The sequence below is a fragment of the Pseudomonas izuensis genome (assembly GCF_009861505.1).
Classification (GTDB): Bacteria; Pseudomonadota; Gammaproteobacteria; order Pseudomonadales; family Pseudomonadaceae; genus Aquipseudomonas; species Aquipseudomonas izuensis.
The window spans coordinates 1-56,893 of the sequence record NZ_WTFT01000038.1 but is presented as its reverse complement, the minus strand read 5'-3'; the positions used below and the strand labels follow the sequence as shown (position 1 = coordinate 56,893).

General features: G+C 60.7%; 52 protein-coding genes (1 of these 52 cut by a window edge). 24 read left to right on the top strand and 28 right to left on the bottom strand.

What is annotated here, in order from left to right; genetic code table 11:
* The 3 genes from GPL81_RS25675 to GPL81_RS25665 form a co-directional block, all read left to right on the top strand.
* Positions 1–421: the 3' portion of a precorrin-2 C(20)-methyltransferase gene (locus tag GPL81_RS25675; protein WP_160109016.1), read on the top strand. The gene continues 311 nt to the left of window position 1, outside the view; 421 of the gene's 732 nt are visible here — the last part of the coding sequence; the start codon falls outside the window, past its left edge; the stop codon is at positions 419–421.
* Positions 421–2,127: a precorrin-3B C(17)-methyltransferase gene (cobJ, locus tag GPL81_RS25670; RefSeq protein ID WP_160108985.1), complete on the top strand. Its 1,707-nt coding sequence runs from the start codon at positions 421–423 to the stop codon at positions 2,125–2,127. The genes GPL81_RS25675 and cobJ overlap by 1 nt, the downstream gene beginning before the upstream one ends.
* Positions 2,128–2,316: 189 nt before the next feature.
* A complete protein-coding gene (locus GPL81_RS25665; RefSeq protein ID WP_246218985.1) occupies positions 2,317–3,132 on the top strand; it encodes a hypothetical protein in 816 nt (271 codons plus the stop codon).
* Between the two features lie 10 nt (positions 3,133–3,142).
* On the opposite strand, the gene GPL81_RS25660 is transcribed toward GPL81_RS25665, so the two are convergent.
* The 14 genes from GPL81_RS25660 to gcbA all read right to left on the bottom strand — a co-directional run bounded on the left by GPL81_RS25660 (position 3,143) and on the right by gcbA (position 21,849).
* Positions 3,143–3,739, bottom strand: a complete 597-nt coding sequence (locus GPL81_RS25660; RefSeq protein WP_096513619.1) for a MarC family protein — start codon at positions 3,737–3,739, stop codon at positions 3,143–3,145.
* Between the two features lie 64 nt (positions 3,740–3,803).
* A complete protein-coding gene (locus GPL81_RS25655) occupies positions 3,804–6,581 on the bottom strand; it encodes a hybrid sensor histidine kinase/response regulator (RefSeq protein ID WP_160108984.1) in 2,778 nt (925 codons plus the stop codon).
* A gap of 99 nt (positions 6,582–6,680) precedes the next feature.
* Positions 6,681–7,976 (bottom strand): phosphoribosylamine--glycine ligase, encoded by a 1,296-nt coding sequence (purD, locus tag GPL81_RS25650; RefSeq protein WP_160108983.1) that lies wholly within the window; start codon positions 7,974–7,976, stop codon positions 6,681–6,683.
* Between the two features lie 155 nt (positions 7,977–8,131).
* Positions 8,132–9,739, bottom strand: coding sequence for a bifunctional phosphoribosylaminoimidazolecarboxamide formyltransferase/IMP cyclohydrolase (purH, locus tag GPL81_RS25645; RefSeq protein ID WP_096513616.1), 1,608 nt, complete (start codon positions 9,737–9,739; stop codon positions 8,132–8,134).
* A gap of 81 nt (positions 9,740–9,820) precedes the next feature.
* Positions 9,821–10,141, bottom strand: a complete 321-nt coding sequence (gene fis, locus GPL81_RS25640; protein ID WP_015093301.1) for a DNA-binding transcriptional regulator Fis — start codon at positions 10,139–10,141, stop codon at positions 9,821–9,823.
* Positions 10,138–11,148 (bottom strand): tRNA dihydrouridine synthase DusB, encoded by a 1,011-nt coding sequence (gene dusB, locus GPL81_RS25635; RefSeq protein ID WP_096513615.1) that lies wholly within the window; start codon positions 11,146–11,148, stop codon positions 10,138–10,140. The genes fis and dusB overlap by 4 nt, the downstream gene beginning before the upstream one ends.
* A 185-nt stretch (positions 11,149–11,333) precedes the next feature.
* Positions 11,334–12,605, bottom strand: coding sequence for a DUF3426 domain-containing protein (locus GPL81_RS25630; protein WP_160108982.1), 1,272 nt, complete (start codon positions 12,603–12,605; stop codon positions 11,334–11,336).
* A gap of 30 nt (positions 12,606–12,635) precedes the next feature.
* Positions 12,636–13,514, bottom strand: a complete 879-nt coding sequence (prmA, locus tag GPL81_RS25625) for a 50S ribosomal protein L11 methyltransferase (RefSeq protein ID WP_160108981.1) — start codon at positions 13,512–13,514, stop codon at positions 12,636–12,638.
* A gap of 264 nt (positions 13,515–13,778) precedes the next feature.
* On the bottom strand, positions 13,779–15,137 hold the full coding sequence (gene accC, locus GPL81_RS25620; RefSeq protein ID WP_096513612.1) for an acetyl-CoA carboxylase biotin carboxylase subunit: 1,359 nt from the start codon (positions 15,135–15,137) through the stop codon (positions 13,779–13,781).
* A 17-nt stretch (positions 15,138–15,154) separates the two neighbouring features.
* Entirely contained in the window at positions 15,155–15,619 is a 465-nt protein-coding gene (gene accB / locus GPL81_RS25615; protein ID WP_096513611.1) for an acetyl-CoA carboxylase biotin carboxyl carrier protein, read from the bottom strand.
* A 47-nt stretch (positions 15,620–15,666) separates the two neighbouring features.
* Positions 15,667–16,119, bottom strand: a complete 453-nt coding sequence (gene aroQ / locus GPL81_RS25610) for a type II 3-dehydroquinate dehydratase (protein WP_096513610.1) — start codon at positions 16,117–16,119, stop codon at positions 15,667–15,669.
* A 132-nt stretch (positions 16,120–16,251) separates the two neighbouring features.
* Complete coding sequence (locus GPL81_RS25605) at positions 16,252–17,991, bottom strand: protein-disulfide reductase DsbD (RefSeq protein ID WP_160108980.1); 1,740 nt, start codon at positions 17,989–17,991, stop codon at positions 16,252–16,254.
* A 188-nt stretch (positions 17,992–18,179) separates the two neighbouring features.
* On the bottom strand, positions 18,180–19,223 hold the full coding sequence (locus GPL81_RS32055; protein ID WP_425502619.1) for a methyl-accepting chemotaxis protein: 1,044 nt from the start codon (positions 19,221–19,223) through the stop codon (positions 18,180–18,182).
* Positions 19,224–20,232: 1,009 nt separating this feature from the next.
* The gene (gcbA, locus tag GPL81_RS25595) at positions 20,233–21,849 is read right to left on the bottom strand and encodes a diguanylate cyclase GcbA (RefSeq protein WP_096513607.1); all 1,617 of its coding nucleotides are present in this window, start codon (positions 21,847–21,849) and stop codon (positions 20,233–20,235) included.
* A gap of 325 nt (positions 21,850–22,174) precedes the next feature.
* On the opposite strand from gcbA, the gene GPL81_RS25590 reads away from it, so the two are divergent.
* The 10 genes from GPL81_RS25590 to GPL81_RS25545 all read left to right on the top strand — a co-directional run bounded on the left by GPL81_RS25590 (position 22,175) and on the right by GPL81_RS25545 (position 31,965).
* Positions 22,175–23,326, top strand: coding sequence for a DUF2515 family protein (locus GPL81_RS25590; RefSeq protein ID WP_160108978.1), 1,152 nt, complete (start codon positions 22,175–22,177; stop codon positions 23,324–23,326).
* Complete coding sequence (locus GPL81_RS25585) at positions 23,323–24,057, top strand: hypothetical protein (protein WP_246218984.1); 735 nt, start codon at positions 23,323–23,325, stop codon at positions 24,055–24,057. Before GPL81_RS25590 ends, GPL81_RS25585 begins: the two co-directional genes overlap by 4 nt.
* A complete protein-coding gene (locus GPL81_RS25580) occupies positions 24,036–24,542 on the top strand; it encodes an Hcp family type VI secretion system effector (protein WP_160108977.1) in 507 nt (168 codons plus the stop codon). The genes GPL81_RS25585 and GPL81_RS25580 overlap by 22 nt, the downstream gene beginning before the upstream one ends.
* A complete protein-coding gene (locus GPL81_RS25575) occupies positions 24,539–25,015 on the top strand; it encodes a hypothetical protein (RefSeq protein ID WP_160108976.1) in 477 nt (158 codons plus the stop codon). The genes GPL81_RS25580 and GPL81_RS25575 overlap by 4 nt, the downstream gene beginning before the upstream one ends.
* A gap of 154 nt (positions 25,016–25,169) precedes the next feature.
* Positions 25,170–26,237 (top strand): DUF2333 family protein, encoded by a 1,068-nt coding sequence (locus GPL81_RS25570; protein WP_160108975.1) that lies wholly within the window; start codon positions 25,170–25,172, stop codon positions 26,235–26,237.
* A gap of 3 nt (positions 26,238–26,240) precedes the next feature.
* A complete protein-coding gene (locus GPL81_RS25565; protein WP_160108974.1) occupies positions 26,241–26,810 on the top strand; it encodes an NUDIX hydrolase in 570 nt (189 codons plus the stop codon).
* 302 nt (positions 26,811–27,112) lie between these two features.
* Positions 27,113–27,484, top strand: coding sequence for a translation initiation factor Sui1 (locus GPL81_RS25560; RefSeq protein ID WP_096513600.1), 372 nt, complete (start codon positions 27,113–27,115; stop codon positions 27,482–27,484).
* Between the two features lie 219 nt (positions 27,485–27,703).
* Complete coding sequence (gene speA, locus GPL81_RS25555; protein ID WP_160108973.1) at positions 27,704–29,617, top strand: arginine decarboxylase; 1,914 nt, start codon at positions 27,704–27,706, stop codon at positions 29,615–29,617.
* A gap of 231 nt (positions 29,618–29,848) precedes the next feature.
* Positions 29,849–31,171 (top strand): type VI secretion system Vgr family protein, encoded by a 1,323-nt coding sequence (locus GPL81_RS25550; RefSeq protein ID WP_160108972.1) that lies wholly within the window; start codon positions 29,849–29,851, stop codon positions 31,169–31,171.
* Positions 31,168–31,965 (top strand): DUF4123 domain-containing protein, encoded by a 798-nt coding sequence (locus tag GPL81_RS25545; RefSeq protein ID WP_160108971.1) that lies wholly within the window; start codon positions 31,168–31,170, stop codon positions 31,963–31,965. The genes GPL81_RS25550 and GPL81_RS25545 overlap by 4 nt, the downstream gene beginning before the upstream one ends.
* A gap of 11 nt (positions 31,966–31,976) precedes the next feature.
* Here the strand turns inward: GPL81_RS25545 and GPL81_RS25540 are convergent, their stop codons facing one another.
* Together GPL81_RS25540 and GPL81_RS25535 are read right to left on the bottom strand one after the other, a co-directional pair.
* Positions 31,977–33,323: an MATE family efflux transporter gene (locus tag GPL81_RS25540; protein ID WP_160108970.1), complete on the bottom strand. Its 1,347-nt coding sequence runs from the start codon at positions 33,321–33,323 to the stop codon at positions 31,977–31,979.
* A gap of 165 nt (positions 33,324–33,488) precedes the next feature.
* On the bottom strand, positions 33,489–33,782 hold the full coding sequence (locus GPL81_RS25535) for a hypothetical protein (protein WP_096513595.1): 294 nt from the start codon (positions 33,780–33,782) through the stop codon (positions 33,489–33,491).
* 271 nt (positions 33,783–34,053) lie between these two features.
* Between GPL81_RS25535 and GPL81_RS25530 the strand changes: the two genes are divergently transcribed.
* The 5 genes from GPL81_RS25530 (at position 34,054) to GPL81_RS25510 (ending at position 38,526) form a co-directional block, all read left to right on the top strand.
* Positions 34,054–34,356, top strand: a complete 303-nt coding sequence (locus GPL81_RS25530) for a MazG-like family protein (protein WP_160108969.1) — start codon at positions 34,054–34,056, stop codon at positions 34,354–34,356.
* Positions 34,356–35,105, top strand: a complete 750-nt coding sequence (locus tag GPL81_RS25525; protein ID WP_096513593.1) for a methyltransferase domain-containing protein — start codon at positions 34,356–34,358, stop codon at positions 35,103–35,105. The genes GPL81_RS25530 and GPL81_RS25525 overlap by 1 nt, the downstream gene beginning before the upstream one ends.
* Positions 35,106–35,117: 12 nt before the next feature.
* The gene (locus tag GPL81_RS25520) at positions 35,118–35,732 is read left to right on the top strand and encodes a DUF4136 domain-containing protein (RefSeq protein WP_160108968.1); all 615 of its coding nucleotides are present in this window, start codon (positions 35,118–35,120) and stop codon (positions 35,730–35,732) included.
* Positions 35,733–35,786: 54 nt separating this feature from the next.
* Positions 35,787–36,335 carry a DUF4136 domain-containing protein gene (locus GPL81_RS25515; RefSeq protein WP_160108967.1) on the top strand — a complete coding sequence of 183 codons (549 nt, stop codon included), beginning with the start codon at positions 35,787–35,789 and terminating at the stop codon, positions 36,333–36,335.
* A gap of 226 nt (positions 36,336–36,561) precedes the next feature.
* Complete coding sequence (locus tag GPL81_RS25510; protein ID WP_160108966.1) at positions 36,562–38,526, top strand: pilus assembly protein TadG-related protein; 1,965 nt, start codon at positions 36,562–36,564, stop codon at positions 38,524–38,526.
* On the opposite strand, the gene GPL81_RS25505 is transcribed toward GPL81_RS25510, so the two are convergent.
* Together GPL81_RS25505 and GPL81_RS25500 are read right to left on the bottom strand one after the other, a co-directional pair.
* Positions 38,523–41,264, bottom strand: coding sequence for an ATP-binding protein (locus GPL81_RS25505; RefSeq protein WP_160108965.1), 2,742 nt, complete (start codon positions 41,262–41,264; stop codon positions 38,523–38,525). The genes GPL81_RS25510 and GPL81_RS25505 overlap by 4 nt on opposite strands.
* Complete coding sequence (locus GPL81_RS25500) at positions 41,261–41,701, bottom strand: TadE/TadG family type IV pilus assembly protein (protein WP_160108964.1); 441 nt, start codon at positions 41,699–41,701, stop codon at positions 41,261–41,263. Before GPL81_RS25500 ends, GPL81_RS25505 begins: the two co-directional genes overlap by 4 nt.
* A 75-nt stretch (positions 41,702–41,776) precedes the next feature.
* Between GPL81_RS25500 and GPL81_RS25495 the strand changes: the two genes are divergently transcribed.
* The 3 genes from GPL81_RS25495 to GPL81_RS25485 all read left to right on the top strand — a co-directional run bounded on the left by GPL81_RS25495 (position 41,777) and on the right by GPL81_RS25485 (position 44,207).
* Entirely contained in the window at positions 41,777–42,247 is a 471-nt protein-coding gene (locus GPL81_RS25495; protein ID WP_160108963.1) for an A24 family peptidase, read from the top strand.
* A gap of 101 nt (positions 42,248–42,348) precedes the next feature.
* Positions 42,349–43,140 carry a response regulator transcription factor gene (locus tag GPL81_RS25490; protein ID WP_160108962.1) on the top strand — a complete coding sequence of 264 codons (792 nt, stop codon included), beginning with the start codon at positions 42,349–42,351 and terminating at the stop codon, positions 43,138–43,140.
* A 794-nt stretch (positions 43,141–43,934) separates the two neighbouring features.
* On the top strand, positions 43,935–44,207 hold the full coding sequence (locus GPL81_RS25485; RefSeq protein WP_160108961.1) for a DUF6124 family protein: 273 nt from the start codon (positions 43,935–43,937) through the stop codon (positions 44,205–44,207).
* Positions 44,208–44,378: 171 nt separating this feature from the next.
* Here GPL81_RS25485 and GPL81_RS25480 read toward each other — a convergent pair whose 3' ends face one another.
* The 8 genes from GPL81_RS25480 to cpaB are packed head-to-tail and all read right to left on the bottom strand — an operon-like array spanning position 44,379 to position 51,862.
* Positions 44,379–44,654 carry a DUF3613 domain-containing protein gene (locus GPL81_RS25480; RefSeq protein WP_160108960.1) on the bottom strand — a complete coding sequence of 92 codons (276 nt, stop codon included), beginning with the start codon at positions 44,652–44,654 and terminating at the stop codon, positions 44,379–44,381.
* 12 nt (positions 44,655–44,666) lie between these two features.
* Positions 44,667–45,380: a tetratricopeptide repeat protein gene (locus GPL81_RS25475; protein ID WP_160108959.1), complete on the bottom strand. Its 714-nt coding sequence runs from the start codon at positions 45,378–45,380 to the stop codon at positions 44,667–44,669.
* A gap of 10 nt (positions 45,381–45,390) precedes the next feature.
* Entirely contained in the window at positions 45,391–46,281 is an 891-nt protein-coding gene (locus GPL81_RS25470) for a type II secretion system F family protein (RefSeq protein WP_160108958.1), read from the bottom strand.
* A complete protein-coding gene (locus GPL81_RS25465) occupies positions 46,278–47,162 on the bottom strand; it encodes a type II secretion system F family protein (protein WP_160108957.1) in 885 nt (294 codons plus the stop codon). The genes GPL81_RS25470 and GPL81_RS25465 overlap by 4 nt, the downstream gene beginning before the upstream one ends.
* A 9-nt stretch (positions 47,163–47,171) precedes the next feature.
* Entirely contained in the window at positions 47,172–48,452 is a 1,281-nt protein-coding gene (locus GPL81_RS25460) for a TadA family conjugal transfer-associated ATPase (protein WP_160108956.1), read from the bottom strand.
* Positions 48,449–49,639, bottom strand: a complete 1,191-nt coding sequence (locus GPL81_RS25455) for a CpaE/TadZ family protein (protein WP_160108955.1) — start codon at positions 49,637–49,639, stop codon at positions 48,449–48,451. Before GPL81_RS25455 ends, GPL81_RS25460 begins: the two co-directional genes overlap by 4 nt.
* Positions 49,636–50,898, bottom strand: coding sequence for a type II and III secretion system protein family protein (locus tag GPL81_RS25450; protein ID WP_160108954.1), 1,263 nt, complete (start codon positions 50,896–50,898; stop codon positions 49,636–49,638). The genes GPL81_RS25455 and GPL81_RS25450 overlap by 4 nt, the downstream gene beginning before the upstream one ends.
* 22 nt (positions 50,899–50,920) lie before the next feature.
* Positions 50,921–51,862: a Flp pilus assembly protein CpaB gene (gene cpaB, locus GPL81_RS25445; protein ID WP_160108953.1), complete on the bottom strand. Its 942-nt coding sequence runs from the start codon at positions 51,860–51,862 to the stop codon at positions 50,921–50,923.
* Between the two features lie 323 nt (positions 51,863–52,185).
* Here cpaB and GPL81_RS25440 point away from each other — a divergent pair, with 323 nt between their 5' ends.
* Both GPL81_RS25440 and GPL81_RS25435 read left to right on the top strand, forming a co-directional pair.
* On the top strand, positions 52,186–52,395 hold the full coding sequence (locus tag GPL81_RS25440; protein ID WP_096513576.1) for a Flp family type IVb pilin: 210 nt from the start codon (positions 52,186–52,188) through the stop codon (positions 52,393–52,395).
* A gap of 68 nt (positions 52,396–52,463) precedes the next feature.
* Positions 52,464–52,877 carry a response regulator gene (locus GPL81_RS25435; protein WP_160108952.1) on the top strand — a complete coding sequence of 138 codons (414 nt, stop codon included), beginning with the start codon at positions 52,464–52,466 and terminating at the stop codon, positions 52,875–52,877.
* Between the two features lie 157 nt (positions 52,878–53,034).
* Here the strand turns inward: GPL81_RS25435 and GPL81_RS25430 are convergent, their stop codons facing one another.
* Positions 53,035–53,889: a MaoC family dehydratase gene (locus tag GPL81_RS25430; RefSeq protein WP_160108951.1), complete on the bottom strand. Its 855-nt coding sequence runs from the start codon at positions 53,887–53,889 to the stop codon at positions 53,035–53,037.
* 2 nt (positions 53,890–53,891) lie between these two features.
* Positions 53,892–55,244, bottom strand: a complete 1,353-nt coding sequence (locus GPL81_RS25425; protein ID WP_160108950.1) for a 3-oxoacyl-ACP reductase — start codon at positions 55,242–55,244, stop codon at positions 53,892–53,894.
* Positions 55,245–55,481: 237 nt separating this feature from the next.
* Here GPL81_RS25425 and GPL81_RS25420 point away from each other — a divergent pair, with 237 nt between their 5' ends.
* Entirely contained in the window at positions 55,482–56,759 is a 1,278-nt protein-coding gene (locus GPL81_RS25420; RefSeq protein WP_160108949.1) for an acetyl-CoA C-acetyltransferase, read from the top strand.
* Positions 56,760–56,893: the final 134 nt, after the last annotated feature.

Genomic DNA, 56,893 nt, shown 5'->3' with positions numbered 1-56,893 from the left:
AGTGATCTGCGAAGGTGATCCGTTCTTCTACGGTTCCTATATGTATCTGCACGACCGGCTCGCCGAGCGCTATCAGGCCGAAGTCGTGCCGGGCGTCTGCTCGATGCTCGGTGGCGCTTCGGTGCTCGGAGCGCCGCTGGTGTATCGCAATCAGAGCCTGTCGGTATTGTCCGGTGTGCTGCCACACGAGGAACTCAAGCGTCGCCTGGCGGATGCCGACGCCGCGGTGATCATGAAGTTGGGGCGCAACTTTCCCAAGGTTCGCCAGGTGCTGGAAGAACTCGGGCTGGCCGAACGGGCGCTTTACGTCGAGCGCGCGACCATGGCCAATCAGAAAATCGTGCCGCTGGATCAGGTCGAACCGATGTCCTCGCCGTACTTCTCGCTGATCATCGTTCCCGGCGAGAGGTGGCAAGGCTGATGACCCGTCCAGTTCCGGCGATTGTCATTCTCGGCAATGGCAGCCTCGCCACCGCACGCACCATTGCGCAGTTGTACCCCGGAGCCCTGATCCATGGCCTGGCCGGGCGGGTTGATGGCGTGGACCGTGTCTATCACGAGTTCGGCGCGACCCTGCGTGAGCTTTATCAGCAGGACACGCCGATTATTGCCCTGTGCGCGGCCGGGATCGTAATCCGTACGTTGGCGCCTCTGTTGCTGGAGAAAGGGGCCGAGCCACCGGTGTTGGCCGTGGCTGAAGACGGCAGTGCGGTGGTGCCGTTACTCGGTGGCCTGGGGGGTGTGAACGTGATGGCGCGAGAGATCGCCGCAGCGTTGAGCGTGGCGCCGGCCATTACCACCAGCGGTGAGCTGCGTTTTGGCACTTGCCTGCTCAATCCACCCAGCGGTTATACGCTGGGTGATCTGGAGCTGGGCAAGCGTTTTGTCTCCGACTTGCTGGCCGGTGAAACGGTACGAATCGAAGGATCGGCCCCCTGGCTGGCACAAGCGCAGTTGCCTGAGGATGCCCGTGCACGGCTGGCGGTGCATGTCAGTCCGGTCGAACGCACGCCGGCGGCCAACGAATTGCTGATCTATCCAACGTGTGTGCTGGTGGCGGTCAATGCCGGCATTGTGGATGTACCGAGTCGGGTCCGCGAGGCTTTGCAAAAGGCCGGGATCGCTGCGCAATCGGTGGCTTGCCTGTTGGCGGCCGATACCGAAATGGCCAGCCCGACGTTGCGTGAAGCAGCACTCGAGTTGGGTGTGCCATTGCGATTTGCCCCTGACGCAGGTGTTAGTGAGCTGGCCCGCAACGCTATCGAGCAGCCTGTAGCTATTCTGGGTGACAGCACCATTGCCATTGCGGTCGCCGAACAACCGCTGGACCCGTTGCAAATCGGCCGGCCTCGCGGACGTCTGGCGGTGGTGGGGCTGGGGCCGGGAGCCGCCGAGCTGATGGTGCCGGCGGTGAAAGCCGAACTGGCTCGCGCCAATGACGTGCTGGGTTACGAAACCTATGTGCGCATGGCCGGACCGTTCCGAGTCGATCAGGTGCTGCATTGCACCGACAACCGCGAGGAAATGCAGCGAGCACGCCACGCGTTTGAACTGGCGGCGCAAGGGCGCTCGGTGGTGGTGGTATCGTCTGGCGATCCCGGCGTTTTTGCCATGGCTGCCGCTGTGCTTGAAGCACTTCATGAGTCCTCCGATGCGGCGTGGCACAGCGTTGATCTGGAAATCCTCCCAGGAGTCTCCGCTTCACTGGCAACGGCTGCACAGGCCGGTGCGCCGTTGGGCCACGACTTCTGCGTACTGTCACTGTCGGACAACCTCAAGCCCTGGTCGATCATCGAAAAACGTCTGGACCTGGCGGCTCAAGCCGACCTGGCCCTGGCGTTCTACAACCCGATCTCCCGTTCCCGGCCATGGCAACTCGGGCAGGCGCTGGACATCGTGGCCCGACACCGCGAGCCTCAGACGCCGGTGGTGCTGGGGCGGGACATCGGTCGCCCGGGTCAGACCTTGCGAGTCACCACATTGGGTGAACTGAGTGTCGATCAGGTGGACATGCGGACCATGGTGCTTATTGGGTCTTCGACGACTCGGGTCATTCCTTGCCCGAATGGTCGTCCGTGGGTGTACACGCCGCGCAGCTATGGCGATAAACTCACTCCGATCCAGTAATAAATCCTGTATTAATCATCGTTATAACGAAACCAGATCACCCGACTTATCGGGCGATCTGGTTGGTGTTAATAAGTTTGGCGTTGTACATATGCTGTATTTTGTTGAAGTTGTTGGCCTGAATAAGTTGGGTTAGGTTGGTAGTGTTCCTGGAAGGAGCGTTTATTTGTTAATAAAGGGATTTTATATATGAAGGTTTTTGAAAGCTCGGTAAGTGTTTCGGAAAGTATAGAGTTTGTCAGAGAGTGCGTTGAAAAACGCAAGGGTGCATTGGCCGCAAGGCCACGTGCGAGGTCGCTGGTATCGACGGTGACATCGAGTCCGACAAAAGAGTTGGATGCGCTGGTTCTGGGCAACAGTCTGATTGGTTATGGCGACAAGATAAGTATCGAAAACATGGCGATCATTGAAAACCTGATCACCATGTCGAAGATGGAAGCGAACTATGAAGTGCCAGGCAATAGCGATCCAAAGGCCTGGTACCATGCATTTGCCAAGTGCATGGAAGATCTTGGATGTTTTGTCGCGGATAAAGGGTTCTCCAAATACAACGCTACTTCGCTGAAGATACAGATGGATAATGTCATGGTTGATATTATTCAGGCCGCCATCGAGGCAGCAAAAGCCGCGATTCCAGGCGCTACAGTACTCAGTGCGGTAACGAACTCAACATTGACGGCATTGAAGAAAGAACCTGAAGCCATCAACTTGTTGAATCTGGAATCGAAAAGTGCAGAAGGCGTGCGCTTATCCACCATACCCTGTGAGCAAATGCCGAATGGCATTATTCTGATTGCGATAGCGGCCATCGATCATCAGGGCGGGAGCAATGATGGTGGGCTGTTGTTCGTTGACTGGAAGACTTCTTCGCTCGATATCTTTCACGGAAAGTCGTTCATCACGTTCAACCCTGCCCGGTATGCGGAAATCAAGTCGGAGATCGAAGAGTATCTTGGTGTGCATCGCAAGGAAGTTTTGGTCAAGCGCTTCAGCCGGCGCAAGTGACCGCCCGCACCTACGGAACCAGGTAGCCCTTGACTCCGGTAAAGATAATCTGCGCCGCCAGCGCGCACACGAATAGCCCCATCAACCGGCTGACAATCTGCAAACCCTGATCGCCGAGAATACGTTCGATGCGGTTGGACAGGTACAGCACCACACCGACCGTGAAGCTAGCCAGGGCAATGCTGAGGATGGCCGTGAGCTTGTCGTCCCAATGCGGCTGGCTCACGCCCATCACCAGCAAGGCACCGATGGTGCCGGGGCCGACCGTCAGGGGGATGGTCAGCGGGACGATGGTCACATCCTGTTGCACGTTGTCGGTTTGCACCGCTGATTTACCCTGGGCCATGCCCAGCGCGGAGATGAACAGCACGCTGCCGGCACCAATGCGGAACGCGTCCACGGTGATACCGAAAACGCTGAAAATCACTCGGCCAAACAGGTACAGCAAGACACTCGAGACCAGGGTGGCGATCGCCACTTTCCAGGCCAGCCGACGTTGTTCCTTGCGCGAGTAGCCGCGGGTCAGACTGATGAAGCAGGACAACACGAAGAACGGGCTATAGAGCACCAGCATCTTCAGGTAAACGCTGAACAACACATGGAGCATGGTGCAGGCTCACTGGCGAGGGAAGTCGAGGGGGAGTCTATCAGGCGTTGCAGGGTCTGTCGGCTCAGGACGTAGGTGTCGCCGTGCGGTTCTGCAGATCGCGTTGGGCAACCCAGTGTTCGATCAATTCGCGCAATTGCGAAAGCTCGACCGGCTTGGCCATGTGTCCGTCCATGCCCGCCTGGCGCGCGCGCTCCTTATGCTCGGCAAGGATGTGTGCGGTCAACGCAACAACCGGGGTACGGATGCGCTGGTTGCCCACTTCCCAGGCGCGCAATTGCTGGGTAGCCGAGAAACCGTCGAGGATGGGCATCTCGCAGTCCATCAGCACCAGGTCGTAACGTTGCGCCTTCATGGCCTGCAAGGCTTCTTCACCATTGCTGGCCGTGTCAGGTTGCAGATTGAGCTTGCCCAGCATGCCGCGAATAACCTTGGTCGAGATGCTGTTGTCTTCGGCCACCAGAATGCGGAAATCGCTGGGCACCTTGACCGGCAGGGGAGCGCCGGACGGCGGTTGGTGCATGACTGCGAGGCCCTTGTTGCGTTGGGTCAGCTCGTCGGCCAGGGTCGTTTTGAGGGTGTAGCCGGCCACCGGTTTGGCAAGGATGCGTTTGATCCCCGAGTTGCGCGCGATGATTTTGCTCGGCGCATTGCTGATGCCGGTGAGCATGATCAGCAAGATATCGTGGTTCAGGCTCGGATCTTCCTTGATCTTGGCGGCCAGCTGCATGCCGGTCATGCCAGGCATGTTCTGGTCCAGCAGGACGACGTCGAAGTAGTCGCGCAAGTGCGCCTTGGTGCGCAGCAATGCCAGTGCTTCCTTGCCGGACGGAACGGCGCTGACGTTCAGGCCCCAGGCGCTGCACTGCTGCACCAGAACCTTGCGACAGGTGTCGTTGTCATCCACCACCAGAACCCGGGCGCCTTGCAGTGGTCCGTCAAGATCGGAGGTCGGGTGCTCGAGGCGATCAGGGTCCAGCGGCAAGGTCAGCCATAAGGTGCTGCCCTGATTGCTGCCGCTCTTGATGCCGAACTCGCCTTGCATCAGGCGGATCAGCTGTCGTGCGATCACCAGCCCAAGATTGCCGCCCAGACGGTTGGCCGAGAGGAAGTGCTTGCTGTGCAGTTCGGCATGCATCAGCGCATCGCGCTCTTCGGCGTCCATGGGTTCGCCACTGTCCTGCACGGCAATGCGCAGGCGCGGTTTGGCACTGCGTTCGTCGAGCGCGACGACGATCAGGATTTCGCCTTCGTCGGTTTTCTTCAGGGCATTTTCAAGCAGGCTCAACAAGGTCTGGCGCAGGCGTGTCGGGTCGCCACTGATGACCCGCGGAACTTGCGGCTGAATGAAGCTGATCAATTCGACGTTCTGCTGTTCGGCCTTGGCGCGGAAGATGCTCAGGCAGTCTTCGATCAGCGCGTTGAGATCGAACTGCACATCGTCGAGTTCGATTTGCCCGGATTCGAGTTTGGAGATGTCGAGGATTTCGTTGATCAGCGTGAGCAGTTCGTTGCCGGCGCTATGGATGGTCTGCACATAGTCGCGCTGCTTGACCGAGAGTGGCGTACCCAGCAACAGCTCGGTCATGCCCAGCACGCCATTCATCGGCGTGCGGATCTCATGGCTGATCTTCGCCAGGAATTCGGCCTTGGCGTTGATCTCGGCGTTGCTGGCCGCGAGGTCGCGGCTGATGCTGAAACGGTCTTCAGTGATACGGCGCTGGCGCTCGCTCAAGGCAATGCTCATCAACAGGCCGCTGATGCAGATGAATGCCAGCAGGGTGGTGATCAGGCCATGGGGCTCGATCAGGGTCAGGCCGAGCAGGGCGGGCAGAATGATCAGTGTGCCGAGGTTGAACACCACCATGGCCGCCACGAACAGCCGCGCCGGACGATAGCCTTTCTGCCAGTGATAGGCGCTGACAAACAGCATGCTCAAGCCCGCCAGGGCGACCAGGCCGTAGGTGATGATGTTCAGCGGCAGTGTATTGACGAACAGCAGCAGCAGGCCGCAGATCATGATGAACACAATGTCGCCCAGAATCAGCTTGTTCAGCGGATGCGGACCGAGGGGGGCGAAGAAGCGATAGGCGAACATCAGGCCGCAGGGGGCCGTCAATAACAGGGCAAGGTATGCCCCCGGCGTTTGCACGGCTTGCCAATTGGGTAGCCAGGGTCCAGCCAGGTTCAGCAACAGTACAAGGCTGAGCCCCAACAAGGCTTCACAAGCCGCCAGCCAGGCACTGCTGCGCGAGCGGGTGTAGGCGTAACGGATGAGGTTGTGCAGGATCAGCATGCCGATGCAGCCCAGCAACAGACCGTAAATCAGCGACTGGTTCTGGCTGGCCGCGGTCATGACCGCCGATTCCAGGGTGATATAGGGGCGCAGCTGATGTTCGGACACCAGTCGCAGGTAAACGTCGAGGGGCTTTTCGTTTTGCGGCAACGGCAGCATGAAGTCGCTGCTGGGCAGTGGCCGCTCAGCCAGGGGCTGTTTGTTACCGGTGGTCGACTGCTCTATCAGCTTGTCGCCGTCCAGCACATACATGTTGAGTTGCAGCAGGTCGGGCGCGAACACCCTCAGCACCTGTTCATGCTTGCCGGGTGCGAGGCGAAAGCGTAGCCAGAGTGCGCCATCGGGCTCGGCTGCCTTGACGCGCTCCAGATCGATGGGACTGAATTGATTGGTGTAGCGGGCGGAACGGATATCGCTCAGCTGCAGGTCGCCCTGTTCGTCGAGCAATACAGCCAAGCCACTGCCTTGCCCGGCCTGGGCCGGGAGCATGCAGAGCAGTGTCAGCAAGGTGACGGTGAAGCCTATGGCAATCCTGAGCCAGCGCACGGCGAAATCCCTTCGTAGGTTGATGCCAGAATATAACTATGCGCGGCGCCGGAATAGTCAGGCAAGGGCTCGAAGCCCTTGCCCGGCCGAATGGGTAGCTTATTCCTGATTTTCGCCACGCTCGCGGGCAATGGCGCGGTAGCCAATGTCCTTGCGATAGAAACAACCTTCCCAATCAATACTGGCCGCCAATTTGTAAGCCTGCTGTTGAGCAGCATCGACGCTGGTGCCCATGGCAGTGGCGCAGAGTACTCGACCGCCGGCCGTCACGACCTGGCCGTCCTTGAGTGCAGTGCCGGCGTGGAAGACTTTGCCTTCCAGTGCCGCCGCTGCATCCAGACCCTGGATGGCCACGCCTTTGGCATAGTCACCAGGATAGCCTCCCGCCGCCAACACGATGCCGACGCTCGGACGTGGATCCCATTGTGCCTCGACCTTGTCCAGTGCCTGTGCCAGGGCCGCTTCGACCAGCAGCACCAGGCTCGACTGCAAGCGCAGCATGACTGGTTGGGTCTCAGGGTCGCCGAAACGGCAGTTGAATTCGATAACTTTTGGGTTACCGGCCTTGTCAATCATCAGGCCGGCGTACAGGAAACCAGTGTAGACGTTACCTTCCTCGGCCATGCCGCGAACCGTCGGCCAGATCACCAGGTCCATGACACGCTTGTGCACTTCGCTGGTGACAACCGGAGCAGGGGAGTAGGCACCCATGCCGCCGGTGTTCGGGCCGGTGTCGCCGTCGCCGACGCGTTTGTGGTCCTGGCTGGTGGCCATTGGCAATACGTTCTTGCCATCGACCATGACGATGAAGCTGGCTTCTTCGCCGTCCAGGAACTCTTCGATCACGACGCGCGAACCGGCATCGCCGAAGGCATTGCCTGCCAGCATGTCGCGCACGGCATCTTCGGCTTCGGTCAGGGTCATGGCGACGATCACGCCTTTACCCGCTGCAAGGCCGTCGGCCTTGATCACGATTGGGGCGCCTTTCTCACGCAGGTAAGCCAGGGCCGGCTCGATCTCGGTGAAGTTCTGGTAGTCGGCGGTCGGGATCTTGTGGCGCGCCAGGAAATCCTTGGTGAACGCTTTCGAGCCTTCCAGCTGAGCAGCGCCAGCGGTCGGGCCGAAACAATCCAGGCCACGGGAGCGGAACAGGTCAACCACACCGGCGACCAGCGGCACTTCCGGGCCGACGATGGTCAGGGAAACGTTTTTCTCGGCGAAGTCTGCCAACTGCTCCAGGGCCAGCACGTCGATAGCGACGTTCTCGCACTTGGCTTCAATGGCAGTGCCGGCATTACCGGGCGCCACGAACACTTTCTGCACGCGCGGATCCTGAGCCACTTTCCAGGCCAGGGCGTGTTCACGGCCACCGCTGCCAATGATCAAAACATTCATTTCAAAAACCTCGGATGACGCTAATTCTTGATAGCACCGCGGGGATGCTTTTATGTGGGAGCGAGCCTGCTCGCGAAGGCGGTGTGTCAGTCACATCAAAGTTTAATGTGCCGCCGTCTTCGCGAGCAGGCTCGCTCCCACAGTTGATCTATGTGTCAGTGACGGAAGTGGCGCATGCCGGTGAATACCATGGCGATGCCGGCTTCGTCAGCCGCAGCAATTACTTCGGCATCACGCATCGAGCCGCCTGGCTGGATCACAGCAGTCACACCCGCCTTGGCCGCATTGTCCAGACCGTCGCGGAACGGGAAGAATGCGTCGGAAGCCATCACCGAACCGGCGACCTGCAGGCCAGCGTGTTCAGCCTTGATCGCAGCAATGCGCGCAGAGTTCACGCGGCTCATCTGGCCGGCGCCGACACCAATGGTCTGACGGTTCTTGGCGTAGACGATGGCGTTGGACTTGACGTACTTGGCGACTTTCCAGGCGAAGATCAGGTCGTTGATCTCTTGCTCGGTCGGTGCACGCTTGGTGACGACTTTCAGGTCTTCGCTACCGATCATGCCGATATCGCGGCTCTGTACCAGCAGGCCGCCATTGACGCGTTTGTAGTCCCAGGCAGCGGCGCGATCCGCCGACCACTCGCCGCAGGCCAGCAGGCGTACGTTGGCTTTGGCCGCCACGATGGCGCGGGCTTCTTCGCTGACGCTTGGGGCAATGATCACTTCGACGAACTGACGGTCGACGATGGCCTTGGCGGTTTCAGCGTCCAGTTCGCGGTTGAAGGCGATGATGCCGCCGAATGCGGATTCGGTATCGGTGGCGTAGGCCAGGTCGTAGGCCTTGCGGATACCGCCTTCGGCATCCGGGCTCACGGCCACGCCGCACGGGTTGGCGTGCTTGACAATCACGCAGGCCGGTTTGACGAAGCTCTTCACGCACTCCAGCGCGGCGTCGGTGTCGGCCACGTTGTTGTACGACAGTTCCTTGCCTTGCAGTTGGGTCGCGGTGGCGATGCCGACTTCGGCAGGCTTGGCTTCCACGTAGAACGCCGCGCTCTGGTGCGGGTTCTCGCCGTAGCGCATTTCCTGGGCCTTGATGAACTGGCTGTTGAAGGTGCGCGGGAATTCGCTGCGACCTTCAGTGCTGAGGGTGTCAGCGGCCTGGTTCACGGTGCCCATGTAGTTGGCGATCATGCCGTCGTAGGCAGCGGTGTGTTCGAATGCCTTGAGCATCAGGTCGAAACGCTGAGCGTAGGTCAGGCCGCCGGCCTTGAGATTTTCCAGGACGTTGGCGTAATCGCCGGCATTGACCACGATGGCCACGTCTTTGTGGTTCTTGGCAGCCGAGCGGACCATGGTCGGGCCACCGATGTCGATGTTCTCGATCGCAGTCGGCAGGTCGCAGCCTGGCTTGTTGATGGTGGCTTCGAACGGGTAGAGGTTGACCGCTACCAAGTCGATCGGCTTGATGCCGTGCTCGTTCATGATGGCGTCGTCGATACCGCGACGACCGAGGATCCCGCCGTGGATTTTCGGGTGCAGGGTTTTCACCCGACCGTCCATCATTTCCGCGAAGCCGGTGTAATCAGCGACTTCCACTGCGGCAACGCCGTTGTCCTGCAGCAGCTTGAATGTTCCGCCGGTGGAGAGGATCTCGACGCCCAGGGCTTCAAGCTCTTTGGCGAATTCGAGGATCCCGGTCTTGTCGGAAACACTGATCAAGGCGCGGCGGATCGGCAGGCGGGTAGTCTGGTCGGTCATCTCAATTTCCATCAAAAGCAAAGGAGTCAGCAAAAAAGGCGACCGGTTTTACGCGGGCGCCTTTCTGGTTTGATTGAATGCTTACAGCAAATCGTACTGTTTGAGTTTCTTGCGCAGCGTGCCCCGGTTCAGTCCGAGCATCTCGCTGGCCTTGGTCTGGTTGCCCTTGACGTAGTTCATCACGCACTCGAGCAGGGGGGCCTCGACTTCGGAGAGCACGAGGTTGTACACATCCGTGACGGCAGCGCCCTCAAGGTGGGCGAAATAATTGTGCAGCGCTTTCTCGACACTCCCGCGAAGGGTCTGGCCTTCTTCGCTTGGGGTATTGAGGTGCTGTTTCAAATTCACGTTGTCGCTCACGGGTGTCGTTCCACTCACTAAAGTCTCGGTCATCATCGTCATGCGGCCACCCCCTCTCCGTCCCCTGTCAGGCTCTTGTAACGTTCGGCGAAGAAGTCCTGAACGTTGGCGCATTGTGCTTCCGTATCTTCCAAACGATTGAAGTGGGCGCGAAACTCCCTGGCGCCCGGCAAGGTTGCGAGATACCAGCCCACATGCTTTCGAGCAATGCGTACGCCCATCACGTCGCCATAGAAGGCGTGCAGCGCAGCCAGATGCTCTAGCAGTATGCGTTCCACTTCGATCAGGTCCAGCGCCGGGAGCTTCTCGCCGGTCCGCAGGAAATGGTCGATCTCACGAAAAATCCATGGCCGCCCTTGGGCAGCCCGGCCAATCAACAGGCCGTCGGCACCGGTCGCGTCGAGCACGTACCGGGCCTTTTCCGGCGAATCGATATCGCCATTGGCGAAGACCGGCATCGACACCGCCTGCTTGATCGCGGCGATGGTGTCGTACTCGGCTTCACCGGTATACAGGTCGGCACGGGTGCGGCCATGGACCGCCAGCGCCGTGATCCCTGCCTGCTCGGCGATCTTCGCCACCGTCAGGCCATTCTTGTTGTCCCGGTCCCAGCCGGTACGGATCTTCAGGGTAACCGGCACATCGACCGCAGCCACGACGGCCTGCAGGATCTCGGTTACCAGCGCTTCATCCTTCAACAGTGCGGAACCGGCCGCCTTGTTACAGACCTTCTTCGCCGGACAGCCCATGTTGATATCGATAATCTGCGCGCCCGATTCGACGTTGGCCCGGGCCGCATCCGCCAGCATCTGCGCGTCACCACCGGCGATCTGTACCGAGCGTGGCTCGGGATCGCCTTCGTGGATCATGCGCATCCGCGATTTGCGGGTGTTCCACAGGCTCATGTCGCTGGTGACCATTTCTGAGACTACTAGCCCCGCGCCCAATCGCTTGCACAGCTGACGAAAGGGTTGGTCGGTGACACCCGCCATGGGGGCGAGAATCAAGCCGTTGTGTAATGTGTATGGACCGATGCGTACCGCCGACATAGGGCTTCCCTGTTGTGGGGCCGGATCATGAGAGTTCGAAAAAGGGTTGGCATGATACCCGCTCTCGATGACTGGATAAAGGCTGAATTGAACAAAATCTGAACAGTTATTCTGTTATTGCCAGCGGTTTGGTCCGGGTGGGCGAAGTCAGAATGCCGTCGTCAATTGGAGATCAGTGAATCGTTTCACTCTGGCGAGTGGAAGCTCAGGCTGTAGTTCACCGCTTTGGCGCCTGGATCGAGGATGTCCAGTGCGATGTGGATCGGCGTTTGCGGAGGCATTTCCACCATGCCCTCGAGGTCGCCGTTGAGGTATTCGCCAGGCTTGAAGCGACGGCTGGCGATCAGATGGCCGTTGAGGTCGGCAAAGCGGAGTTCCAGCAGCGGGAAAGGCTGGGAGAAGGGCGCGCGGTTGTAGATGATCGCATCGACCACCAGTGCACCGCTGAATTCAGGATGGCTGCGAACCACCAGGTTGCTGCTTTTGATTTTTGCGATATCGACCTTCGATGGCACGGTGCAGCCGATTTGCGGACACAGCTGCTGGAACCATGGTCGGTACTGGTCCTGGCGCGCCAATTCATCGAAGTGATAAGCGACATACTGGCCGACAAGTGCGCCAGCACCGAGCAGGATCAGCAGCAGCCAGAAGAACCGGCGACCCCATGGCGAACGGCGCTTTTGCCAGTCCAGTTGCAGTGGGTCATCGGTCAGGTCCTGCAGCACGTCGGCGCGAACCCCTGGCTCGTTGCGTTCGCGGCGTTTGCGAAGTGGCTCGGCAGATGGCAGGTCGCCATCGATTTCATCGGTTGCCGTTACCGACAGGTGTTCGTGATGAAGCGGAGCGTCCAGCGGATCGTGCAGGCGAAGTTGCGGCGGCTGTGATTCGTCGTCCAGGTCTACCGGTTCCAGCGAGAGCGACGGTTCGGTGCGCGCGAGTATGCCTGTCTCGTTTATCGGCTCCGGGGTGTCCGAAGCTTCGAGTGCGTCGAGCGTATCGAGGTCATCAAGGCCTGTGATCGCTTGCGCGCGGTCGGTTGCCGATTCGCTGAACAGGCTGTCGGACGTCCAGGGTTCTTCGTCGTTTTCGGGGCTATCACGACGCGCGCTAAGGGTGTCTTCCCGGTGCCGGCCGAATTCGGTGGTCGGCTGGATTTCCCGCTGTTCGAGCCGGGCGAGTTCCTCGTCGAGGTCGAGACTGTCCAGATCCAGCTCAGCGGCGGTCCATTGTTTTTGGCTGATGGCCCTGGGCTCGGCGGGTGCTGGTGTTCCGGCGACAGTTGGCGCGACCGGCGCGACCGGCTCCTTGCCGGCCTGCTCAAGCAATTGCTTGGCAGCGTTGAACACCTGCAGGCAAGAGCCACAGCGAACGACGCCACGCGCCACGCTCAACTGGGCGTGGCTGACGCGGAAGCTGGTGTGACAATGCGGGCACTGGGTGACGAAGCTGTCGGTCATGCGGCGATCCGGTTTATGCAGATGCTCATTCTAGCGCCGACGGCCGGTAATGCGCACCCAGCCATCGCGATTGGCGATCGGATCCAGATCGAAGTCTTTGGCATAGGCGGCGGCCACTTCTTCACCTTGCTCGGCGAGGATGCCCGACAGCGCCAGGCGACCGCCGGATTTGACCAGGCCTGATAGCTGCGGTGCCAGGGAAACCAGTGGGCCGGCGAGGATGTTGGCCACCAGTACGTCAGCCTGAACCTGCGGCAGATCTTCCGGCAGATAGAGCGGGAACAGCTCTTCGGCAATGTTGTTGCGCCCGGCGTTGTCACGGGAGGCTTCCAGCGCCTGAACGTCGATGTCGGTGCCTACGGCCTCCTTGGCACCCAGCAACAGGGCGGCAATTGCCAGGATCCCCGAGCCGCAGCCAAAGTCCAGCACGTTGCAGTCCTTCAGGTCCTGGCCGTCGAGCCATTCCAGGCACAGTGCGGTGGTCGGGTGGGTACCGGTGCCGAACGCCAGGCCCGGGTCGAGCAGCAGGTTCACGGCGTCAGGCTCGGGGGCGGCGTGCCAGCTCGGCACGATCCACAGGCGCTGACCGAAACGCATCGGCTGGAAGTTGTCCATCCAGCTGCGTTCCCAGTCCTGGTCTTCGATCACTTCGCTATGGTGCTCGGGCAGCGGGCTGCCGGTCAGCAATTCCAGGTGGGCCAGTACGCTGGCGGCTTCGGTGCCACCTTCGAACAGGGCCAGCAAGTGGGTATGCGACCACAGTGGCGTGGTATTGAGTTCCGGTTCGAAGATCGGCTGGTCTTCGGCGTCCATGAAGGTCACCGACACGGCGCCCACTTCAAGGAAAGCGTCTTCGTAGGTTTCGGCTTGTTCTGGGCTGATGGCGAGACGGACTTGCAGCCAAGGCATGGCGGGCACCTTTGAAAAATATTGATTGCAGCCTAGCGGGCTGCGAGAAGCGCGCAAGTTTACGCGAGCGCGGGGCAGAAGACGACAAGGGCGATACATGCGTGCCCATTGTAGGAGCAAAGCTTGCTCGCGATGGCGGAGGCATATTCAGCATGGATGTAACTGATAAACCGCTATCGCGAGCAAGCTTTGCTCCTACAAAGAGCGGAGGGGCAGAAACAACAAAGCCGCCCGAAGGCGGCTTTGTTGTGTGCCAGTCGAAGCTTAGTGCTTCTCGCCAGCCAGCTTGTGCTCGAGGTAGTGAATGTTCACGCCCCCTTTGCAGAAGCCTTCGTCGCGGGTCAGGTCGCGGTGCAGCGGGATGTTGGTCTTGATCCCGTCGACCACGATCTCGTCCAGCGCATTGCGCATGCGCGCCATGGCTTCGTCACGGGTTGCGCCGTAGGTGATCAGCTTGCCGATCAACGAATCGTAGTTCGGTGGAACGGCATAGCCGCTGTACAGGTGCGAGTCGACGCGAACGCCGTTGCCGCCTGGAGCGTGGAAATGCTTGACCGTGCCCGGGCTCGGCATGAAGGTTTTCGGGTCTTCGGCGTTGATCCGGCATTCCAGCGCGTGACCGCGGATGACCACGTCATCCTGGGTGAACGACAGCTTGTTGCCGGCGGCGATGCTGAGCATCTCCTTGACGATGTCGATGCCGGTGACCATTTCCGATACCGGGTGCTCTACCTGGACACGAGTGTTCATCTCGATGAAGTAGAAGCGACCGTTCTCGTACAGGAACTCGAAAGTGCCTGCGCCACGGTAACCGATGTCGATGCACGCCTTGACGCAGCGGGCGAGGACTTCCTCGCGCGCGTTCTCGTCGATGCCCGGTGCCGGCGCTTCTTCGAGAACCTTCTGGTGACGGCGTTGCAACGAGCAGTCTCGGTCGCCCAGATGGATGGCGTGGCCCTGGCCGTCGGAGAGTACCTGGACTTCCACGTGACGCGGGTTGGTCAGGAATTTTTCCAGATAGACCATCGGGTTGCCGAACGCTGCGCCCGCTTCGGAGCGGGTCAGTTTCGCCGAGGAAATCAGGTCTTCTTCCTTGTGCACGACACGCATGCCGCGACCACCGCCGCCGCCAGCGGCTTTGATGATCACCGGGTAACCGACTTCACGGCCGATGCGCAGAGCAGTTTCTTCGTCTTCCGGCAGCGGGCCGTCGGAACCTGGAACGGTGGGTACGCCAGCGGCGATCATCGCGTGCTTGGCCGAAACCTTGTCGCCCATCAGGCGGATGGTTTCAGCTTTCGGGCCGATGAAGGCGAAGCCGGAGTTCTCGACCTGTTCGGCGAAGTCGGCGTTTTCCGCGAGGAAACCGTAGCCTGGGTGAATGGCGGTGGCGCCGGTCACTTCGGCCGCGGCGATGATTGCCGGGATGTGCAGGTAGGAGTGGGCGGCCGATGCCGGACCGATGCAGACGGATTCGTCTGCCAGGCCCAGGTGCATCAGTTCCTTGTCAGCCTTGGAATAAACGGCGACGGTCTTGATGCCCATCTCTTTGCAGGCGCGCAGAATCCGCAGTGCGATCTCACCGCGGTTGGCGATCAGAACTTTTTCCAACTTCGCAGTCATCAAAGGCTCTCCGCGGTTCAAACGATGGTGAACAGCGGTTGGTCGTACTCAACCGGCTGGCCGTCTTCGACGAGGATGGATTCGATCACACCGCTGGTTTCAGCTTCGATGTGGTTCATCATCTTCATGGCTTCAACGATGCACAGGGTGTCGCCTTTCTTCACGGTCTGGCCGACTTCAACGAAGGACGGCGAGGTTGGCGAAGACTTGCGATAGAACGTACCGACCATCGGCGAACGGGCAACAGCGCCGTTCAGTGCTGGTGCGGCTGCGGCAGCAGGGGCGGCAGCGGCAGCCGGAGCGGCGGCAGCAACAGGCGCGGCAGCCGGGGCAGGCATTGGCGCTGGCGCGTAGTACTGCTGAGCCGGGGTCTTACTGTGACGACTGATGCGTACGGACTCTTCGCCTTCCTTGATCTCGAGCTCGTCGATGCCGGACTCTTCCAGCAATTCGATCAGTTTCTTAACTTTACGGATATCCATGAATCATCAACTCCCAGGGGTCGGTCAGGGGGCGGTTAACTTGTTGTTCAAGCTGTTGCCTGTTGTTCAAGCTGCTCTAGCGCGGCCTCCAGGGCCAGTCGATAACCGCTGGCGCCAAGGCCGCAGATCACTCCCACCGCTACGTCGGAGAAGTAAGAGTGATGGCGGAAAGGTTCGCGTTTGTGCACGTTAGACAAATGCACTTCGATGAATGGGATGCTCACCGCCAGCAGCGCGTCACGTAATGCGACACTTGTATGTGTAAAAGCTGCTGGGTTGATCAGAATGAAGTCCACACCTTCGCTGCGAGCAGCGTGGATGCGGTCGATCAATTCGTACTCAGCGTTGCTTTGCAGGTGCAGCAAATGGTGGCCGGCTTCACGGGCACGGCGTTCCAGGTCCTGGTTGATCTGCGCCAGTGTCGTGGCGCCGTAGGTGCCCGGTTCACGGGTGCCGAGCATGTTCAGGTTGGGTCCGTGCAGAACCAGTAGCGTCGCCATCGGCTGTTCCCTTGTTATCAGTGTGCAAGTGTCAGAACCCGGCGACTATGCCGCAAAGCCTTTGTGACTGTCCAGTTCTCTGCAAAAGCCCGCACGATGTCCGATGTTTGCGCGAAATATATGACTGCTTGATTAAATCCGGTCATTTGCCCTGGCGACACGTTCGGCGAAGTCCGTGGCGTCGATCTCGCCGATCACCCGCACATCGACGCGTTCGACGCCGTCCCTGCCGAAAAACATAAGTGCCGGAGGGCCGAACAGCTTGTAGCGATCGAGCAGGGCCCGCTGCTCGGCAGTGCTGGCCGTGATGTCGAAGCGGACCAGTCGATAGCCCTTGAGGCGTTCGACGACGGTGGCGTCGTTGAGTACCTGGTGTTCGATGACTTTGCAGCTGATGCACCAGTCGGCGTACCAGTCGAGCAGCAGTGGGGTGCCGGATTCGCGGGCTTGGGCGAGTGCGCGGTCGAGTTCCGCCGGGGTACTGACGGTTTGCCAGGCGCTGGTGTTAGTGGCTTGCTCGGTAGCGACCACCGTGCGCGACTGGCCGATCGGGTTGAACGGGTCGCTCTGGCCGCTGAATCCGCCGTACCAGCAGGCCAGCGCGTAAAACAGCAGGAACATGCCGAGCAATTGACCCAGGCGCTTTCTCGGCGGTTTATAGACGAACTCCAGCGCGCCCATGAACAAACCGACGCCACCGGCCAGCAAACCGATCAGTAGCAAAGTGATCTGGCCTGGCAGTACCCGACCGAGCAAGCCGATCGCCAGCCCCAACAGCAGCACGCCAATGGCGTTTTTCACGTAGATCAGCCACGGTCCGCTTTTCGGCAGCCAGGCGGCACCGCCTGTTGCCACCAGCAGCAGCGGGGCGCCCATGCCGAGCCCCAGCATGAACAGTTTCAATCCGCCGCCCAAGGCATCACCGCTGGCGCTGATGTACAGCAGCGCGCCGGCCAGTGGCGCCGAAACACAGGGCGAAACCAGGAGGCTGGACACCACGCCCAGCACCGCCGCGCCCCACAACGACCCGCCTTCGGTGCGGCCGGCAATCCGGTCAAGACGACTGCTGATGGCATGCGGCAACTTCAGTTCGAAGACGCCAAACATCGCCAGGGCAAAGACCGCGAAGAACAGCGCAAACGGCACCAGCACCCAGGCCGATTGCAGTCGTGCCTGCAAATTGAGCTGCGCGCCGAACATCCCCATGAGTGCGCCGAGCAGGGCGAAACAGGCGGCCATTGGCAGTACATAGGCCAGAGACAGATTGAAACCGCGCCAGCCACCGACCTGGCCGCGTAACACCACGCCAGAAAGAATCGGCAACATCGGCAGCACACAAGGCGTAAAGGTCAGGCCCAGGCCCGCGAGGAAGAACAGCGCCAGCTCGCGCCAGCCCCAGGCATGGAGGGTGGCGCCATCGCCATTGATGCTCAGACGCTCGGTTTCAGGTGGATAGCACAGGCCTTTATCCGCGCAACCTTGATAGGTCACTGCCAGCGTGAATGCGCGCTGATCGGTACGCGGCAGTTCGACATCGAGAATGCCGTGGTAAACCTCTACATCGCCGAAATACTCATCGTGTTTCTGTTCGCCCATGGGCAGTTGCGCGGTGCCGAGGGCCACGTCGGCAGGGTCGGCGCGGAACTGGAAGCGATGGCGGTAGAGGTAATACCCCTCGGTGGCAACGAAGCGCAGTTTGATCGATAGCGGCGTGCTTTCAACCAGGCTCAATTGAAAGGCTTCGCGCACCGGCAGGAAGTCGGCGCTGTTGTTGATCGAGCCCAGGGTGGCGCTGGGCCGACTGTCCAGCAACCCGGTGGCAGTGGCCGGCAGGGCAAGCACTAGAAGCAGGAGGCAAAGCAAACGGCGCATGACGGTCTCGCGTATCGGAATTGGGGGGATGATAGCGGACGTTGATGGGGTGTGCAGTGCGGGGATTTCGATGGTGAATGTTCCGGCGCCATCGCTGGCAAGCCAGCTCCCACAAATATTGAGGGTGCTTACAAAGTTTGTGAACACCTCGAGCCTGTGGGAGCTGGCTTGCCAGCGATGGCGATAGGTCAGACGCGGAAAGCCTGAACGGCTGTATGCAACCGGCCACCCAATACCAGCAGATTTTCCCCTTGCTCGCGCCCTTCGCCGATGCGCAACAAGTTATCCCCGCCCAATTGGTGAATCCGCTCGCTGTGATCGCGGATCTCGCTGACGGCGCCGCTTTGCTGGGCGGTGACATCGGCGATGCGTACCGCCGTGTCGGAAATGGTCTGGATCGCTCCGACGATTTTATCCAGCGCACCGTCGGCCGCCTGGGCCTGGTTGGCCGTGGCTTCGGCATGCTCGACCTGGGCGCGCATGCCTTCGACCGATTGCCGCGCAGCGGTTTGCAGGCCGGCAATCAATGTCTGGATTTCGGCCGTGGCGCCGGCGGTGCGTTGCGCCAGCGAGCGAACCTCCTCCGCCACCACGGCAAAGCCGCGGCCCATTTCCCCGGCACGTGCCGCTTCAATGGCTGCGTTCAGCGCCAACAGGTTGGTCTGGTCGGCGATCGAACGGATCACCGTCAGCACGCCGCCGATGGTCGCGGACTCTTCGGCCAGATGCTCGATCATCTGCGCATTGCCTTGCACTTCATCCACCAGCGCATGCAGGCCCGTGAGACTCAAGCCGATGACTTTCTGCCCGTGTTCCACCGCCAGTCCGGCATGGCGGCTGGCGTCGGCAGCCTGGCTGGCATCGCCGGCGACTTGCTGGATGGTCGCTTCCAGTTCACCCAGGGAATCGCGGATCAACGCCGTGTCGCCGGCCTGATGTTCAGCACCGCTGTGCAGGTCATTGCTCAGTTCGGCCAGGGTGCGGCTGCTGCCAGCGACCTGCTCGGCGTTGAGGCGGATGGTACCCACCAAGTCCACCAGATAAGCGCGCAAGCGATTGAGCGACGCTTCAATGTCATGCAGTTCGCGGTTGGTCTTGCCCAACTGGATGTCCTGACTGAAGTCGCCCTCGGCCCAGGTCGAGAGCGCGGGTGCGAGGTTGGTCAAAGTGCGGGCCAGGCGCCGTTGCAGGGTGTCGATGAGCAAGGCGATCAGCAGGATCAGGCCGATCATCACCCCTTGCATCAACCGTACTTCACCCTGAATCTGTCCATGCTGGGCACGCACCACCGGCTCCAGACCGGCAATGGCCTGTTGTACATCGGCGATTTTCAGGTGGGTCGCGGTGCTGAGGTCGGCGCGTTTCTGGATCTGGTCACGGGTGCGCGCAAGTTCCGCCGGGTAGCGGCCGAGCAGGCTGTTCAGCTCGCGCTTGTAGCCTACGCCGGCGTCTTCGGTGACGGTTTTTTCGGTGTTCTCCAGGCCCATCATCGCGGCGTAATCATCGGTGTTCGATTCGCTGCTGGCCGCCACGCCCAGCAACGGCAGGGCGTCCAGTAGTCCAGCCTGGGTGCGGATACTGGTGACTTCTCGCTCGACATCGGCGGCCAGTTCGCTGCGACCGCTGCTGACCAGTTTGTCCCGGGCCAGCGACAGTTTGCCCAGATGCTGGGAAGCGGCGAGCAGCGGGGTCAGGTACGCCGCGTTGCCGCTGGCGTACTGGCTGAGTTGATCCAGGCTGGCACCCAGCTCGCGCTCGGCTTGCAGCAGCAGGGCCTGCGGGTCGCCCGCGAGTTTGCCGGCGGCGAGCAAGTCGGTTTTGCTGAACTCGTTCAGGTTTGACAGGCTGGGGCGCAGGGTTTCAGCCAGGGCCGGTGGCAACGCTGCGAGTTCCTTTTGCAGGTTGTCGATGGCCTGGGCGGCGCTGCTCAAACGCAGGGCATCGCCGCTGGCCAGGTAGTCCTCGATGTTGCGCGCCACTTCGTTTTGAAATTGCTGGGACAACCCCAGGTAGCGCTCCATTAATAGATAAGGGCGTTCCAGGGCTTTTTGCGACCACCAGAGTGTGGCGCCAAGGGCCACGCACACGGCGACTAAAAGGAGGGTGTTGAGATTGGTCAGCAGCTTCAGGCGCATCGCGGGACTACCAACGGCAGAATGGTAAGTGCCTGAAGTTATTGCGTTTCTGTTACAGGGTTATGACGGAAGGGCTCGATCGAGATGAAAAAGTGGCACTTTGCTTTTACGTCCGCGCGGCTTGAACACGGTTGCGTCCTGCGCCCTTTGCGCGATAAAGCGCCTCGTCTGCCTGGCTGGCCATCAACAGGCCGTCGGAGTCCTCGCACAGTTCGACCACCCCGGCGCTGAAGGTGCACCACAAATCCTGCGGCTGGGCCGGGTAGTGGATTTCGGCAAAACGCTGGCGGATTTCATCCAGCACCTTCCAGGCCGCTTCGAGATCGGTATCGGGCATGACGATAGCGAATTCTTCGCCGCCATAGCGGCCGATGAAGTCGGTTTTGCGCAACCGCTGTTTGAGGAACAACGCCAGGCTTTTGATCACCCGGTCGCCCATGGGGTGACCGTGGCTGTCGTTGACCCGCTTGAAGTGGTCGATGTCGAGCATGGCAAAGCTCAGCGGCTTGTTTTCGCGACGGGCGCGGAACGAGCAGTCTTCGAGCAATTGCAGAATGTGGGTGTGGTTGTACAAACCCGTGAGGCTGTCGCGGACCATTCGCGCCTTCAGGTTGCGCGCCCGCGCCGCACGGTTACGCACGGTGGTGATCAGGTGCCGGGGCTTGATCGGCTTGGTCAGGAAGTCATCGCCACCCTCGCTCATGGCGTCGAGTTGCTTGTCCAGATCGTCCTCGGCCGACAGGTAAATGATCGGCACGCTGACATAGCGATCGTTGTGGCGGATCACTTTGGCCAGTTCCGTACCGGTGCAGGCCGGCATGTACATGTCGAGGATGATCAGGTCCGGTTGAAAATCCGCCAGCTCGGCCATGGCCTGGATGGGCTCGATCAAGGTCCGGGTCACGATCCCCGCACTGTTAAGCAGGCGCTCGGTGTGCAAGGCCTGGGCGCGGGAGTCATCGATGATCAGCACTTTATAAGGTTCGTACTGGGCAACGCAGGTCAGGACTTCGATTTTCTCCAGCAGGCTCGAGGCTTCAAGGGTGCCGGTAAGGAACTCCTGGCCACCGGCGCGTACGGCGGCCAGGCGGGTGGGGGTGTCGGTTTCGTGCAGGCTGAAGAACAGCAGCGGCAAACGATGGTCGAGGCCTTCCTGGGCTTCGGCGGCCAGCTTCAGGCCTACGCCGGGACCGCTGAAATCCACGTCCATGACAATGGCTGCCGGCAGACGCTCGACCATCGAGGAGCGAAATGCCGGGACGCTGTCCAGGGATTGGGCCGTAAGCCCGAAGAATTCCAGTTGCTTGGCCAGGCGTTCGGCGCGGTCATGATCCTGCAGCATCACGTAGATCGGCTTGCGCAAGGGCGGCAGGAACGTTTGATCGAGCTGGTCGCCATGGCGCAAACCGGTGCGGGACAGGCGCTGCATCAAACGGTTGAGATCGGTGATCAAACCGCTGCTCAGGCGTCCGCGATTGGCGTCGACAGCCTCCAGCGACTGGCCGATATGGCGTGCCAGTTGTGTGTGTTCAGGCTGCTCGAAACGCTCGGCGAACCGCAACAGACGCAAATTGGCTTCGCTCAGCTCCGACAGGTCATTGGTGGACCACTCGCTGCGTTGCAGGCGCTGCCATATCTCAAGAATCTGACGTGCCTGATGAATGACCCGCTGGGCAAAGTGATGCTTGAGGCGCTCTCGGCTGGGATCTTCTGGCTCGGTCATATCCTGACTACTAATTAGGGGGCACGCTGAGGACGAGTGGTGGCTCTATGCTAGCACCTCTTTTCGATTGCATGAGTGTCGTACGTCAATAATCTGCAACGCACAGGCATTCAGTTTGTGACTTGTTGGTCTTTATCTGGCTGATGATTCTTGGTGAGTGCCCGTGAACTCAGGGGTTATAGGCATTTTCAGACGCTGAAGCCCGCTTCTTCCGACGCAATGGCAAGCCGCATCTGTCAGGGGATTCTGATTTTTCGCCGCCCTGATTCGGAGCCTGTTTATGGCTGATAGGGTTCAGGGATTCCCTTAGGACCCTAACCGGCTCATGACTTCATGTTTTAAAAATCATCCAGGCGATCAACAGCGGCTGAACCACAACAGCACCCCCGTCGCTGACTGTGAATGCGAAGAAGAACGGCTCTATGGAGCCATGACCATGGTCACCGAAGTGCCGGTCCTGACCTGCGCATGCCTCTGGCGTACCTACCAGCGCGAAGCTGAAGAAATTGTCGCCCCTGAGGGGGTGTTGATCGCCGATCCGGTGGCGCGAAACCGCGCGATCAATGCCGCATACGCCCGATTGTGGCTACACGACCCGCGTTTCCAGTGGGCCGGGCTGGCGGCGTTTGCGTCCAAGCAGGTCGGTTGCGGATTGCTGCATGCGGCGGACAGTGTCGAGCGCATCCGCGAAGAGCGTGAGGCCAGGCAGCGACTGCGGGACAGCCGAAGTGAGCATGGGTTGTTGACGCCGGACAGGATGTCCGAACAGGCAGAGGTGTTGCGTTCATATAAAGAAGCGGATGCGCGTAATCCTGTGCCCTCTGTGGATTTCCATCCGGCAGGGGAGGACTTGTCGTTGGTGCAACAACAATTCCGGCATGTGCACGACATGATGGCGTTGGGCAATACCACGCTGTTTCTGGATGTTTATCCGCTGCATGAGTTTTATGCGAAGCGTGGGTTGGATGAGTTGAAGAAGTGTCTTGAGGTGCGGAAACGTATTTATGGGCATCCGAAGTTTCCGGTGCTTTGGCCGGTGGGGCGGGAAAAGCTGACATTCGGGCTGGACCACATCGAAATTTTTCGGGCGTTTGAGGCGATTGAAGCCGGGAATGTTGCCGGCAGTGTGGAACATCTGGCGTGGCATGAGCAGCAAAATATTCTTCAGCCCACGATTTATCAGGACCCGCAGTTGGTGACTTTACTGCGTGGCAACCATGTTTCCTATGTGACCGGGTTTCCTTCTGGTGTAGCTCAAGCAATTGAGTTGACGCTTACCAGTCAATGCCAGCGTGTTGATGATGGGCGCACCATTGGTTTTAGTAATAACCCGTTGGCGGACTTATCGGATATCAAGCAGCGAATGCCTTTCGTACTTCGGGCTGCCGCACGCTTTGATCAGATGCTCAACGACACGAACCGCAGTGTGCTTGAGCAGTCGATCACCGAGATCGCATCAGGGGAGGGAACAGGGTGAGTTGGCGGCAAGGTATCGGCCGCTGGCGGTTTGGGTCAGGTTTGCTGCTTCTGATTGTCCTGATATTGGGCACTCATCAGATAGTGGAGTCCCTGTCGCAGGAACCGATAATTGCATTGGAAGTGGGCGGCACCTATGAAACCTTGCGCAAGAATTCTTCAGTCCCCTTCAGCCCGATGGTACGCGGACATGTCTGGATGGGGCTGCCCAAGACGGATGCGCGACTTCGGCTCATCGATCCTCAGTACGAGTTCCTCACGCCAAGAGCGCGCTTTTTCACTGTTGTTTTTGACGACACTGTCGTTAGCAGCATCCGCATGTCCCCACAGCTTGAACCGTTGCTGCTCGATGACGCACTGAAGGTCGCTCTGGATTTGCAAGAGCAGTGGCTCCAGGGCGGATGGAGGGTGGCCGGGAGGACGCGCTATCCACCCTTTGTCGATACACCTGAATGGCGAGCTCGGTTGCGAGACGTGAATAAAGGCGGAACGGTTTACTGGAAGGCTGGCGAAAAATACCAAGTCACGATGTTTATGAACCGTTTCAAATGCGACAAGCGACCCGACGAGGAGCGCTACCTCATCACCCTGTCGATCGGCAAACCGTGGACGCCTTTCGAGGAGGATGGAGATGAAGAAGCTCTAATCGAGTTGGATCAATCCAACCCGGTTACCCCCTTATTCCCAACTAAAACCAAAGGAGCCCCACCATGCCAACCCCCGCGTTCATGACCCTCCACGGCCAACGACAAGGTCTCATCAGCAAAGGCGCCTTCAGCGAGGCGTCAGTGGGCAACATCTACCAACTGGGCCGAGAAGACCAGATCATGGTGCAAGCCCTGAGCCATGGCATTTTTGTACCCAGAGGCTCGGGTGTGGGGCGGCGGATGCACAAGCCCTTGATCATCACCAAGACCATCGACAAGTCGTCGCCGCTGATCAACATTGCCTTGTGTTCCGGGGAGTTGCTCAGCAAGTGCCGCGTCGAGTGGTATCGCACTTCGGCTAAAGGCACACAGGAGCATTTCTATACGATGGAGCTCGAGGACGCCCTGATCATCGGCGCAGAGGTGCTCATGCCCCATTGCCAGGATTCCGTGAGTGCGCACCTTACCCAGCTGGAGAAGGTTCACTTCAGTTATCGGCGCATTTACTGGCGGCATGAAATCAGTCGGACCATGGGCTCCGACGAGTGGAGTGGGGAGCACGAGGCATGAAATTGATCAGGGCGCTGTATCTGTCCGCGAGGGAGCGCCAGCATGCCTGCTCCGGCGAGCAAGCGCTGGAGCATGTCCGCCAGGCTTTGCAAGATCGCCAACCCATCGAAGGTCTGGATGAGTTGCGCGCCGGCCTGCTGTTCGATTCCGCCCACGAGGTGCTGGATCAACTTGAGCGAGGCGAGTGGTGTTTGATCAGGGCTGAGGCCGAATACGGCGACTGGGCGGTGCAGGGGCGGGCCTTCAATCAGAGGGTCATCGAATTGATGAAAAACCCACCGGTGCAGCCCTCTCGAAGGCCGAGGATTTTCCGCCTTGTCGACAGCGTAACGGGCGAGCCCCTGGCGCAGCGGCGTTACATCGCGACCGTGGATGGGCAGGCTGCCGAGCGCAGAACCGATGGCGAGGGTATCGCCCATCTTTTTACATCACCGCAGACAAGGCAGATTTCAATGAAGGTCATCGGCGTTTAGCGCCGGCATGGATGCTTGAGATCACGGGTCACAACCTTTGCTGCGCTTGAGCGGTAATTTGCGCGATAAAGCCAACGGCGGGTGCCGGGCCAAGGCACGTTGTTGTATGGTTATGGTCGAACCGATGAACCCAAGTGATTGAAAGGATATCGCCATGCTGGACTGGAAGAACCGCGCCGGTAGCGCGCCTGAACGTGCCGCTGAACCGAAATCGGCTACCCGCAGTTATCTGGGCGGCTTGTTGTTCAGCCGGGCGCTGGCCACGCTGGTCGGCATCTACCTGCTGGTGACCATTGCCCTGGGCTGGTACTGGAGCGAGGAGCCTGCACTGTTCCCGGTTCAGCAAAACGCGCAAATGGCTGCCGAGAAGGAAGGCAAGCAGATGGTGGTCGGCTACACCACGGTCGAGACCCTCAAGACGGTTGTCGGCACCTTGCTGAACAAGCCGGGCGGCTACATTTCCAACGACCGTTTCCCGCCAGGCCTGTGGATGGATAACACGCCGAGCTGGGAATATGGCGTGCTGGTCCAGGTGCGTGACCTGACCCGCGCCATGCGTAAAGACTTCGCCCGTTCGCAATCGCAGTCTACCGAAGACGCCGACCTGGCCAAGGCCGAGCCGCGTTTCAACTTCGACAACAAAAGCTGGGTGCTGCCATCCAGCGAATCCGAGTACCAGGAAGGCATCAATTCCCTGAGCCGCTATCAGGCGCGCCTGTCTGACCCTAATCAGAAGACGGCGCTGTTTTATGCCCGTGCCGACAACCTGAACAACTGGCTGGGTGATGTAGGCACCCGCTTGGGATCGCTGTCGCAACGGCTGTCCGCCAGCGTGGGTCGGGTCAAGCTCAATACCGCATTGAAGACCGAAGTCGTCGCGCCGGGCCAGGTGCCTCAGGTTGACGAGGAAATCGTCGAAACCCCATGGCTGCAGATCGACAACGTGTTCTACGAAGCCCGTGGCCAGGCCTGGGCCTTGTCGCATTTGCTGCGCGCCATCGAAGTCGACTTCGCCGATGTGCTGGCCAAGAAGAACGCCACGGTCAGCGTGCGCCAGATCATTCGTGAACTGGAAGCCTCGCAGGAGCCGGTGTGGAGTCCGATGATCCTCAATGGCAGCGGCTTTGGTGTGTTGGCCAACCATTCGCTGGTCATGGCCAACTACATTTCCCGGGCCAACGCGGCAGTGATCGATTTGCGTCAACTGCTGAATCAGGGTTGAGCCATGGCCGAGAGTTCCAACGATAACCTGCGCGAGGCTGCCCACCGGGCGGCTTCGGATGCCGAGCAAATTGCCTGGGTCGACGAGCAGGACAACCTGCTGGGCGCCCTGGTCCGCTCCGACCTGCGCGAGCGTGGGCTGATCGGGCGCGGCACCTACATTATGTTGTTCAACTCCGCCGGCGAACTTTGTGTGCACCGGCGTACCCTGAGCAAGGCTATTTATCCGGGTTACTGGGACGTGGCGGCGGGCGGTATGGTGCTCGCCACCGAAACCTATGCCGAATCGGCGGCGCGGGAGCTTGAAGAGGAATTGGGTGTGAGCGGGGTCGAGTTGACCGCCCATGACCACTTTTTCTTCGAAGACACCGGCAATCGGCTCTGGTGTTCGGCATTTTCGGCGGTGTGGGACGGTCCGTTGATCCTCCAGCCGGAAGAGGTACTCGAAGCGCGCTTTTTGTCGATCGACCAAGTGCTGCTGGATATCGAGGAAAAGCCTTATTGCCCGGACTCCTTGGCGGCATTGAAGCGGTATCTTCGGTCCCGACAAACCGACGTCGCAAAAGAGCTATAAATTGGCGCCGATTGGCTCTTAGCAATCGGCGTTTTTGCCGTTACACTGCGCGACCTTTTCAAACTGAACCGGTATGGCTGTTCTTGTAGGAGCGAGCTTGCTCGCGATGGACGTTAACGATAACGCGGGCATCCAGAATGAACGCGTCGCCCTTGAGTTCATCGCGAGCAAGCTCGCTCCTACAATGAAATGAATGTTGTATCGATTCAGTAGCGCTGCCCCTGCCTGAGTGGGGCTTCGCGGTCGATGGCACCTGCCCCAGGTTGCCGCGACCAGTCTTTGTCCTCCCAAGAGGATTGCCGGTGGCCAAAAAAGCCGCATCCTTCGCCGCCCTTGGTGGCCTGGTATTTTCCACCGACGCAGGTCGTCATTGCCCGGAATGCAGTAAACCGGTGGACGCCTGCATCTGCAAACAAACCGTTATCCCGGCCGGCGACGGCATCGCTCGCGTGCGTCGCGAAAGCAAGGGTCGTGGCGGCAAGACGGTGACCACCATCACCGGCGTGCCATTGCCCGAGGACGCGCTCAAGGAACTGGCGACCACGTTGAAGAAACGTTGTGGCACCGGTGGGGCGTTGAAAGACGGCGTCATTGAAATCCAGGGCGATCATGTCGAGCTACTCTTGGCTGAGTTGATCAAACACGGTTTCAAGGCGAAGAAGTCCGGCGGCTAGCAGCCTCTGTGAAAACCACCTGCGGCTTGATCCAGCCCTGATAACCTTCAGGCCTGGCGTCGTCACCATGGTTTTCACAGAGCCTGTTCATGACCGGTTTCTAAACTCGTTGCGGTTGGCGGGGTCTACCCCCTCGTTGACGAACCGTCATTTTCATTCTTTAGACTGCGCCGGCCTGAATCCAGGCGACGCACCATGACTTCTTTATAGGGGACTTCGATGTCCGTACGACGCACACGCAAAGACGATGGCAGCCAATGGACAGTTGCGGACAGCCGCAGTGTTTACGGGATTCGCCATTGGGGGGCCGGGTATTTCGCGATCAATGACGCCGGTCGCGTCGAAGTTCGTCCGAACGGCCCGAGCAGTTCGCCCATCGACCTGTTCGAGCAGGTTGACCAGTTGCGCAAGAGCGGCCTGTCGTTGCCGTTGCTGGTGCGCTTCCCGGATATCCTGCAAGACCGCGTGCGTCAGTTGACCGGCGCGTTCGACGCCAACATCGAGCGCCTGGAATACCAGAGCAAGTACACCGCGCTGTACCCGATCAAGGTTAACCAGCAGGAAGCGGTGATCGAGAACATTATCGCGACCCAGAACGTGTCCATCGGCCTGGAAGCCGGCTCCAAGCCTGAGCTGCTGGCGGTGCTGGCACTGGCGCCGAAGGGCGGTACCATCGTCTGCAACGGTTACAAGGACCGTGAGTTCATCCGCCTGGCGCTGATGGGCCAGAAACTCGGCCACAACGTGTTCATCGTGATCGAGAAAGAATCCGAAGTCGGGCTGGTGATCGAAGAGGCCGCCTCGCTCAAGGTCAAGCCGCAGGTCGGCCTGCGCGTGCGCCTGTCGTCCCTGGCATCGAGCAAGTGGGCGGACACCGGTGGCGAGAAATCCAAGTTCGGTCTGTCGGCGGCGCAACTGCTGTCGGTAGTCGAGCGTTTCCGCGCCGCGGGCCTGGATCAGGGCATCCGCCTGCTGCACTTCCACATGGGCTCGCAGATCGCCAACCTGGCGGACTACCAGCATGGTTTCAAGGAAGCGATTCGCTACTACGGCGAACTGCGCAACCTCGGCCTGCCGGTGGACCACATCGACGTCGGCGGCGGTTTGGGCGTGGACTACGACGGCACGCACTCGCGTAACGCCAGTTCGATCAACTACGACATGGATGATTACGCCGGTGTCGTGGTCGGGATGCTCAAGGAATTCTGCGACGCGCAGAGCCTGCCGCACCCGAACATCTTCTCCGAAAGCGGCCGTTCCCTGACCGCCCACCATGCCATGCTGGTGGTGCAGGTGACCGACGTCGAGAAACACAACGACGACGTGCCGCAGATCGAGAACAAGGAAGCATTGCCGGAAACCGTGCAGTGGCTGGTTGACCTGTTGGGGCCGACCGATATCGAGATGGTCACCGAAACCTACTGGCGCGCCACGCACTACATGAGCGATGTCGCTTCCCAGTACGCCGATGGCAAGTTGACCCTGGCCGAAAAAGCCCTGGCCGAGCAATGCTATTTCGCCGTGTGCCGTCGCCTGCACAACTCGTTGAAAGCGCGTCAGCGTTCCCACCGTCAGGTGCTCGACGAACTCAACGACAAGCTGGCCGACAAGTACATCTGCAACTTCTCGGTGTTCCAGAGCCTGCCGGACACCTGGGCCATCGACCAGGTACTGCCGATCATCCCGCTGCATCGCCTTGACGAAGAGCCGCTGCGCCGTGCGGTGCTGCAAGACCTGACCTGCGACTCCGACGGCAAGATCAATCAGTACGTCGACGAGCAGAGCATCGAAACCAGCCTGCCAGTACACGCATTGAATGAGGGTGAAGACTACCTGCTGGGCGTGTTCCTGGTCGGTGCCTATCAGGAAATCCTCGGCGACATGCACAACCTGTTCGGTGACACCGACTCGGTGAACATCTACCAGAACGCCGATGGCAGCGTGTACCACGCGGGTATCGAAACCCACGACACCATCGAAGACATGCTGCGTTATGTGCACTTGTCGCCGGAAGAGCTGATGACCCACTACCGCGACAAATGCGCCAGTGCCCGAATCAGTGCCACCGAGCGCACCCAGTTCCTCGACGCCTTGCGTCTGGGCCTGACCCGATCGTCTTACCTGTCTTCTTGACGTAAGCCTCGCTCTCATCAGGTTGTCTGAAAATGTTCCGCTAGCTGCGGAAATTTCAGATGACCTGGTGCGACGACTCTCTTTTTCAAAGCGAAACAACCTACGTCTTCGGCTTTTCAAGTCATTGGTCTTCTTTTCGCGTAGGTCATTTCCTAAGTTGTAATTCGCCTCTCTACTCGGCCATTTCTCTCGGCGAAAATCCACGGCCGCCCCTCCTGTAGAGAATCGCCGATGTTCGATCCAGTCAACGAGCCCGAATTTCGTCTGGACGTAGCAGGTCTGTCCGACACCTTCGAGGTCCTGGCCTTTACCGGTAGTGAAGCCATCAGCGAACCATTCGTGTTTGACGTGGATCTGCTGATCGATGACCCCGCACTCGACCTCGCCAGCCTGCTGTACCGCCCGGCTTCCCTGCATTTCGGGCCAGCGGGAAGCAGCATCCATGGACAATTGCATGAACTGGTGCAGCGCGACCATGGCTCGACGGTCAGGCTTTGTCACGTGCGTCTGGGGCCGAAAATGGCATGCCTTGCCCAGCGCTTCAGCCAGCGCATCTTCAGCGCCCGCTCGGTGCCTCAAATCATCGACCAGGTGCTCAGGGAGCACGGAATTGTCGGCCAGGACCGGCGCTTCGAACTCGACGGTAACTATCCGCTGCGGGATTTCTGCACGCAGTACCGCGAATCGGACCTGCAGTTTCTTCAGCGCCTGTGTGCCCAGGAGCGGCTGCATTACCACTTTGAACACCGGGCACAGGGGCATTGCGTGGTATTTGCCAATGGGCAGGGGCATTTTCGTGTGGGCGAAACGGCGGTTTTCAGCCGTGACGGCGAACAACCGGCGGTGCGCCGTTTCGAAGTGCAACGGTGCGTCGACAGTGTGCAGGACAGTGCTCAATGTCATACGGATCTGGCGACGTTACGCAGTGGTCAACTGATGCCGTTGGCCGACCATCCGGTGGCCGACTGGAATCAGCTGTGGTTGCTGACCCATGTCGAGCATCAAGGCGGCCAGGACCCGCTCATCCCTTACAGCAATAAGGCGCGCGCAATACTCTGGCCCGCGCCGTTCGAGCCTCGTCATTGTGCGGTCAAACCCAGGATGCACAGCCTGCAACGGGCGTGGGTGGTGAGTGTCGATGAGCCCCGACCGGATCCTTCGCGGCCGGTGGCCGTGCAGTTTGACTGGTCGTATCAGGGCGAGGGAGCGACGCCCGGTCACTGCTGGCTGCCGTTGGCGCCGCAGCTGCAAGCGGCAAGCGACGCGTCGTTGGGCGAAGGTGTGGAAGTGGTGGTGAGCTTCATCGAAGGCGATCCGGACCTGCCGTTGATTACCGGGATTCTTTATTTGCCAGCGCCTGTTGAAGAGGGCGATACGGCGGACGTGGCGTGTACCGATCAATGCCTGCCTGAAGGGCTGCAGGACTGGTTGCGCTCAGGTGAGCCCTTGATGTTGTTGTGTCTGTTGCCCGGTGGCGGCAGCTTCAATCATTGCGCGCAGGCGCTGTGCACCTGCCGTGCGGCCGTGCGGCTTGGCCAGAGCGGTGCGGCATGATCGCCGTGCACCCGGCCGAAGTGATCCCGCAATGGTTGTTGCTGGATGTACCGCGTACACCCCAGGCGAGAGCGATGCTCAAACACGGTTTTGCCCAGGCCCGGTGCTTGCCGCTGTTCGAAGGCACCGAATGGCATGTATTGCGCGAGCAAGGCCCGACGCTGATCGACCTGCGGACCTGCCCGCTGCTGGCCGAAGCGTGCCAGCGCGATGCTCAGCTCTGGCCTGGCCTGTTGCTGTTCAGCGAGGCGTCGTCAGCGACATTGCTGGCGCACTTGCGGCGTATGCTCACGGTCAGTTTCGGGCTGCACCACCGTGCCTTGCTGAGTTATTACAACCCGCACACCGCGAGCTACTTTTTCGATGCCTGCGATGCCGGGGAGCTGAGTCGCTGGTTGGGGCCGATCAGCCAGTTGCGCTGGTTTGGCGGCACTTGGGCCGACCGGGCGATCGGCAGCCAGGGCTGGCAGCAACTGATCAATCCCGGGCTTGCCGTCGGCCCCCTGGCCGTCGAAGAAGACCTCACGCCCCGCCAGCGGGAAAGACTGCAAACCTGCCTGATGGAACAGCACGTCTGGCACTGGAGCCGGACCACCGCGACGGATTACGCCCGCCTGTGGGCTCATTTGCAGGAGGGGTTGGCGCTGGGCTTCAATGAACGGCCGGTGCTGGATGGCTGGTTGTGGTTGCGCCTGCAGCACCCCGACGCTGTGCCTGTGCCGCCATTGTCGGGGAGGACCCAGCAGGAGCGGCTCGACTGCCTTCGCAACCGCTGGCAGAACAATCAACCTTGAACTCCGGCCGTTCAGTGCGCGCGGACGAACCATCCGTCGTTGCGACGCAGGCGCCAGGCAATGGCGCCGAGGGTCAAGCTACGCAGTAGCATGAACAGCAGGAAGGTTATCCACAGGCCATGGTTGCCCAGACCTTGCAGCGCCCAAGCGAACGGCGCCAGCAAAAGTACCGTCAGCAGCATGCCGTTGCGCATTTCCCGGGCGCGGGTGGCGCCGATGAACAGCCCGTCGAGCAGGTAGCTCCAGACTGCAATCAGCGGCAGTGCGGCAAGGTAGGGCAGGTAGATGAACGCGGTGTCGCGCACGCTGGCAATGTCGGTCTGCATCTCGATGAACAGGCGCCCGGCAAACAGAAACAACACGGCAAACCCCAGGCTCGCCAGCAACGACCAGCCGCAGGCCACCACCAGGGAGCGGCGCAAGGCATCACGGTCACGAGCGCCGATGGCATGCCCGCACAGAGCCTCCACGGCGTGGGCCAGGCCATCGAGCGCGTGGGCGGTCAACAACAATCCATTGAGTAGAAGGGCGTTGGCAGCGACGGTGGCATCGCCCAATCGTGCGCCCTGCACGGTGATCAGAAAAAACACCGATTGCAGCGCCAGGCTGCGCAGGAAGATGTCGCGGTTGACCGCCAGCAGTGGACGCCAGCTCTGCCACAGCCTCAAGGCAGCCCAGGCGATGTGGCCAGGGTAAGCGCGCAAGGCCTGGCGGGTCATCATCAGACCGAACAGGGCGCCGGTCCACTCGGCGATCACCGAGGCCCTGGCCGCGCCGACCACGCCCCATTCCAGACCGAGGACAAACCACAGGTTCAGCGCGATGTTGACCAGGTTGGTGCTCAGCAGAATCACCAGCGGCGCGCGGGCGTTTTGCGTGCCGAGGAACCAGCCGACCAGCGCATAACTGGCCAGCGCCGCGGGGAGGCCGAACAGCCGTGTATGGAAGAATTCGCGGGTCATCTGGTCCAGTTCCGCGGACGGCTGCATGAAATGCAGGGCGACCCCGCTCAACGGGACGCCAGCCGCACCCAGCACAATGGCCAGCCCCATGGCCAACAGCAGGCCCTGCAACAAAATCTGCCGCAACGCCGCGCCATCTCCGCGTCCGGCGGCCTGGGCGGCAAACCCGGTGGAACCCATGCGCAGAAACCCCATGGCCCAGGCCAGAAAGGTATACAGGCTGGCCCCGACCGCGACGGCACCGAGTTGATGGGCATGGGGCAGGTGACCGATGACGGTGCTGTCGACCAGCGCCACCAACGGTACGGAAATGTTCGAAAGAATCATCGGCGCAGCCAGTGCCCAAACCCGGCGATGGGTCGGACGGTCGCGCCAGTCGGCAATCAGGTTGGACATGCAGGCTCCTTGGGGGAGCGGGCATTGTAGCGGTGAACTCGACCTGTAAAACAATGAGATCTCTGTGGGAGCGAGCCTGCTCGCGATAGCGGTGTGTCAGTCCAGAAAATGCTGGTTGTGCCGACGTCATCGCGAGCAGGCTCACTCCCACAGTGTTTGGTGGTGTCAGTGCATGATCCAGCTCAGCAACCACAACCCCAGCATCAACCAGATGATTCCCATGATGAACGCCGCATTCATGAACGCGCGGATGGCCGACCATAGCAACACCAGGCCGATAATCAAGACAGCGATGCTGATGATCGAGGTGTCCATGCCCAGTGCACGGGACAGACCGTCGACAAAATTGCTGCTGGCACGGCTCACCATCTGGAACAGGCCACTGAGGGCGTCAACGATGAAACGGATGACTGTGCCTAGCGCTTGGCCGAGCCATTCGAAAAAACCTTCTACCTGCATGGAATGAGCGTCCTGATCAAAAAGAAGCGTGGTTGACGGAGTTGGGCCGTCAATCGCGGTGGCGAGTTCCACACAAGCATAGAGCGTTGCACCGTAACTGTGGGAGTAAGCCTGCTCGCGAAAGCGGCGGTGCAGTCAACATTGATGTGTCTGACCCACCGCCTTCGCGAGCAGGCTCGCTCCCACAATAAAAGCAATGCCGGCCGCTCAAGCTTTGTCACTTGCCTTCACTCGTCATCCCCCCGAAGCTATACATCTTCAGGAGAGCCCGATGAACCTTGTTGAACTGACCGAACGCCTGCACGCCATCCGTGACCGCAATGACTGGCGGCAATTTCACAGCCCAAAAAACCTGGCCATGGCCGCAAGTGTCGAAATGGCCGAGCTGGTAGAGATTTTCCAGTGGCTGACCGAAGACCAGTCCCGGCAATTGCCGGCTGACAAACTGGCCCATGCCGGCCAGGAAATTGGCGATATCGTGCTCTATCTGCTGTTGTTGTGCGGCGAGTTGGGTTTGGACATGAATGAGGTGGTGCGCAGCAAGCTGGCCGACAGTGAACGGAGGTTCAGCTGATGAGCGACCGTCATTTCGATCAACTGGCGACGCGTTTCGCGGAAAAGATCTACGGCGGAGCCAAAGGCGCAATCCGCCTCGCGGTGCTGCAGGCCGACCTGGCCGAATCCCTGCCGGACCGACCGCTGCGGGTACTGGATATCGGTGCCGGTCTTGGCCACATGTCGTTGTGGTTGGCCGAGCGCGGGCACCAGGTGACCCTGGCCGAGCCTGCCGAGCCCATGCTCGAAGGTGCCCGCCAGCGTTTCGCCGAGGCCGGGCAAACGGCAACGTTCATCCAGGCACCGTGGCAGGAACTGCTCGGCCAACTCACTGAGCCCTACGATCTGGTGCTGTGCCATGCCGTGCTGGAGTGGCTGGCCGAACCCCACGCGATCCTGCCGGTGCTGCACCAACTGACGAAGGCGGATGGCTGGCTGTCCCTGGCTTTCTACAACCGCGATGCACTGATCTATCGCAACCTGCTCAAGGGCCATTTCCGCAAGATGCGCAAGAACGACATGGCCGGCGAGAAGCAGAGCCTGACCCCGCAACAACCCCTGGATCCACGGGAATTGGCGGCGCAACTTGAGGGGCTTTGGCGGGTCGAAATTCAGAGCGGGGTACGGGTTTTTCACGACTACATGCCCGTGGAATTCCAGGCCCGCGCCGAGTTGCCGGACTTGCTCGAAATGGAACTGGCGCACCGCCGTCACCCAAGCTTTGCCGGGCTTGGGCGTTACCTGCACTGGATTTGCCGGCCTGTCTGATCGGAGCGTGAAATGAAAAGTCGTTCAGGGTTGCTGGTGATCTGCCTGGGTTTGTCTGCCTGTCAGGGCAGTAACCCGTATGTGGCGTCCTCCAATCCCATTCCCCCGGCGCCACCACAGGCGGCCAACACCTTCGACCGCAGCGCCTACCCGGCGCCGACCCGTGACTACGGGCGTTATCGCAGTTGGGCCTGGCTCAATGGGCATTTGCCACCGGGCAACGCGTGGGCGGACTCGGCGCAGGTCGCCGAAGCCGTCAGCAACGCCCTCGATCAACGGGGCTTGCGACCGTTGCACGATAATCGCCCGGCAGACCTGTTTGTCAGTGCCGACCTGCGCCTGGAAACCCGCTTGCGCCAGGTCCAGGACGACTACGGTTATGGCGGGTATGGTGGTTACAACCGCTATGGATATGGCCCGGGTTATGGCATGTACGGCAGCGCGCCAATCATCCGGACTTATCAGGAGCAAGTTGTGGTCGTGCAGGTGGATATGTTCGATGCGCAAAGCGGCCAACCGGTATGGAGTTCCAGTGCTGAAACCAGCCACCGGGGCACCCAGTCCGAGCAGGCAGATGCCATACGCAAGGCTGTGGAAAAGGCGATGTCGGCGTATCCTCCCAGTTAGCTTCTGTAGTTAAGAAGCATTTCGCAGGTTCATGTTCTCAATCGGAGAAAAATCATGTTCCGCCGTTTCGCTTTACTGGCAGTGGCTGCGCTGCTCAGTGCCTGCGCCGCCAACCAGGTCAATCATGACTTCGACGCCAGCCGCGATTTCACCGCTTATCGCAGCTGGAGCTGGAAAGAACCGGCCCTGCAATATCGTCCTGATGATCCCCGGATCAAGAGCGACCTGACCGAGCAACGGGTGCGCCAGTCGGTGGCCGATCAACTGGACCAGCGTGGCCTGCGCCCGGCCGCCAAGGGTGATTTGAATGTGCAGACCTACCTGATTGTCGAAGAGCGCCAGCAACAGGTGACGACCAATTACGGCGGAGGTTGGGGTAACCCATGGAACGGCTACTGGGGCGCGCCGATGTACAACGAAACCCGTAACGTCAGCTACAAAGTGGCCACCATCCAGATCGATCTGCTCGACAGCAAGGACGGCAAGCTGGTGTGGCGTGGCAGTGACGAACAGATGCTCAGCCGCACACCGAATCTCTCCGACCGCAGCAATGCGATACGCGAAACCGTCGCCCGGATATTGGCCAACTATCCACCCAGATAAACACCACAACACCCTGTAGGAGCGAGCTTGCTCGCGATGGACGCAAGGACGATGCGTGCGGCCTGAAGGCGCGCGTTATCGTTGACCTCCATCGCTAGCAAGCTCGCACCTACAGGGTTTTTTGTGCCTGAGCTGGCGAGATGCCAGCAGTCTCGTCCACCCTTGTCTACACTGCTTCACACCAACGGAGGTAGCGCTTGGCAGCGCGCCGGCAAAGGAGTGCGCGATGTCGCCTCGCATGCAGTTTCGCGGCCCGGCCCGGCAACGGGGGGCGATAGGCTTGATGGCGGCATTGACCCTGACGCTGGCACTGGGATTCATGTTGCTGGTGGTCGATACCGGCAGGCTTTATCTGGAGCAGCGCAAGTTGCAGCGGGTGGCCGATGTCGCGGCCCTGGAGGCGGTCACCCGTGACGGCAATTGCCTGCCGCCGGGATCAAGCGCAGCGGATTACGCCCTCGCCAGTGCGACCCGCAACGGTTACAGCGCCGCCGACGGCACGCTGCAAACGGCCTGCGGATCGATGCAGACGGGGGCCGACAACCTTCGATACTTCGTGGCCGATGCCAGCAAAAAAGAAGCTGTTCGCGTGATCGTGACCCATACGGTGCGGACCAGCGTCGCCGCGGGCATAGGCGCATTGTTGAGCCCTGGCCCTACCGCGCTTACCACTCGGCTCACAGCGACAGCGGTCAGCGCCCCGGCGGTGCTTCCCCCGCTCGCGTCGTTGACCATCGGCAGTACGACGCTGGTGGTGGATGCCAGCAAGTCGGCCGCCTTGAATCTGCTGTTGGGGCAAATGCTCGGTGGCAGCCTGAACCTGAGCGTTGCCGGGTGGCAAGGGTTGGTTGATAGCCAGATCAACCTGCTCGGCTACCTCAACCAACTGGCCGTCGACGTGCACGTCAGTGCAGGGAACTACACCGAGCTGCTCAGCAAAAACATCGCGCTCACTCAAGTGCTGGATACGGCCGTCACGGTACTCCAGACCGGTGGCCCGACCACCAGCGTGGCAGTCACCGGCCTGACCAATGTCAAGGCCGCGGCAGGCAATACGTCAATCGTGCTGGGGAAGTTATTGCAACTGCAGACCGGCGTCTCTTCGGCGGCACTCAATACCAATGTGCAGGTGTTCCAGTTGGTGGAAGCATTCGTGCAACTGGCCAACAGCCAGAACACCGCGGTCGCCAACATTCCGTTGAACATCCCGGGCCTGGTCAATGGGACGGTCAAAGTTAAAGTCATCGAGCCGCCGCAATTGTCGGCAATCGGCAACCCGGCGTTGGTCAATGGCCAGCTCAATGATCCCAACCGGATATTCGTGCGCACGGCCCAAGTGCGCACGGTCCTGTCGCTCAACTTGCCGGTGTTGTCCGGTATCAGCGGTCTGGCCAGCGCCATTACCAACAATGCCTTGGTGAGCGGGCTCACCAGTACCTTGAACAGTGTTTTGAATCTTGATCTGGGCGGTACGTTGGGCTCGGTGCTTTGCCTGTTGGGTACCTGCGACAAAACCGATCTGCAGATCCTGCCCACACCGACCATCGACATCGCCCTGGAGGTGGGCGCCGCCGACAGCCACGTCACCGGATACACCTGCGCCAACGACGCCACCAAAACGCTGACCACGCAGACCAACACGTCATTGGTAAAGCTGAAAGTCGGCAAAATCGATACCGCCAATGCCTTTGCCTCCTCGGCCGATGTGACCGTGCAGCCCTTGGCGTTGATTGATATCGGCAAGATCAAATGTGTGCTCTGGAACTGTATCGCGAGTACCCGCGTCCCCTTTTATGGCGGTGGGCTCGGCGTGAAAATCGACACTTCGGTGGCCAGTACCCAAAGCACGCATGTCTATAACCAACCACCGGAAATCAAGAAGCCGCCGATGTACTACAGCCTGGGCACACAGGGCATAGTCAATAGTCTGAAAGGAACCTTGAGCGGTGTTCAGGTGGAGGCCTACAAACCCACCGGCTCAAGCTTGCTGGGCGGCTTGCTGGTCACTGCCGCCGGTACGCTCAATGCCGTCAACACGACGTTGGGACTGGCGATCCAGGGATTGCTCGGTCCCCTGGTTGACCCCATCCTCGACGGCTTGCTGGCCAACCTCGGGATAACGCTGAACAAGGTCGACGTGGGCGCAAACCTGAGCTGCAAGCCGCCCGGACGTCCGGCCCTCACGATCTAATCCACCTGCACAATGGGCAGTTCGATGCAGAACCGCGCGCCCTCGACCGAGTTCCTGACGCTCAGTCTGCCGCCCATGTTCTCAACGATGCCGTAACTCACCGACAGCCCCAGGCCGGTGCCGACACCCACCGGTTTGGTGGTGAAGAACGGCTCGAAAATCCGCTCCAGCAGACGTGGATCGATGCCGCCGCCGTTATCCTCGACCCACAGCCGCACCGACTGTTCATCCCGTTCGACGTACAGCGAAATCCACGGTTTGAACGCCGGGTCGGTGTCGCGCTTGCCGAGCAGCGCATCCCGGGCGTTGACCATCAGGTTGATCAGCACCTGTTCAAGTTGATCGACATGACCACGCACCTGCACCTCGAACCCCGGTTCGCTGACACGCAAATCCACCCCTTTGCCGCGCATGCCCTCGGCCAGCAGCGAGAGCGTGCCTTCGATGGCCTGGGCCGGGTTGAACGGATGCTGTTCGATCTCCGAGCGACGGCCGAACACCCGCATGTGATCCACCACCCGAGCGGCGCGCTGTACCTGTGTATCGATCCGGGTGAGCTTGTCGGTCAGGTAGTCGATTTGCGCATCGCCTTTTTCCAGGCGCTTTAGCACGTTGACGATGGCCATGCGCATCACGTTCAGCGGCTGGTTGATTTCATGGGCCAGTCCCGTGGCCATTTCGCCAAGGGTGGCCATTTTCGCGCTTTGCGTGAGTTGCTGCTGGGAACGCCGGACTTCAGTGTTGTCGCGGCCTACGGCTTGAATCTCCAGCAACCGGCCCTGCTGATCGAACACCCCGCGATCCGACCAGACCCACCAGGCATGTTCCCGGCCAGGCAATTGCAGGTTGATTTCGGCGGTGCTGACCGGAAATTCCGGGCTCAACTGGTTCAGGCGCCGGGTGAAGGCGTCGCGCTGTTCCGCGGACATCCAGCTGCCCAGGTTGACCCCCGGTAATTGCTCCGGTGGACATTCGAGGTAAGTCGCCAGCGGCTTGTTGCCGAACGTCAGGGTCAAGTCCGGGCGGTAGCGGCAAATCATCGCCGGCGAATCTTCCACCAGAATCCGGTAACGCTCTTCGCTCTGTTTGACCTGTTCGGTAGCCAGGGTCGCTTCGGTGACATCCAGCCACAAACCTACGGCCTCGACCGGCAGGCCGAGGTCATCGCGCAGCAGCCTGGCTTCGTCGAGCAACCAGTGATAATCGCCGCGGCTGTCACGCAGCCGATAGCGGGCGCTCACCGAACCCTCGCGCAACAGCTGGCGGGTGCGTTCGAAATAGCTGTTGCGGTCATCGGGGTGAACCCGTTCGACCAACGCGGCGCCACTGCAATCGGCGAGTGTCCAGCCGAGCAACGGCAGCAGGCTGTCACTGAAAAACGTCGGTTGCAGCGCGCCTTCGACATAGCGTTGCACGTAGATGACGGCAGGTGAATGGGCGATCAGATTGTCCAGCCGCGCATGGGCCACTTCGGCCTGTTGTTCGTGGTTCTTGATGTCGCTGATGTCGAGCATGAAACCTACCAGACGCCGGTTCTTGCCGACGCCCAGGGCCTGGCCTTGCAGGCGATACCAGACCGGCGCGAGTGCATCATCGGGGCGGTGCAAGCGCACACACAACAGGAGCGCCTGACTTTCATCCTGCAAGGCTTGCAGGCGACTGCGCAGCTCTTCGCGGTCGGCAGGGTGCACCTGGTCGAGCCAATCGGACAACGGCAGGCGCGCACTGACAAGGTTCAGGGCAGTGGCGAGCGAGGGTGCCAGCTGCACCTCGGCGCTGTCACTGAACACTTCCCACCAACCCGTGCCGAGTAACGCTTGCAGCGACTCCAGCCGTTCCAGTTGCAGGTGATGTCGATGCTCGCGCAGGCGTTCGAGCAAGGGGCCAGCGAGCGCGGCGACGACTTGCAGCCAGTCGCGCTCACTGATGTCGGGCGGGCGTTGCTGCACCGGGTAAAAGCCGCACAGTAACCAGGCGGCCACGCCTTGAGCATCGTGATAGGGCACGGCGAATCCGTCGGCATTGCCGAAAGTGGCTTGCAGACGCGGATGCTCGCGCAGTGACAGGTGCTGCGGTACGGAACCACTCAAGCTGTCCAGTCCTGTGCCCAGGCGCTGACCGTTGCGCCACAGCTGTGGTGCGTCCAAAGCCGCAAAGTGTTGGTGAATCTGCCAGCCCTGTTCCTGCTCATCGAGCAACGCCAGGGCCACGCACGGGATCTGAAAGCGCTGCGCCAGAGACTGCAATTGTTCCGCCAGCACATCGGGCAGGCGCATCAGGCTGCACAGGCGCAACTGTTCGGCCATCTGCATCGCGAGCAACTGGCATTGTTCACGGTTGCGCGCCTGGCGGCGCTCCAGCAGCAAGTCGCCGATGTCCAGCAGTTGCAGCAGCCAGGCATCGGCCAAGGGTTGAACCCAGCCGCGCAGGTGCAACGGGGTAGCGTTGAGGCTGTAGAAATCCAGATCGAGCTGTTGTCCCTGCCAATCGGCCGGCACGCCCTCGAGGCTCAGACTGCTGTGGGGCAGGACGAAGTCGAGCAGATGAGGGGCTTTCGCGCCAGGAACCTGCTGCGCCAGCAGGTGGCGCAGCGGCCCTGTCAGGTGAACGACATGGCCCCGGGCATCGAGCTGTAACTGCAAACCGAAACCGTGCGTGCGCAGGGGCTCCGGCAGCACCGGCGAGGGCGGTGGATGACGGTTGAGCAGGCGCCCGAACAGTTTATCTCCGGCACTCAAAATTGCAGGCTCGAACTGGCCGTGAGCGTCGCCGGCAGATGAGGTACCTGGCCGACCCCCGGCAGGTTCAGAAACGGGATGACGGCGCTGATTTTATTCGTGGGGTAATGAATGGCGACCTTCAACTCGCCACCCACATAGGTCGTGGTGGCATCGGTGGCGACGTTGAAGTTCAGTGCCGCAGGAATCCAGGCCAATTGCCGGGTCAGCTCTGCGGTGGCGCGATTTTTGAGCGCCGCTTCGTAACCCGGCATGTTCGGGTCCAGCGCCACGCTTCGGCGTACGGCTTCGGCGGTCGACTGGTTGAACGACTGCATCAACAGCAGCGGCAAGCTGTAACTGACAATGCCATAGAACACGGCGAAAAAAACGATGAACACCAGGGCAAATTCAATGGCCGCGGCGCCTTTTTGTTTGTGGGGGAGGTGGATTTTCATGAGTGCGTCTACCCTGACCATCACTGCGTAATGTCAGCATAGAATCATTCAGCCAAAAAGGACGTTTTTTACCCGATGCAGAGTTTTGTCCTACTGACCTGGCTGACGCTTTGCGCAGCGCAGGATGCCCGGCAACGGCACATCGCCAATGGCCTGACGCTGGGTGCCGGGGTGCTGGCCCTGGCCTGGTTGCTGTGGAGTGGCACCACGTGGCTTGGCGCGACGGCAGAGCAGGGCGGCTGGGCTGCGCTGCTGGCGCTGGCCTTCACATTGCCGGGTTATGCGAAGGGCAGGCTGGGCGCGGCAGATGTGAAACTCATGACCGCACTGGGTCTGGCGACCGACGGTCGGCATGTGCTGGGCGTGTTTATCGGCGCTGCTTTGGCCAGTGTGTGTTGGCTGTTGCTGGCGCCAAGCGTCTGGCTTCATATCGGTCAAGGGCTTAGACAACATGTTCGTTATCTGGAGCCGGGAATGTCAAAAAAACAACCCTTTGCGCCCTTCCTGCTGGTGGGGTTGTTGCTGACATTTGCCTGGCTCGGCTAGGTGTACAGAGTCGGGAACTGCGACTACTTTCTTAGTGAGTTGTACAGCTTATGGCTGTGAGTATGGGAACGGTCAGTTTTTGACCAGGCAGGGAGTTGCACGTGAACAAGCGTACCTCGGCAGTAAAAGTCCTTGTGGTCGATGACCAGCCATTGATCGTTGAAGAACTCTGCGAATTTCTTGAGCGCAACGGCTACCGTTGTGTCCCCTGCGACTCCGGCCATCAGGCCATCGAACGCTTCAACGAAGACACCGACATCGGCCTGGTGCTCTGCGATTTGCACATGCCCGGCCTGGACGGGATTCAACTGGTCCAGGAACTGCAACGCCTGTCCGGAAAACACCGGGCGTTCGAAGCGATCATGCTCACCGGTCGCGCGGACAAGCAGGATGTGATCAAGGCACTGCGCGCCGGGGTTGCCGATTACTACCAGAAACCGATTGATCTGAATGAGTTGCTCGAAGGTCTGCAACGCCAGGAAGTGGCCTTGCACGAGCGGCACAAGGCGTTGCAACTGGGGCATTTGCACCAAAAGTTGCAATACCTGTCCGAGTCGATCGATGACCTGTATCAAGACCTGGACAAGGTTCGGCGCTCGCCGAATTCATCGGCGTCGACGGAATCGGATGACGGCGATACCCGCGATATGGATGGGATGGAGATCCCGGCGATTTTCAATCAGCTGTCGCCGCGGCAGCTGGAGGTGGCGCGGTTGGTGGGCAAGGGGCAGACCAACTATCAGATTGCCTGTGAGTTGGGGATTACCGAGAACACGGTGAAGTTGTATGTGTCGCAGGTGTTGCGGTTGACGCATATGCATAATCGGACGCAGTTGGCGTTGGCGCTTACGCCCAGCAGTTCCGGGTTGCGGCAGAGAGTCACGGCGCACTGACTCGCCTTGGCTTCTGTAGGAGCCGGCTTGCCGGCGAAGGCGGCCTTACAGCCGACCTGTCTCTTGCTGACCGAGTACATATCCATTGCTGCGGTAACGGCTGCTTATGGTTTCGCCCTTACGGCGAGTCCCTTTTGTCAAACGACACAAAAGGAACCAAAAAGTCTCGCCCCGGCGTCCGGCCCCTCGCCAAGGCTCGGGGTTCCTTCGCTCCGGTATCCATCCGGGGACACTGCCCTCCGGTTGGCTTCGCTGCACCTACATGCAGCGTGTTCGACTGCGTCGAACGGCGCTGCGCGCCACTCCCCGGATGAACACCTCCACTCAGCCTCCCGAAGGGGCGGGTGAATCAAGATCAAAAGCTTGCAGGCGAGCTAACGCTCGGCCTGATGAGTGGTGAGGAACGGGTGTACATCAAACTGCTTTTGTAGGAGCTGGCTTGCCAGCGAAGACGGCGGCACAGGCGAAGATGTTTAACCGCCGATAAAAACCCCAGAACCTTCCCACACGTTTTTCAGGTTGTCGGTCGGAAGCCTGATCCCTAGCCTTTGTCCGTCACTGAAAAATCAGTGTCCGGGCGTCGCGGCCTGTTCAGTCTACTTGGTGCATAATCCACCCCTTCCAATCAGGGCGCTTAGGTGCTTGTTGTTTGGAGTAATGGTGGCTGTGCGCGGGATACCTTCGGGTATGCCGGGTTTCCAAGTAGCTCGGTCCGCGACCCCGCGTACAGCTGCCACCCTTGATCGCTGTCGCGGCGAACAGTGGCAGCTCCATTTCATACTTGGAGCTTCACCATGATCAAACCAACCCCAAATCCCCCCGAAACCGACAACGTTCCTGTCGTGCGCAACCCCAGCACGATGTTCGTCATCGCCCCCGATATCGATACCGAGACCCTGCTGGCCCACGCCTGCGAATCCCTTGCTTCGGCAAGTGTCATGGCCAGCGATTTCGCGACGTTTCTGGAGGGGTCGCAACGCAGCACCCTGTTGGGGATCGCGCAGGTGATCATGCTGGGTGAGTTGGCGGTGAATCGGGCGCTGGATAATCTCGATCCGCAAGAGTAATCACCGGACTTTTGTGGCGAGGGGATTTATCCCCGTTGGGTTGCGAAGCAGCCCCAAAACCGGCAACCGGGTTTTTCTGACACACCGCTTAAACCGGTTTTGCGGGCGCTGCGCACCCGAACGGGGATAATTCCCCTCGCCACAGGTTGATCAGGTGCAGCAGGTTCAGCGTTATCCCCCCGACCCGGTATCCACCTTCCCCCCCTCATACTGATCAAAGAACGGCGGGATCTCATGCTGATAGCTCTTCAACCAGCGTTGCATGGCCAGTTCACGCTCAGTCGCGCTGGCGGTCTGGGGTTTTGGGGAGGCGACGGTGTTGCGTGATTGCAGTTGCAGCCAGCCTTCGGTTTCCTGCTGTTGAAGTGAGGCCGGGCCGGCGTCGATGGCGTGGCTGGTGAAGGGCAGGGCCAGCAGGCCGAGGCAGTAGAGGGTGGTCGGTTTCATCCTGTGTTCTCCTTATTGAAGCGCCGACGGGGTGACGGCGGCGACTTGGGCCGCCATGCTCGGGCCCGGTTTGACCGGGGTCTTGAGTTTCTCGGCGCGGGCCTGGGCTTCGGTGACCTGCGCGGGGCTCAGGCCGAAGCGGCTGACCAGTTCGGCGGCGCGGCTCCAGTCGTCCTGGTAGATCAGCAGGGTCACCAGATTCACCGCGGCCAATTGATCGCTTTGCTTGAGTTCTATGGCGGTGAGGAACTCGAACCGGGCGTCTTCGACCCGCAGTTGGTTGAGGTACACCACCCCCAGGTCGTTGCGGATCTTTTCATCGGTGGGCGCCAGGCGCGCGGCCCGTAGCAGATGGGCCTGTGCCTGGCCGTTGTCGCCCTTGGCGGCGGCGAGTTGTCCGAGGCCATGTTCGGCTTCGGCGGCCATGCAGCTGCCCAGCAGGCTGCGGTACAGCGGCTCGGCTTCGCTGCGGCCCAGCAGTCGATAGACCTTGGCCTTGCGCAGACGCACGTCGGCCAGGTTGTCCGGCAGGTTTTGCAGGTTGGCCAGGCTGGCGTGCAGTTTGCCGTCCCTGGCCATGTCATCGGCGAGGTTCATGGCCAGTTGTTCATCGGAATTCAATTTGCCACAACTGGCGGTATGGGTCAGGGTTTCCCAGGGCGTCTGGCCGGTGCTCGCACAACCGCCCAGCAACAACAGGCTCAAACCGGCAATCAATGCTTTCATCAGGTTCCCTCTAGGAAGCAAAGGCCCGGGCCAGGGCCGTGAAGCCCGGGCCGGCCAGTACGATCATCAACGCCGGGAAGAGGAACAGCATCATCACGACGGACATTTTGGCGGACATTTTGGAGATGTATTCCTGCAGGCGTGTGAGGCGCCGGTCGTCGAGCAATTGCTTGAGCGACAGCAGGGATTTCAATGCGCCGCCACCCTGATGGATCAACTGGTGCAGGATCACGCAGGTGTCGGTGAATTCGTCTACGCCCAGCAAACGGGTGGTCTTGTTCAGTTCTTCGCCCAGCTCCAGGCCGGAATCGACCCGGGCCAGTACCAGGCGCAGTTCATGGGTCAAGTTGGGCAGCAGTTGTTTGCCTTCGATGCTCAAGACCCGCAGCGATTGCTCCACGGCCATGCCCGATTCGAACAGGATGCGCAGTAACGCAATGAACGTTGAGGTTTCGCTGGCCAGTTGTCTTTGTCGACGTTGTGCGGCGGCGGCCAGCAGACGCTTGGGCAACAGGTAGCCGATGCCGGTGGCGAATGCCGGGGCGATCCAGTGATTTTCCACCACCGGGTAAAACAGGCCCTGAATCAGCAGGCTCAAGGCCAGGGCCAGCACCGGTATGCCCACCTGAAACGCGGCGAACAGCGTGCGTTGCCGTGCACTGCGCCAGCCCAGGCGATTGAGCAGGGCCTGGGTTTCATTGTCGAGGTTGACCGTCTGCTGCCCGATGCGGCTGGCGCCCAACGCCTGCAGCCACCGGCTGAGACGATGGTCGCCAGAGATTTTGCCGTCCAGGCGCTGGACGATCTGGCGGGCTTGCCGACGCTGTTCCAGCAAACTGACGAGGAGCAAGAGTGCGGCGCCGAGAAACAGCAGGGCGCTGATCAGCAATGGCATCTTCATAGGCTGCGCAGCATGCGCCACAGCGCCAGGCATCCCACCGCCTGCAAACCGAAGGCGGTCGCCAGCATCGTCTGGCCGGAGTGGGTGTCCCACATGGCGAGCAGGTAGGTCGGATTGGAGATCAGGAAGTACCCGGCGAGTGTCACCGGCAACAGTGCCAGGACCACCGCCGTGACCCGGGTTTCCCCCGTCATGGCTTTCAATTGACGAGCAGCTTGCTCGCGTTCGCGGATCACTTTGATCAGGTTTTCCAGCACCTCACTGGCATTGCCGCCGTAGCGGTGGTTGACCTTCAGCCCGAGTGCGAACAAGCGCAGTTCATCTTTTTCATACAGCTCGGCGAAGTCAGAGACGGCGTCTGCCAGACTGACACCCAACTGCACATTGCGTTGAACCCGGCCCATGGCATTTTTCAACGGGTCCTCGACTGCGTCGATGGCGCCCAGTACGGCATCGGCCAGTGTCCGCCCGGCCTTCAGGCTGCGCACGGCGTGATCGAGCAGGGACGGCAGTTGTTCAATCATGCGCGTGAGCCGGCGCTGATAACGCCAGCCGACATACAGGCGCATCACCAGCGGTGGTATCAACAGCAACAGCAGCGCGCCGAACCAGCCACCCACGCCCAGCCCCATCAGCACTGCCAGGGACCAGAATGCCAGCCATGCGCCCAGCCGTTCAGTGGGCCGTCCGAGACCGGCCCGCAGGAAGGCGCGATCAAATCTTGTCCACGAAGTTTTCTGCACCACCCGTTGCGGCTGCCCCTGGTTCAGGCGGCCCAGAATCCGCTCGGTGCCGCTCTGGCGCAGCCCGTTGTAGAACAGCCGCACCGATACCCCCAATAGGGCCAGGCAAACGAGGATGAGCAGCAGCGGTTTGAGCATGCGGTGGCCTCAATACGCCGATGGGGAGAGCGCCGACTCGCGGCGCAGTTTGTCGCCGGCGGGGTTGACCGCCTCGCGCATGAAACCGAAGCCGGTACGGCGGTCGAGCCGGAACAGGGTGTTGGTGACGTACACGTCATCGCGCACGCCAATGACCTCCACCACTTCACTGACGCAGCGGCGGCCGTCGGGCATGCGCGTCAACTGGATGACCACGTCCAGCGCTGCACAGATCATCTGCCGCAAGGTGCGGTCGGCGATGGTGCGGCCCGTCAGGCCGACCAGGGTTTCCAGGCGCAGCAATGCATCCTGGGCGTTGTTGGCGTGTACGGTGCTCATGGAACCGTCGTGACCGGTGTTCATGGCGGTGAGCACATCGACCACTTCGACACCCCGGATCTCGCCAAGAATGATCCGGTCCGGGCGCATCCGCAGGGCGTTGCGAATCAGGTCGCTGGCCTTCACTTCACCATGGCCTTCGGCATTCGGCGGGCGGGTTTCCAGGCGCACGACATGGGGGTGGCCCAGTTGCAATTCGGCGACATCTTCGATGGTCACCAGGCGTTCGTGAGGGTTGATCAACTGACTGAGGATATTGAGCAACGTGGTTTTGCCGGTGCCGGTGCCGCCACTGATCAGGATGTTGCAACGGCTGCCCACAGCTTGTTGGATGAACTCGAAGACCGCCTGATCGATGGTTTGCATCGCGATCAGGTCGCTGCTTTTGAGCATGTCCTGGCGAAATTTTCGAATCGACAGGCACGGGCCGTCGAGGGCGATCGGTGGAATGATCGCATTGACCCGGCTGCCGTCCGGCAGGCGCGCATCGACCATCGGCGATGACTCATCGAGGCGACGACCCAGGGGCGCGAGAATGCGCTGCATGACGCGCTCGACGTGGTGGGCGTCGATGAAACGCAAGTCGCTTTGATGCAGGACACCATCGCGCTCGACAAAGACCCGGTGCGGGCCGTTGACCAGGATTTCAGTCACCGCGGTGTCGCGCAGCAGCACTTCCAAGGGGCCGAAGCCGGTGAGCTCATCGACGATCTCCTCGGCCAGGCGCTCCATTTCATAACGGGATATCGCCAAGTGCAATCGGGCGATGTATTCGGCCACCTTGTCGATGACGAACTGCGACAGCACTTGCCGCGAACCTTCCAGCAGGTTTTTGCCGGACTCTTCGATGGCGTCGATGATGTAGCGGTGCAGCACCAGTTTCAGGCCTTCGTGGTCGGTGTTGCCGATCGCGGCGCGCTGGGGGGCGCCGAACAGTTTTTCGCCGCTCATTGCGCGCCCCTCAATCGGTTGAACCAGCCAATCCTGGGTTTGGCCAGGCCTTCGGAGCGTTTGGCCAGGCGTTCGCCCAGGGCCCGCAGGCTTTGGGTAAGGCCTTCGCGCGGAGCCAGCTCAAACAGGGTCACGCCCTGGTTCTTGGCGTTGAGTCGTACTTCCGGGCTGTAGGTGAGCGTGGCGATGACCTCCATGCCGAAGCTCTTGCCCAGGGTGTCGGAGTCCGGTGCGACGCTGCGCAGGTAACGGTCCACCAGCAGCCTGGCGTGATCGAGCTTCAAGCCTTTTTCGCGCCACAGGTTGAGCACCGCCAGGTTGCGCCGGCAGTCGAGCACGTTCTGATCGGTGTACCACAGCAGTTTGTCGCAATGGCTGACGAACGTGCGCAAGGCTTCGCTGTCCGGCTGGCCGGTGAGGTTCACCACGATGTGCTGGAAGTGTTGGCGCAAGGCACTGAGCAGCATGTACAACTCGGCGGCGCTGGTGTGCTCCAGCGGTTCGTCGCTGCTGGCATAGGCCAGGATACGCAGCCCCATGTCACAACTGGTGAAGGCGCTGTCGATCAGTGTCGCGTCGAGGCGTCGCACGTGCCGCAACGCATCGCCGAAATGAAACGAACTCTCAAGGCCGAGCAAGGCCAGGCTGTCACCGCGCGGCAATCCGAGATCAAGCAGCAGCGTGTGCTGACCGCTGTTTTGCACCACTTGCGCCATGTGAGTGGCCAGCAGTGCACCGTCGGCATTGCTCTGCACGCCATAGAGCACGGTCAGGCCACCCAGATGCGTGTTCGGTGCCACTGGCGGCAGGCGTTTGCCCAAGCGCCGCACCAGGCCGGCCACTTCACTGGAGCGTGAACCATAGGCCACGAAATCCCGGGCGCCGGCACGCATTGCGTTGAGTACAAGCTGGTTGTCCATGCCGTCGCCCAACGCGACGATGGCCAGCATCGGTTTGGCTTCCAGCGCACCTTCGATCAACGCGCTTTGGGTGACGACGTGTTCACGGTCGAGGCCGACGAACACCAGGCTGGCGAAGGTCACGTCCACCAACGCCAGCAATTCGTCGAGGCTGCCGCCGCCGGCACTGACCACCTGGCCCAAAGGGGCAAGGGCGCCTTGCAGCCACTCGAGGTCGGTGCTGTTGCGCGTGATCGCGAGGAAGGTCTGGCTCAGGTTCTGACTCATTGCGATAACCCGCTGCGTTTGTCGAAGTCGCCGTTTTCGAGGAAGTACAGGCGATACCAGTTCGGGTCGTAGTTACGCAGTTTTTCACCGGGCAACGACGGCAGTTGCGCGTTGGCCGCTAATGGCTGCACCAGGTGCGGCGTGACGATCATCAACAGCTCCCGTTCTTCGCGGTTGATCGACGAGCTGCGAAAGAACGCGCCAAGGATCGGGATATCGCCCAGCCCGGGAAACTTGCTGACTTGCGAGGTGTTTTGCGTGCTGATCAAACCGCTGATGACAAAACTCTCGCCATCGGCCAGGGAGATGCTGGTGTCGGTGCGGCGAATGGTGAATGCCGGAACGTTGGTGCCGCCGATGGTGACGCCATTGTTGAAGTCCAGTTCGCTGACCTCCGGCGCCACCTTGAGGGTGATCTGGTCATTGCTGATCACGGTCGGTGTCAGGGTCAGGCGGATGCCGAATTCCTTGTATTCGATGGAGTAGCTGTTGCTGTTGGCGCTGGGCACCGGGATCGGGATTTCACCGCCGGCGAGGAAGCTGGCGCTCTGTCCGCTGAGCGCGACCAGGCTGGGGCGAGCCAGGGTATAGGCGAAGCCGCTGCTCTCCATGGCATTGATGATGGCCAGGAAATTGCCGCCGCCGGCGACGATGTTGTACATGTCGTTGGCCAGCGGAATGCTGGGCACGGCGATGCGTGGATCGATGTTGCGCAGTGGAAACACGCGAGGTGTCACGGCCGTGTTGGGCACCGTGCCGGGGGAGCCGAACAGGAAGTTCGAGTTCTTGCCGAAAATCGAGGTGCTGGCTTCCTTGAGTTTGGTCCGGCTGACTTCAACGAAGCGGATGTCGGTCTGTACTTGGGAGGGCAGCAACGGGTCATCGGATGGCAACCTGGCGTTGCGGGTCATGGCGGCGGTCGCTCGCCCCTGAACGAATACCATGCTCTGGCGCGGCGTCGTGGCGCAGGCGGTCCAGACCATCAGGCTGGTAGCACCGGGGGCCATGCCGGTGAGCAGCAAGGCCTGGTTGCCGTTGATCCGCACATCGGCGATTTTCGGATCGCCCACCGCCACGCGGGTGATCGCCACCGGCGTTTGCAGTTCCTGTTGCAGGCCTTCGCCGACTTCCAGCGCCGCGGGCAACGGGCCGAGCGCGGCGCAGTTTCCGGTCGCCGCCGATACTGAATTGACTGGCATACCGCACAGCAAGGTGGCGCAGATCAAGCCGTTGAACAGCGGCATAAAACGTCTGTGCATGGGAGAAGCGTCCTTGCATGATTCAGGGGGTTTGTTGAGTGAGTTCGTTGCCACGGATGATTTCCACACCCCGCTTGCGCGGTGCTGCCACGGCACTGACGGGTTTGGGTGGCGCAGTCATGGCCAGTTGGCTGAACTGCAGCAACTGGCGGTTGGCATTGTCGAGACTGGCCGCAGAACCGCTTTCACCCGCCCAATAACGCGACAGGCGTTTTTCATCGGCACTGCGTACCGCCAGGCGCAAGACGCCAGCCTGGGTCGCGAGCATGAGGCGACTCACCAGTTGCTCGGGCACCGCGAGCAGAACGCTGCGGGCGCTGGCGCGCAATTGCTCCTGCCTGAGTTTTTCTTCGATGGTGTGGGCCGGGCTCGAGGGCTGGCCATCGTTGGTCAAGCCCAATTGTTCACCCACCCCGAGAACCCGCAAAGCCGGCACCACAAGCTGCGCTGATGGCTGAAGGTTGTTGCTGTCCATGCGCAGAAACAGCAGCACATCGACATAGTCCCCCGGCGTCAGTTGGCCACCGGCATTGATCACTTCGTCCACGGCAACCGCGAGGGCGCGTTCATCGGGACGGATCATCCGCGCCAGGCTGCTGCCCGCCTCGAAGCTTTCGTCATTGAGCCAGGTACCGGCGGCCAGGGCGCGCCAGGGCGTACGACCAATCGCCTGATCGAGTCGGCTCAGGCTACCGGCCGGTGCGGTACGCAGTTTTTCCAGGGTGACGTCAGCGGCGGTGATTGGCGTGTACGGCGCCACGTCATTGACCAGCACGACCACCGGCTGGCGCGTGGAGTCTTCCACCGTTGCAAGCGCCGGGGCGGGTGCGGCAGGTGCAGTGACAGTAGGTTGAACGATGGGCTCGGTGGCGGGTTGACGGCTCAGCATCAGGCCCCAGTAACCGGCGATAAGGGCACCGACCAGCAACAACCCGGCAAGGCCCAGGGTGACACGACTGTTCATGACGGCTCTCCCTTTCCTGCTGCTACAAGCACTCGTTCAAACAACGAGAAATATTCGCAATCAGGCAGCTATGAACATGAAATCATTTGGCTATTTGACCGTAGCGCAGGTAGAGCAAAATGCCATTAGCTGACCGAAAATAACTAACGGGCGAGGTGGGATTCGCGAAATAACACGGTTTTTTGACGTCAACGAAACGGTTAATACTTTCGTGTTAATGCGTATTTACAGTTGTTGGTCGGGGGAATGCCGACAATGCTGGTGCTGGCATAGGGGAATCATGTTGCGCTTGTGCAACACCCGGGTGCTCCAGGAGATACGTCATGTCTTTTTCCAAGCTGGTTCAGAAGGTCAAATCCGAAATCGCTTTTTACAAAGGTCTGGCCAAGGACACCGAAGGTGCTTCGGGTATCGAGTACGCGATCGTCGCGGGAATGGCTGCGGTGATTCTGGCGACGTTCATGTCACCCATTGCCACGGCGGTGAAGGGCATTTTCACCATCATCAAGGATCAACTCGTGCCAGCGCCCTGATGGCGGTGGTTCGCTGATTTTTCGCTATGGTTCCAATGTCAGTGCCCAGTCCCACACAGGTGGTGCCCATGATCGCTCCAGCTTCCCCGCGCCAGCAGCTTCTTCTGGTCGATGACGAAGAGGACGCATTGCTTGAGCTGGCGGAGTTGCTGGAGGGGGAAGGGTTCAACTGCTTCACGGCAACTTCGGTCAAGCTGGCATTGCATCATCTGACGCGCCATCCGGATATCGCCTTGGTGATTACCGATTTGCGCATGCCCGAGGAGAGCGGCATGTCGTTGATCAAACGGCTGCGCGAGCATACGTCGCGCCAGCATTTGCCGGTGATCGTGATGTCCGGGCACGCGGACATGGACGATGTCAGTGACATGTTGCGCTTGCAGGTGCTGGATCTGTTTCGCAAACCGATCTATCACGTGCGGTTGCTGGAGACGCTGAACAATCTGTTTCCGCAGCCGCAGATTTTTCTGGTCAAGGGGTGAGCCTGCTCGCGACGACGGGCGGACAACCCACCAAAATGTTGTGGATATCCCCAATCCCTGTAGGAGCTGGCTTGCCAGCGAAGACGTCCTTGAGCCTTGCGCCGACCATTAGAATGCCTTCGCCGGCAAGCCGGCTCCTACAGGGTTTTGTTGAGGTTCAGGTCACCGGCTGCCAATGTCCCGCCATGTGTTTCAGGTCCCCGTCGCCGATCAACTGCAGTTCACCACTGGACCCCGCCGCGCTGGCCAGCAACGCCACTTGGCTGGGCAGGCGCACCGGTTTCTTGAACTGCACCGTGATCTCGATGTTCGCCGCCGGCAAATGATCCGCCAGCGCGGCGAGCGTGCGCGCCTTGTTCCACAGTCCGTGGGCGATGGCACAAGGAAATCCGAACAGTCTGGCACTGGCCGCACTGAGGTGAATCGGGTTGTAGTCGCCAGAGACCCTGGCGTACTGCCGGCCGATGTCCGCCGGTGCTTTCCACTGGGCGATCTGGGTCAGTGCCAGCGTCGAGGCCAGCGCTTCTTCGACAGGCTCGCCCTCCAGCTTGACGCCGCGACAGAGCATCTGGCTTTCGGCTTCCCATAGCGTCCCCAACTGATCATCCAGGGTCGTCACCAGATCGAACGTTGCGCCCTTGGCATGGGGTTGCAGGTTCTGCACTTTCACGCCGACCCGCGCCCGATGGAGCCCGCCCATGGGGCGTAACACACGAATGCGATTGCCCAGGTGAATCAACCCCAGCAACGGGAAGGGAAACTCGTGGGCGGTGAGCAGCTGCATCTGCAAGGCGAAGGCGAGGATGTGGGGGTAGGTCGGTGGCAGCAGGCTGTTGTCGTCGAAACCGCAGACTTTGCGATAGGCCGCCAGCCGCTGCGGTTCGACATCGACCCAGCAGCGCAGCCCCGAATCGGGCAGGGTGGTGCCGGTGATCTTGCGCCGCGTCGCGGCTTTTGCGTACAACGCCGGCAGGCCGGGTTCGCGTGTGAGCATGTGCCAGTCAGTCGTCATGCTCAGGCCCCCAGAACACTTTGCCCGCAGACGCGCAGCGCCTGCCCGGTGAAGGCGCCGGTGCCCGGTTGTGCAAGCCACGCCACCGCTTCGGCCACATCCTGCGGCAGGCCACCCTGGCCCAGGGAACTCATGCGCCGCCCGGCCTCGCGCAGACCGAACGGAACACGTGCGGTCATCTGGGTTTCGATAAAACCGGGGGCCACCGCGTTGATGCTGATGCCCCGTGCCTGCAACAACGGCGCCCAGCTTTGTGCCAGGCCGATCAGTCCGGCCTTGCTCGCCGCGTAATTGGTTTGTCCGCGATTGCCGGCGATGCCGCTGATCGAGGCCAGCAGAATCACCCGGCCGTTGTCATGCAGCGTGCCCTTGTCGAGCAGGGCCTTGGTCAGCACCTGCGGGGCATTGAGGTTGACCGCGAGCACCGCGTCCCAGAAGTCCGGGGTCATGTTGGCCAGGGTTTTATCCCGGGTGATACCGGCGTTGTGCACCACGATATCGACGCCGTCGGGCAACTGTTCGATCAACTGCGTGGCGGCGTCTTCAGCGCAGATGTCCAGGGTGACGCTGCGCCCGCCGAGGCGCGCGGCCAGGGCTTCGAGATCGCTTTTCGCCGGTGGCACGTCCAGCAGGATGACCTCGGCACCGTCGCGGGCCAGGGTTTCGGCGATGGAAGCGCCGATACCCCGTGCGGCACCGGTGACCAGTGCCTTGCGCCCGGCCAACGGGCGGGTCCAGTCCGTCACCTGAGTGGCGCAGGCGTTCAGGCGGACCACTTGCCCGGAGACGAACGCGCTTTTGGGTGAGAGAAAAAACCGCAGCGGGCCTTCGAGTTGGTCTTCGGCACCTTCGCCAACGAGGATCAGTTGCAGGGTGCCGCCGCTGCGCAGTTCCTTGGCCAGCGAGCGACTGAAACCTTCCAGGGCACGCTGGGTACTGGCCGCGAAGGGATCGCTCAAGGTCTGCGGGTCACGCCCCAGAATCACCAGGTGCGCGCAATGATCGAGGTTCTTCATCAGTGGCTGGAAGAACTCGCGCAGTTGTTTGAGCTGGTCGGTCTGCACCAGGTCGCTGGCGTCGAACACCACCGCTTTGAGTTTCGGGCCGTGGCCGGGGATCCAGGCCGTGGCCATTGAAGGGTCGGTGCCGTAGCTGTAAATCGCGTCGGTCAGCCGGTTGGCGAACGCGCTGACGTTCTCCGCCAACGGCCCGCCACCTATCAGCAATGCACCCTCGACGGGACGCAGGCGGCCGGCCTGCCAGCGTTCCAGGCGCACCGGCGAAGGCAGTCCGATGGCCCCGACCAGACGATGGCCGATGGACGAATTGGCGAAGTCGATATAGCGGTCAGACATGGAACGCGCTCCGGTAGCTGGGATACAAAGTGTGGACCATCAATGGCGATCGGTCGTTCGATCCACGAGATAAGGCCTACGCTCAGGTTATGGCAACGCAATCCCTGTAGGAGCAAAGCTTGCTCGCGATGGTGGTATGTCAGTTGACATGAATGTAGCTGACCCACCGTCATCGCGAGCAAGCTTTGCTCCTACAAGGGATCGGCTCAACTTTCAGGCATTCATCAGGAGCTTTTCATGACTCAACTGCGTCGTGTCGCGATCATCGGCGGTAACCGCATTCCCTTCGCCCGCTCCAATGGACCGTACGCAACCGCCAGTAACCAGGCCATGCTCACCGCCGCGCTCGAAGGTCTGATCGAGCGTTACAACCTGCATGGCCTGCGCATCGGCGAGGTGGTTGCCGGTGCGGTGCTCAAGCTGTCGCGGGACATGAACCTGACCCGCGAGTGCGTGCTCGGTTCGCGGCTCTCGCCCTCGACGCCCGCCTATGACATCCAGCAAGCTTGCGGCACCGGGCTGGAAGCGGCGCTGCTGGTGGCGAACAAGATTGCCCTGGGCCAGATCGAGTGCGGCATTGCCGGTGGCGTCGACACCACCTCCGATGCGCCGATCAGTGTCAGCGAAGGGTTGCGCAAGATTTTGCTGCAAGCCAACCGCGCGAAGAGTACCGGCGACAAACTGAAAACCTTCCTGCAATTGCGCCCCCGCCACCTGATCCCCGAATTCCCGCGCAACGGCGAGCCACGCACCGGTTTATCCATGGGGCAGCATTGCGAGTTGATGGCGCAGACCTGGAACATTTCCCGTGAAGCACAGGATCAACTGGCCCTGGAGAGTCATCAGAAACTGGCCGCGTCCTATGCCGAGGGTTGGCACAACGATTTGATCACACCGTACCTGGGCCTCACCCGCGACAACAACCTGCGCCCGGACTCGACACTGGAAAAACTCGCCGCCCTCAAACCGGCCTACGAGAAAAGCGCCAAGGGCACCCTGACGGCGGGCAACTCCACGCCGCTGACCGATGGCGCGTCGCTGGTACTGCTGGGCAGTGAAGCGTGGGCGAAGGAGCGTGGCCTGCCGATTCTCGCTTACCTGCGTGATGGCGAGGCGGCAGCGGTGGATTTCGTCAACGGAGCCGAAGGTTTGTTGATGGCACCGGTGTATGCGGTGCCGCGTCTGTTGGCCCGCAATGGCCTGACCCTGCAGGACTTCGATTACTACGAAATCCACGAAGCCTTCGCCGCGCAAGTGCTGTGTACGTTAAAGGCCTGGGAGGATGCGGACTACTGCAAAACCCGCCTCGGGCTCGATGCGCCGCTGGGCTCGATCGATCGCAGTCGGCTCAACGTCAAAGGCAGCTCGCTGGCGGCGGGGCATCCGTTTGCCGCCACGGGTGGGCGTATTGTTGCCAACCTGGCGAAGTTGCTGGATGCGGCGGGGAAAGGGCGGGGGCTGGTTTCGATTTGCGCGGCGGGTGGCCAGGGGGTGACCGCCATCATCGAACGTTAGATAAGCCTGTGGGAGCTGGCTTGCCAGCGATAGCGGAGTGTCAGCCAATAGAGATATCGAATGTGTTGTCCTCTTCGCTGGCAAGCCAGCTCCTACAGGGATTGTCGGTGTTGAATAGATTTGTGACATGGCTT

Bases quoted from the DNA above. Each gene is read 5' to 3' on its own strand.
- cobJ (WP_160108985.1), top strand. From the start codon at position 421: ATGACCCGTCCAGTTCCGGCGATTGTCATTCTCGGCAATGGCAGCCTC.
- GPL81_RS25665 (WP_246218985.1), top strand. From the start codon at position 2,317: ATGAAGGTTTTTGAAAGCTCGGTAAGTGTTTCGGAAAGTATAGAGTTT.
- GPL81_RS25660 (WP_096513619.1), bottom strand. From the start codon at position 3,739: ATGCTCCATGTGTTGTTCAGCGTTTACCTGAAGATGCTGGTGCTCTAT.
- purD (WP_160108983.1), bottom strand. From the start codon at position 7,976: ATGAATGTTTTGATCATTGGCAGCGGTGGCCGTGAACACGCCCTGGCC.
- purH (WP_096513616.1), bottom strand. From the start codon at position 9,739: ATGACCGACCAGACTACCCGCCTGCCGATCCGCCGCGCCTTGATCAGT.
- fis (WP_015093301.1), bottom strand. From the start codon at position 10,141: ATGACGATGATGACCGAGACTTTAGTGAGTGGAACGACACCCGTGAGC.
- dusB (WP_096513615.1), bottom strand. From the start codon at position 11,148: ATGTCGGCGGTACGCATCGGTCCATACACATTACACAACGGCTTGATT.
- GPL81_RS25630 (WP_160108982.1), bottom strand. From the start codon at position 12,605: ATGACCGACAGCTTCGTCACCCAGTGCCCGCATTGTCACACCAGCTTC.
- prmA (WP_160108981.1), bottom strand. From the start codon at position 13,514: ATGCCTTGGCTGCAAGTCCGTCTCGCCATCAGCCCAGAACAAGCCGAA.
- accC (WP_096513612.1), bottom strand. From the start codon at position 15,137: ATGACTGCGAAGTTGGAAAAAGTTCTGATCGCCAACCGCGGTGAGATC.
- accB (WP_096513611.1), bottom strand. From the start codon at position 15,619: ATGGATATCCGTAAAGTTAAGAAACTGATCGAATTGCTGGAAGAGTCC.
- aroQ (WP_096513610.1), bottom strand. From the start codon at position 16,119: ATGGCGACGCTACTGGTTCTGCACGGACCCAACCTGAACATGCTCGGC.
- GPL81_RS25605 (WP_160108980.1), bottom strand. From the start codon at position 17,991: ATGCGCCGTTTGCTTTGCCTCCTGCTTCTAGTGCTTGCCCTGCCGGCC.
- GPL81_RS32055 (WP_425502619.1), bottom strand. From the start codon at position 19,223: ATGATCGGCCTGATCCTGCTGATCGCCTTGCTCATCGACACCCTGCAA.
- gcbA (WP_096513607.1), bottom strand. From the start codon at position 21,849: ATGACCGAGCCAGAAGATCCCAGCCGAGAGCGCCTCAAGCATCACTTT.
- GPL81_RS25590 (WP_160108978.1), top strand. From the start codon at position 22,175: ATGACTTCATGTTTTAAAAATCATCCAGGCGATCAACAGCGGCTGAAC.
- GPL81_RS25580 (WP_160108977.1), top strand. From the start codon at position 24,036: ATGCCAACCCCCGCGTTCATGACCCTCCACGGCCAACGACAAGGTCTC.
- GPL81_RS25575 (WP_160108976.1), top strand. From the start codon at position 24,539: ATGAAATTGATCAGGGCGCTGTATCTGTCCGCGAGGGAGCGCCAGCAT.
- GPL81_RS25570 (WP_160108975.1), top strand. From the start codon at position 25,170: ATGCTGGACTGGAAGAACCGCGCCGGTAGCGCGCCTGAACGTGCCGCT.
- GPL81_RS25565 (WP_160108974.1), top strand. From the start codon at position 26,241: ATGGCCGAGAGTTCCAACGATAACCTGCGCGAGGCTGCCCACCGGGCG.
- speA (WP_160108973.1), top strand. From the start codon at position 27,704: ATGTCCGTACGACGCACACGCAAAGACGATGGCAGCCAATGGACAGTT.
- GPL81_RS25550 (WP_160108972.1), top strand. From the start codon at position 29,849: ATGTTCGATCCAGTCAACGAGCCCGAATTTCGTCTGGACGTAGCAGGT.
- GPL81_RS25545 (WP_160108971.1), top strand. From the start codon at position 31,168: ATGATCGCCGTGCACCCGGCCGAAGTGATCCCGCAATGGTTGTTGCTG.
- GPL81_RS25540 (WP_160108970.1), bottom strand. From the start codon at position 33,323: ATGTCCAACCTGATTGCCGACTGGCGCGACCGTCCGACCCATCGCCGG.
- GPL81_RS25535 (WP_096513595.1), bottom strand. From the start codon at position 33,782: ATGCAGGTAGAAGGTTTTTTCGAATGGCTCGGCCAAGCGCTAGGCACA.
- GPL81_RS25530 (WP_160108969.1), top strand. From the start codon at position 34,054: ATGAACCTTGTTGAACTGACCGAACGCCTGCACGCCATCCGTGACCGC.
- GPL81_RS25525 (WP_096513593.1), top strand. From the start codon at position 34,356: ATGAGCGACCGTCATTTCGATCAACTGGCGACGCGTTTCGCGGAAAAG.
- GPL81_RS25520 (WP_160108968.1), top strand. From the start codon at position 35,118: ATGAAAAGTCGTTCAGGGTTGCTGGTGATCTGCCTGGGTTTGTCTGCC.
- GPL81_RS25515 (WP_160108967.1), top strand. From the start codon at position 35,787: ATGTTCCGCCGTTTCGCTTTACTGGCAGTGGCTGCGCTGCTCAGTGCC.
- GPL81_RS25510 (WP_160108966.1), top strand. From the start codon at position 36,562: ATGTCGCCTCGCATGCAGTTTCGCGGCCCGGCCCGGCAACGGGGGGCG.
- GPL81_RS25500 (WP_160108964.1), bottom strand. From the start codon at position 41,701: ATGAAAATCCACCTCCCCCACAAACAAAAAGGCGCCGCGGCCATTGAA.
- GPL81_RS25495 (WP_160108963.1), top strand. From the start codon at position 41,777: ATGCAGAGTTTTGTCCTACTGACCTGGCTGACGCTTTGCGCAGCGCAG.
- GPL81_RS25485 (WP_160108961.1), top strand. From the start codon at position 43,935: ATGATCAAACCAACCCCAAATCCCCCCGAAACCGACAACGTTCCTGTC.
- GPL81_RS25480 (WP_160108960.1), bottom strand. From the start codon at position 44,654: ATGAAACCGACCACCCTCTACTGCCTCGGCCTGCTGGCCCTGCCCTTC.
- GPL81_RS25475 (WP_160108959.1), bottom strand. From the start codon at position 45,380: ATGAAAGCATTGATTGCCGGTTTGAGCCTGTTGTTGCTGGGCGGTTGT.
- GPL81_RS25470 (WP_160108958.1), bottom strand. From the start codon at position 46,281: ATGAAGATGCCATTGCTGATCAGCGCCCTGCTGTTTCTCGGCGCCGCA.
- GPL81_RS25465 (WP_160108957.1), bottom strand. From the start codon at position 47,162: ATGCTCAAACCGCTGCTGCTCATCCTCGTTTGCCTGGCCCTATTGGGG.
- GPL81_RS25460 (WP_160108956.1), bottom strand. From the start codon at position 48,452: ATGAGCGGCGAAAAACTGTTCGGCGCCCCCCAGCGCGCCGCGATCGGC.
- GPL81_RS25455 (WP_160108955.1), bottom strand. From the start codon at position 49,639: ATGAGTCAGAACCTGAGCCAGACCTTCCTCGCGATCACGCGCAACAGC.
- GPL81_RS25450 (WP_160108954.1), bottom strand. From the start codon at position 50,898: ATGCACAGACGTTTTATGCCGCTGTTCAACGGCTTGATCTGCGCCACC.
- cpaB (WP_160108953.1), bottom strand. From the start codon at position 51,862: ATGAACAGTCGTGTCACCCTGGGCCTTGCCGGGTTGTTGCTGGTCGGT.
- GPL81_RS25440 (WP_096513576.1), top strand. From the start codon at position 52,186: ATGTCTTTTTCCAAGCTGGTTCAGAAGGTCAAATCCGAAATCGCTTTT.
- GPL81_RS25435 (WP_160108952.1), top strand. From the start codon at position 52,464: ATGATCGCTCCAGCTTCCCCGCGCCAGCAGCTTCTTCTGGTCGATGAC.
- GPL81_RS25430 (WP_160108951.1), bottom strand. From the start codon at position 53,889: ATGACGACTGACTGGCACATGCTCACACGCGAACCCGGCCTGCCGGCG.
- GPL81_RS25425 (WP_160108950.1), bottom strand. From the start codon at position 55,244: ATGTCTGACCGCTATATCGACTTCGCCAATTCGTCCATCGGCCATCGT.
- GPL81_RS25420 (WP_160108949.1), top strand. From the start codon at position 55,482: ATGACTCAACTGCGTCGTGTCGCGATCATCGGCGGTAACCGCATTCCC.